The following is a 57,671-nucleotide window of genomic DNA, read 5'->3' as shown; positions in this document are numbered from 1 at the left end:
AGACGAATCGTTCACTGTACATCCTGTACTCGAGGGCCGCCCGGTCCAGGCTCCCCTCCCACGCCGCTACCACGACGCATGCCACGCCGTGGCCGATGACGTTCGTCAGCAGCCGGCATTTCATGGTGCGGTCGACCGCGAACAGGATCGCCACCATCTCCGGCGGCGCCACGTGCAGCAGCGCCACCGTCGCCGCCAGCGTGGCGATGCCGGAGCCCGCCACCCCGACCGCTCCCTTGCTGCTGACCAGCGCCACGCCCAGCATCAGCACCAGCTCATGCCAGCCCAGGTGCACCCGGGCGGCCTGCGCCAGAAACATCAGCGCCAGCGCGATGTACAGGTAGGTACCCGCCAGGTTGAGGGAATACGAAAACGGCAGCACGACCCCGGTTACCGCGCGCGGGCAGCCGAGGCGTTCGAGCTTTTCGCTGAGCGGCGCAAGGCCGGCCAGCGAAGAACTCGTGAAGAACACGAGGTAGAGTTCGGCGCGCACATAGGCGAGGAAGCGCAGCAGCGGCAGCCCGGCGAGCCGCGCCATGCCGCCCAGGACGACCAGCACGAACAGCAGGCTCGCGAGGTTGATCGCGGCAATGAACTTCAGCAGCGGCAGCAGCGACACCAGGCCGTGGTGTGCCACTGTCGCCGCCATCGCGCCAAACGCGGCCAGCGGCGCCAGCTGCAGAACGGCCTTGATCGCCTGGAACAGGCGCGCACGGCAGCGCTCGACCAGCGCCAGCGCGCCCGTGTGCGGGAGGCGTCCCAGCAGCAGCCCGGCCGGCAGCGCCGCAGCCAGCAGCGGCAGGTTGTTTGCCCGCAGCGGTGGCAGGCGATCCAGCCAGTCCAGCATCCCGGCCTGCAGCGGCGCAGCGCTCGACGCGGGGGCCGCCCCCGTCGCGAGCGAGGCGCCGGCGCCGGGCTCCAAGGCCCAGCCGGCCGCCAGCCCGGCCAGCAGCGACAGCAGTGACATCGCCGCGAAGTAGATCAATGCATAGGCGCCGGTGCGGCCCTGCTCGCGGTCGCGCCCAAGCGCCGCAACGCCGGCGGCGAGCATGCAGAAGACCAGCGGGTAGGTGAGCCAGCCGAGCAGGCGGATGAAGGCTTCGCCCAGGGGCTCCATCTGCGCCGCCAGCGATGGGGCGAACAGTCCCAGCGCCAGGCCTGCGGCGACCGGCAGCGCCAGCGGCAGGAAGGGGGATCGATGCAGTCCGCGCACGCCCTGCCCTTACGCCGGCACTGCGGCGACCCCGGCACCAGTGCCGATCAGGCGCCCGACCGTGGCGCTGCCCTCGCGCGCCTCCGCCAGGAAGCTGTCGCCCCCGGCGCCAAGCGCGGCGCCTTTCCGATGCCGGCGAAACAGCCCGAAGCCGACGTTCCGTTGCGGGGCCCGGATCTGCTGGCTCAATGACGGCTGCCGCATGCCCAGGCGTCTGGCGGCACGGGTGAAATAGCCTTCCTCGGCCACACCACGAAATAGCGCGGGTGTCTCAGTTCCATGCCGCCTTAATATGTTTTATGTATGGGATACCAATTTTCGGGATATTTTACCTTGGAGAAAGGGATTGGTAGCATCTTTTGCGGATTATTTGCCACGATGACAGTACCGAAGACCTGGAGCGCTTCGCCGTCAAGGTCAAACCTGGATTCGCCTGGGCTGACTCGGTATGGCGGCAGGCATCATGCACGTGTTCTGACCAGCGCCACCACCTGCTCGCCGCGGTAGCGGGCGAGCAGCTCCGGCCACTGCGCGTCCAGGTTGTTCATGGCCGCCTGCTTGATGTGGCCATAGCCGCGCACCTTGTCCGGCAAGGCCGCCAGCTTCAGCGCCGCTTCCTTGTTGTGCGCCCCCAGGCTGGCGGCCAGCTCGCGGACGAAGGCCAGGTAGCGGTCGCGCAGCGCGCGCTCGCGCTGGCGCTCGCGCGTGTAGCCGAACGGGTCCAGCGGCGTACCGCGCAGCCTCTTGAGACGGGCCAGCGCGCCGAACACCGGCATCATCCAGCCGCCGAACGTCGCCTTGGCAGGCAGCTCGGAACCCGGCTTTTTGCGCGCCAGCAGCGGCGGCGCCAGGTGGAAGGCCAGCTTGACGTCGCCGTCGAACTGCGCGGCGATCTGGGCGCGGAAGGCGGGGTCGGCATGCAGGCGCGCCACTTCGTACTCGTCCTTGTACGCCATCACCTTGAACAGGTTGCGCGCGACCGCCTTGCTCACCGGCCGGCGCGAGCCCTCGCCGTCGAGCGCCAGCTCGCGCCGCTCGACCGCGGCCACCGCCTCCCGGTACTGGCGCGCATAGGCGGCGTCCTGGTAGCCGGTCAGCCAGTCGGCGCGGAAGGCGACCATCTCTTCCAGCGACTTCGACGCAGCAAACTGGATCACCTGCGCCGGCTGCGCCATGCCCTCGAGCGCAGCGGGGTCCGCGGCGAGCAGGCGGCCCAGCGTGAAGGCGCGCTTGTTCATGTCGACCGCCACGCCGTTCAGTTCGATCGCCCGCATCAGCGCGGCCAGGCCCACCGGCACCAGCCCCTGCTGCCACGCATAGCCCATCAGCAGGACATTGCTGCCGACCGGATCGCCGAGGAAGCGCGATGCCGTCGCCTGCGCATCGAGGCGCAGCAGCCGGGAGTCTCCGGCGGCGGCGCCCAGCCTGGCCAGCAGGCCTTCGCGGTCGACCTGCGCATCAGGGTCGCGGGTGAAATCGGCGGTCGGGATCTCGTGTTCGTTGGCGACCACCCTGGTGTGCCCGTGGCGCATGACGGCCAGGCCGTCCGGCATGCTCGCTACCACCAGGTCGCAGGCGAACACCGCATCGGCCTGGCGCAGGTCGATCCGTACCTGGTGCAGGCGCTCCGGTGAGGAGGCCACGCGCACGTGCGACAGCACCGCGCCGCCCTTCTGCGCGAAGCCCATGAAGTCGAGCGTGGACGCACCCTTGCCTTCCAGGTGCGCGGCCATCGTGACCAGGGCGCCCACCGTGACGACACCGGTGCCGCCGACGCCCGCCACCAGGATCTCGAAGGGTTTCTCCAGTGCGGGCTGCGGCGGCAGCGAATGCGCCGCGAGCGCGCGCTCCAGGTCGGCCAGGGATAGTTTCTGGCCGCCCGGCTTGCGCAGCGTGCCGCCCAGGACCGAGACGAAACTCGGGCAGAAGCCCTCGACGCAGGAATAATCCTTGTTGCAGGACGATTGCTCGATCTGGCGCTTGCGGCCCAGTTCCGTCTCGAGCGGCAGGATGGACAGGCAGTTCGACTGCACGCCACAATCGCCGCAGCCTTCGCACACGGCCGGATTGATCATCATGCGCCGGGCCGGATCGAGGAACACGGTCTTGTCCGGCGTGTTCTTCTTGCGGCGGCGGCGCTTTTCGGCGGCGCAGGTCTGGTCGTACACCAGCACCGTCACGCCGGGGATCTCGCGCAGCCTGCGCTGGACCGCATCGAGTTCGCTGCGGTGATGCACGCTCACGCCGTCCGGCAGCGCCACGCCTTCGTAGTTGTCCGGGTAATCGGTGACCACCACGGCCTTGTTGACGCCTTCGCTGATCACCTGCTGTAGGATCTGCGGCACCGACAGCGTACCGTCCACCGGCTGCCCACCCGTCATCGCCACCGCATCGTTGTACAGGATCTTGTAGGTGATGTTGACGCCGGCGGCGACGCTCTGGCGGATCGCCAGCGATCCGGAATGGTAGAAGGTGCCGTCGCCGAGGTTCTGGAAGATGTGCGGCTCATCGACGAAGCGCGAGGTGCCGGCCCAGCTGACGCCCTCGCCGCCCATCTGCGACAGGTAATAGGTGTCGCGCTGCATCCAGGTCGCCATGAAGTGGCAGCCGATGCCGGCCAGCGCGCGGCTACCCTCGGGCACGCGGGTCGAGGTGTTGTGCGGACAGCCGGAGCAGAAATACGGCGTGCGCTTGATGGCATCAAGGCCGTTCGAGGGCAGCTCGGCGGCGCAGAAATCCGGCAGGAAGCGGTGCAGGTCCAGCGCCGGAAATTTTGCCCCGAGCCAGCGCACCAGCACCGGCGCGATGCGCGACGGCCGCAGTTCGCCCAGCGCGGACAGCAGCGCTGCACCGTCGCGGTCGGTCTTGCCGATCACGGCGGGGCGCCGTTCCGGGGCCAGGTTATAGAACAGGTTCTTGACCTGCTGTTCGATCACCGGGCCTTTTTCCTCGACCACCAGGATCTCGTCCAGCCCCTGCGCGAAGGCCGACAGGCGGGTCGCCTCCAGCGGATAGCTCAGGCCCGGCTTGTACAGGCGCACGCCAAGTTCTTGCAGGCGTTCGAGGCCCAGGCCCATGCGCTCCAGTGCTTCGATCAGATCGAGGTAAGCCTTGCCGGCGCCGATGATGCCGATGGACGCGCCGGGCGCGGGCACGACCAGGCGGTCGATCGAATTGGCGCGCGCAAAAGCCTGTACCGCCTCCAGCTTGGCGGCCACGCGCTGCTCCAGCGCCAGGCCCGGCAAATCCGGCCAGCGGTTATGCAGGCCGCCGGGTGGCGGCGTGTAATCGGTAGGCGTGGCGAACGAAGGCATCGGCGGCAGTTCGACCACCGCGCCGCCTTCCACCGTTTCGGAGATCGCCTTGAAACCGCACCAGGCGCCCGAATAGCGCGACAGGGCCCAGCCGTACAGGCCGAATTCCAGGTATTCCTGGATGTTCGCCGGGTTAATCACCGGCATGCCCCAGGCGATCAGCGCCTGCTCGCTCTGGTGCGGCATCGACGAGGACACGCAGCCGTGATCGTCGCCCAGGATCGCCAGCACCCCGCCATGCGGCGACGAGCCGTAGACGTGGCCGTGCTTGAGCGCGTCGCCGGCGCGGTCGACGCCCGGCCCTTTGCCGTACCACATCGCGAACACGCCGTCGACCTTGCGGGTCGGATTGGCCTCGACCTGCTGCGATCCCATCACGGCCGTCGCGCCGAGCTCCTCGTTGATCGCGGGGAGGAATTCGACCTGGCGCTCCTGCAGCAGCGCCTTCGCGCGCCACAGCTCCTGGTCCACCGCACCGAGCGGCGAACCGCGGTAGCCGCTGACGAAACCAGCGGTTTGCAGCCGGTTCGCTTCGTCGAGCTGCTTCTGCATGCAGAGCAGGCGCACCAGGGCCTGGGTACCGGTCAGGAACACCCGGCCCCGGCTACGGGTCAGGTTGTCGTCGAGTGCGTAGTCGGGGTCCGCCAGCCCGGCCGGCGCGGGGAATGTCATGTCGTTCATGCAACTATGATATTCCCTGGACCGCGAAAGATTTTGTCTATCTGCTCGGCTCCCGGCGCTAGAATCGCAAGAACTTGTCTACTTTGATCCCTTAAGATGAAAAATCTTTCGATTGATGGCGCATCCGTGAAAATTCTCGCCGAGCTGCAGAAGAACGGCAGGATCTCGTCCAACGAACTGTCCGAAAAGATCGGCATGTCGGCCAGCCCCTGCTGGCGGCGCCAGAAGGAGCTGGAGGACAATGGCTACATCGTCCGCTACACCGCCCTGCTCGACCGCCGCAAGCTGGGGCTGGCGGTCGTCTGCCTGCTGCACGTGTCGCTGCTGCGCCATGCTGAGGGGGTGGTCGAGCAGTTCGAGCAGGCGATGCGCTTGAGGCCCGAGGTGGTCGAGTGCTACGAGACGACGGGTAGCTCGGATTACCTGGTAAAGGTGGTCGTGGCCGACATGGATGCCTACCACGACTTCTTGCACAACGTGCTGGTGAAGCTGAACGGGGTGTCGCAGGTGAACACCAGCGTGGCGCTGCGGGAGGTGAAGTACGAGACGGCCCTCCCCTTGTAGCGGCCCGGTTTACCGCTGTTTGACGATGCCGCGGTACACCAGGAAGGTGGCGAACAGGCTGATCGCGCCGGCGCCCGCCATCCAGAAGCCGGGGGCCGCCTTGTCGCCGGTGGCTTCGATCAGCCACGTGGAGATCAGGGGCGTCATGCCGCCGAACAGTGCGGTCGCCAGGCTGTAGGCCAGCGAGAACCCGGTCGTGCGCACCTGGACCGGAATGATCTCCGTCAGCGCGACGATGGTGGCGCCGTTGTAGCTGCCGTACAGGAAGGACAGCCACAGTTCGATCAGCACCATGTGGCCGAAGCTCGGGTTCGCGATCAGCCACGACAGCGCGGGGTAAGCGGTGAGCGCCGCCAGCGCCGAGCAGACGGCCATCACGGGCCAGCGTCCGATACGGTCCGAGAGGGCACCCATGACCGGCAGCCAGATGAAATTCGACACCCCGACGCACAAGGTCACGAGCAGGCTTTCCGCGGTGCTCAGCTTGAGGACGCTCTTGCCGAAGGTGGGCGTGTACACCGTGATCAGGTAGAACGCGACCGTCGTCATGACGACCAGCCCGGCCCCGGCCGCGACGAGCGCCCAGTTCGAGGCCATCGTACGCATCATCTGGCGGAAGGTCGGATGGGTCTTCTGCGCCAGGTAGGCCTCGGTTTCCTGCAGCGAGCGGCGGATATAGAACACCACCGGGATGATCGAACAGCCGATGAAGAACGGAATGCGCCAGCCCCAATCGGCAATCACTTCCTTGGGCATGGCCTGGTTGAGGCCATAGCCCAGCGCGGCGGCAAAGATGACGGCAAGCTGCTGGCTGGCCGACTGCCAGCTGACGTAAAAGCCCTTGTTGCCGGGCGTTGCCATCTCGGACAGGTAGACGGACACGCCGCCCAGTTCCACGCCGGCGGAGAAGCCCTGCAGCAGGCGCCCGATCAGCACCAGCAAGGGCGCCAGCAGGCCGATGCTGGCATATCCCGGGACGAAGGCGATCAGCGCCGTCCCCGACGCCATGATCCCCAGCGTCAGCACGAGTCCCTTGCGGCGGCCGATGCGGTCGATGTAGCTGCCCAGGAAAATCGCGCCCAGCGGCCGCATGAAGAAGCCCGCGCCGAAGGTGGCAAAGGTCATCATCAGCGCGGCGTACTCGCTCGAGGTCGGGAAGAAGGCGCCGGCAATCTGGTGGGCGTAGAAGCCGAACAGGAAAAAATCATACATTTCGATGAAGTTTCCGCTCGTGACCCGGATGACGGCAGCGAGCTTCGACGGGGCGCGCGCGGACGCGGACGCGGCAGGCGCCACTTGGCTGGCCTTGGCGGTGGAATGAGTGGACATGATGCGCTCTCGCTTGTGGTTCAGATGTGATTCAGATGTGCTTCAGTGCGCCGTTACCGGCTCCAGCCCGGTCGCCTCGATGGCGCCCGCGTTGGCAGGCGCAGCCAGGAAGCGCAGCAGTGCGCGCGCCGCCTCCGGATGCTTCGCGCCGCGCACCACGGCGCCGGAAAATTCGGTCTTCAGCTGCACTTCCTGCGGCAGCAGGCCGACGATGTCGATGCCCTGCACCGGTTTCAGTTCGCTCCTCTGCTGGCAACCGAAATCGGCCTCGCCGTGCGCGACGATCTCGCCCACCGGGGTGGCGGGAATCTGCGCCGCCTTGCCTTCCATCTGCTGGCGGATGCCGAGCTTGTCCAGCAGTTCGCGCTTGATGTATTCGCCGCTCGCGCTGTCGGAATAGGCCACCTTGTGCGCGCCCAGGAAGGCGGCGCGCAGGCCGTCGACGGTGTGGATGTCCGGCTTGGCGGCGCCATGCCGGACCGCGCAGGCGATCGGCGAGTTGGCGAGGACGACCTTGCTGCCCGGTTCCAGGCGGCCCTCTGCCATCAGCTTGTCGAGCGCGTCGCCGACCATGATCACGACGTCGATCGGCTCGCCGCGCGCCAGGCGCGCCGGGATCGCATTCTTCGTCGTGCCCATCGAGGGGCCCCATTCGGACACCAGGTGGTCGCCGCTGGCGCTTTCGTAGCGGCCGGACAGGTCCTTGTAGGCCTGGGCGAAGCCGCCCGAGCTGACGACGTGGAGGTCGGTGGCCTGGGCTGCGGCGCCGGCGCCCAGCGCGAACGCGGCGAGCGCCGCCAGTACCGTGTTTTTCAGGTGATGTGGTCGCATGATGTTCTCCTTGTCTCTCTTAAAATTTCTGCATGAGGCCGAGCGTCATGCCCGTGCCGTGCCGGTCGTTCGAGCGGGATGCGGTCAGCCCGGCGGCGTCGCCGCGCCAGACCGTGTAATCGGCTTCCACGTAGGCGGTGGTGCGCGGCCCCAGCGTCTTTTCGACGAACAGGAAACCGCGGTCGAAACCGTCGTCACGGAAGCCCGTGGCTTCGCGCCGCACGCCGTACCAGGCCGTGGTGACGAGCAGGTCGCGCCCCGCCTGGCGGCTCACGCCTGCCGACAGCACGCGCTGGTGCACGGTCTTGCCCGGCCCTGTGTCGGCCACGTTGCGCGCGGCGTTGGCCTTGAACTGCCAGGCGTCGAGCTTGAGCGCCGCGCCGACGCTCCAGGCGTCGAGCGGCAGGCCTTCACGGCTGCGGAACTGCATCGTGGCGCCGGAGACGACCCAGTCGGGCCGCTGGTAGGCCAGCGCCACCCCGTGGCTCGACGATGCCGCGGCATCGCCCGCCACTTCGCCGAACGAATACGCGGCGCGCGCCTGCCATGGACCGACGGTCCCGGTGTACTTGACCGTGTTGTCGAGGCGGTAGAAATTGTCCGAATAGCCGCTGGGGCCGTACTGGCGCCCGAAGGCGTGCGTGCCGAAAGCGGTGTTGCTCAGGCCCGCCACGTTGATGTTCGGGTTCAGGGACGCGAAGCGCTTGCCGATCGGATCGACGGGGATGAGGGCGTCGGACAGCAGGCTCGCCTGGCGTCCCACGGCAAGCTGGCCGTACGGGGAATCGAGGCCGACCCAGGCCTGGCGGTCGAACAGGCGGTCGCTCTTGGCCTGCGCGCCGGTATCGGCGTTGATGCCGCCTTCGAGCCGGAACAGGGCCTTCAGGCCGCCGCCGAGCGACTCCTGCCCTTTGATGCCCCAGCGGCTGGTCTGGTCGACGCCGCTGCTGACGGCGCTGGTGCGGCCCGGCGGCGTGGGTGCGTTGTTGGCGCCGAGGCCATCGGTGGCGCGCAGGCCGACATCGACGATGCCGTACAGGTCGACACCCGTCTGGGCGAAGCAGGTGGTGCTCGAAACGAGCAATGCGGTAAGGGCGCAGGAATGGCGCACGTTGTCTCCTTTTGTTGTGCCTTCTTGATGAGGCTGATCCTTGGGTGCGCCAATGATCCGTCAAACGGTATAATTTGAAAATTGCAATTTTCCCGCGTATTATTGCGTCATGCGCATCAATTACGACATTCATGACTTGCAGGCATTTGTCGCCGTCGCCGAGCGCGGGAGTTTTCGCCAGGCCGCCACCGATCTGTTCCTGTCCCAATCCGCCCTCAGCCGGCGGATCGAGAAGCTGGAGGAAGGCCTGGGCGTCAAGCTGTTCGAGCGCACCACCCGCCGGGTGCAGCTGACCAACGTGGGCCAGACCTTCCTGGTGAATGTGCGGACCGCGCTCGACAACCTGGAAGACGCGGTGCTGGGTGTCGCCGACCTCGCGGCCCACCGCACCGGGACCATCACGCTGGCCTGCGTGCCGTCCGCCGTCTGGCATTTCCTGCCGCAGGTGCTGACGCGTTTCAGCGCGCGCTTTCCACGCATCCGCGTGCGCATCCATGACGAGAGCGCGCAGGATGTGCTGAACCTGGTGCTGGGCGGCGAGGCGGACTTCGGGATCAACTTCACCGGGGCGGAAAACCCCGAGATCGTGTTCGAACCGATCTACGTCGAGAAGTACGTGCTGGCGATGCGGCGCGATCATCCGCTGGCGAAGCGCCGCTCGCTGAGCTGGAAAGAGACGGTCGACGAGCGCTATATCTCGGTCGCCAAGTCCAGCGGCAACCGCAGCGTCATCGACGCCGCGCTCGCCGGTGTCGAAAAACACCCCCTCATCTCCTGGGAGGTCAACCACGTCTCCGGCGTGCTCGCCCTCGTCGAGGCGGGCATGGGCGTGGCCGCGGTGCCCAATCTCTCGGTGCTGCCCGGGCGCCAGGACATCGTCATCGGCGTGCCGCTGGTGAATCCCGAGATCAAGCGGACGCTGGGACTGATCTGCAAGCGCAAGCACAGCATGGCGCCTGCCGCGCGGACCTTGTTCGAGATGCTTGTGGAGGCGCTGGTGAAGCGCCCGCTGACGACGCTGGACGAAGGCGATCCGGGCTGAATGTTCGCGGTGCGAAGGCTGAGGCGACTTGCCTGTATCATCCGATGATCTCCGCCCTGCCAGAAAGGATTCATCATGGAACGAAGCCCTTTTAGCGCATTTCTTATCGACAAAGCCGGCGACACGGTGCGCGGCCAGCTTGTCCGCATGACGCCAGACCAGCTCGATGAAGGCGAGGTCACGATCCGCGTGCATTACTCGAGTATCAATTACAAGGATGCGCTTGCGGCGACCGGAGCCGGCAAGATCATCCGCCGCTTTCCCTGCGTGGGCGGGATCGACATGTCGGGCGAAGTCGTGGAAAGCAGCGACGACCGGTTCAGTCCAGGGGACCGGGTGATCGCCACCAGTTTCGACATCGGCGTCTCGCACCATGGCGGCTACGCCGAATACGCTCGTGTACCGGCCAGCTGGGTGATCCCCTTGCCCGGCGGATTGACGCTGTTCGAAGCGATGGCCCTCGGCACCGCCGGCTTCACCGCCGGGCTGGCGATCGTCCGGATGGAAGATAACGGCCTGGCTCCCGCCAAAGGCCCGGTCGTGGTCTCCGGCGCGACCGGCGGCGTCGGCGGACTGGCGATCGACATGCTGGCATGCCTGGGGTATGAGGTGCTTGCCCTGACGGGAAAGGCAGCGGAGCAGGACTACCTGCGCGGGCTCGGGGCAAGCGGCGTGAAGCTGACTTCTTCCATCGATCATCAGAAGGTCCGGCCACTCGAGGCGGGACAGTGGGCCGGCGCGGTGGACAATGTGGGCGGACCGATCCTGCACTGGATGCTGGCGACCATGAAGCAGGCGGGTACCGTCGCCAGCATCGGCAATGCGGCGAGCATCAAACTCGACACCACGGTGTTCCCCTTCATCCTGCGCGGTGTGAGCCTGCTCGGCATCGACTCCGGCTACATGGGTTCGCCGACGCGCGAACGTGTCTGGAGCCGCCTGGCTTCCGACCTCAAGCCACGCCATCTGCACGACATTACCCGGACGATCGAGCTCCAGTCCTTGCCGTCCGCTTTCGACGATTTCCTGCAAGGTCGCGTAAAGGGACGCACCGTCGTCAAAATAGCCGCCTGATAAACGGAAGATCCGGCGCCGCGCGCCGGAACCGCTTTCCCATCCGCGCGGCCTGCAAGGGCTGCGCCGGCCTCGCCGCAGCGCGAGCGCGTCCCGCATTCATGTGTTGTTGCGCCCTTTTTTTCATAACGCCGAACATGATTCCGCATTATGAACTCCCTGCTGCCGTGCAGCGCAAGAATATTTCGCACCACAAGAGACCGTTCCACGATACGGAAACAAGATCGCAATCCCTTGTATTTAAATGATTTATTTCTTTTACATATCCTGCGCGCGCATCGTCGCAGTGCAGCAAACCTATTTATTATTGAGACAAGTCAACCGGCTTTTTCATTCAATCCGCAAACCCTGGAGTTATTCATGTCTCAGTATCAAAACGATATTCAAGCCATTGCCAGCCTCAAGACCCTGCACGGCAGCGCGTGGAATGCAATCAATCCGGAATCGGCCGCGCGCATGCGGACGCAAAACCGTTTTAAAACGGGGCTCGACATCGCCCGCCATACCGCGCGGATCATGCGCGCCGATATGGCGGCCTACGATGCCGACCCGTCCAGGTACACCCAGTCGCTTGGATGCTGGCATGGCTTCATCGGCCAGCAAAAAATGATCTCGATTAAAAAGCACTTCAATAACACCGATCGCCGTTACTTATACCTGTCGGGCTGGATGGTGGCGGCCCTGCGTTCGGAATTCGGCCCCCTGCCCGACCAGTCGATGCATGAAAAGACGGCGGTCGCCGGCCTGATCAAGGAGCTGTATACCTTCCTGCGCCAGGCCGACGCCCGCGAGCTTGGCGGCCTGTTTCGCCAGCTCGATGCCGCCTCGGGCGCCGCCAAGGAGGCCATCCAGCGCCAGATCGACGAGCATGTGACCCACGTGGTGCCCATCATCGCGGACATCGACGCCGGATTCGGTAACGCCGAGGCAACCTATCTGATGGCCAAGCAGATGATCGAAGCGGGCGCTTGTTGTATCCAGATCGAAAACCAGGTCTCCGACGAAAAGCAATGCGGTCACCAGGACGGCAAAGTCACCGTTCCGCACGAGGACTTCCTCGCCAAGATCCGCGCGGTACGGTATGCCTTCCTCGAACTGGGCGTCGACGATGGCGTGATTGTGGCGCGTACCGATTCTCTGGGAGCAGGCTTGACGAAACAGATCGCCGTCACGCATGAACCTGGCGACCTTGGCGACCAGTACAACGCATTCCTGGACGTCGAAGAGGTGTCCGCCGACTCGATGAAAAATGGCGACGTGGTCATCAATCGGAATGGAAAGCTCGTGCGTCCGAAGCGGCTTCCGAGCAACCTGTTCCAGTTCCGCGAAGGGACGGGCGAAGCACGCTGCGTGCTGGACTGCATCACCTCGCTGCAGCACGGTGCCGACCTGTTGTGGATCGAAACGGAAAAGCCGCATATCGCGCAGATCGGCGGCATGGTGAAGGAGATTCGCAAGCTCATTCCCAACGCAAAGCTGGTCTATAACAACAGCCCATCCTTCAACTGGACCTTGAATTTCCGCCAGCAGGTATTCGACAGCATGAAAGCCGAAGGCAAGGATGTCAGCGCGTACGAGCGCAACATGCTGATGAGCGTCGAATACGATGATACCGAACTGGCACGTGCGGCCGACGAGAAGATCCGTACCTTCCAGGCCGATTCCGCGCGCGAAGCCGGCATCTTCCATCACCTGATCACACTGCCGACCTACCATACCGCGGCACTGTCCACCGACAATCTGGCGAAGGATTATTTTGGCGACCAGGGCATGCTGGGTTATGTGGCGGGTGTCCAGCGCAAGGAGATCCGTGAGGGAATTGCCTGCGTCAAGCACCAGAACATGTCGGGTTCGGATATCGGCGACGACCACAAGGATTACTTCAGCGGTGCAGCTGCACTGAAAGCCGGCGGCAAGCTCAACACGATGAATCAGTTCTGACGCATTCTCCGGAACGCGGGCGTTCGTCAACGACGGCGCCCTGCTCCGCTATCAAACCGACGCTATCCGGGAGTACGAATGAATAAAGCCAATTATGAGGTCAACAAGGCCCCCGCGCCGGCCTCGCTAATCCATGCGGGCGCGAGCGCCCTTCCCCAGATGGGCCGCCCTGCCGGGCTGCCCGCGAACGACACCTTGCGGCCGATTCGACGGGTCGGGATGATCGGCAGCGACGCCACGGGCGTCGCCATCGCCATGCACCTGCTCGACGCGGACATTCCGGTAACGATGTTCGACAGCCGCCGCGAAGCAACCGTCCAGGCCGTCGCGCTGGCACGGTCCGCTTACGAGAAGCTGGTCGCCGCGGGTCAGCTCGTCCCCGACGAGCGCGACAGGCGCATGGCCTTGCTGACTGGTGCGGCGAACTTTCACCACCTGAAGGACTGCGACCTGATTCTCGCAAGGCTTTCCCCCGAAATGGCTGCGGCGGAAAAGCTGTTCCTCCGGCTGGATGAGCTCGTCAAGCAGAGCGCGATCCTGGTGACCGATCATGCGGCTGCCGGGATCAATCATCTTGCCCGTTTCACGAGGCGCCCGACCGAGGTGCTGGGGATGCGTGTTTCGAACCCTGCAGACCCGCTGGTGTCGTTCGACCTCGTCCGTGGTAAAGAGACTTCGGAGGAAGTCTTCAGCACCGTGCTTGCGCTGCTGAACAGGATTCGCACGCTGAGCCACTAAAGCGAATTCTTTCAAGGTTCCCAGCCGACGCCCTGGAGCGGCGCCGGCCTTCCAGGTCTTGCTTATTTTGGCCACTGCCAGCGCGGGCAGCTTGTTCAGGTCGAGCGGCATGGTGCTCGATTCCTACCCAGGTTTTTTACCTCGCGGTTGACCTGGATCGAGGTGGTTTCAGGCGGGCTCGCCCTATCTACTGGGGGAGTGGCACGTTCACATCGAGGCCCGGGTTGCCGGTGAGGTGGGGCTCTCCGATGCGGTACCCCCGGTACCTGACGGCACAGTTGATGAAGCTGAAATGCGCGATGCCGAGTTGCCCGCGCCATCCGACTGGGCAGTTCCGGTAACGCCGGCTGGCGGGATCGAGCGCGATACACAGCCGCGCCATGCCCTTTCGACAAGCGACTGTTGCAGCATGAACACCATGATCCAGGGGCACGAGGCCAGACAGCTGGCAGAAGTCAGCGGACGAACGCGCCTGGTCGCGCCTGGCCCTTGCGTCAGCAAGCGAGACCTCGGGGAAGACTCCAAAGCTCAGCCTGTTCTCCCTTCGAGCTGGAGCCGGGTCAAGGGTTGTACGGGTTTCGGCATTGTAGGGGCATCCAGACTGACGGGGCCAGACATGTCCCAACGATGCCCGCAAACCTCGCAGCGCCACCAGGACATCGCTGGACAATATAGACAACAAAAAACCCGCTGCCTCTATGAGAACAGCGGGTTCCTTGATTTCCCTGAAAATCCAGGGTGATGTTCTGGCGGAGGCGGTGGGATTCGTATTGACCTTCGCAAACCCGCATGGCGCCTGGCTTTCCCGCTTCGCTCGCTTAGCCCTACCCTATCTCATACCCTTAAAATTTTCGCTACCTCTGCAGCGCGTGACGTCCTCTCATCCTACCATTCCGGCCGGCCCGCTGACACGGCTATTCAATATGGGTCAACATCGGCTGAGCTCACCCGGGACCTTTATCAATATTGCATGCCTCGGTCCTTCCTACCATCCGGTTGGCCGATGGTTTCGGAATTTACACCAAGCTCGCAGTCAGGAAATCTTCGAGCAGCTGCTTGCAAAGAACAAGATGGAGCGGCGCACCGTATTATCGACACCTCACTCCCCTTGACGCTCAGCTACGCGCCATCCCCCTTGTGGCCTGAGCAGTCAGGAGGCACCAATCGCGATGATGTCGGTGATGACGACACTCGCAGGCCTTGCAGGTATTTTGTAATCGGTAGCTCTGCGAACTGTATGGACGGGATGACTCTCGAATAACTCTGCGCCAACTCAAAGCCTTGAGGCTCGAGGCCACGATTCTCCAGAGGCGTTTTACAGTGACGGTTACCTGTTGCCCCAGAAATATCGATCCCATGCACCAAACGATTTTCATTCGGTGTGCCAACCAAAAAGCTCAACAACGCGCACGCTGAATCTCTAGCGATCGATCTGGCCAAGCCCAAACCACGCATCAAGCCACGGTGTCGGTCCAAGGCTGCCGGCTGGGAGAACGAGTTGCCGGACGGTTGACACCACGGATTATGTGAATTGGATGCCAAAGCGTTTCACCGCCGCCTTGAACCCGACTGCATTTGCCAGCGGAGAGTAGGACGCCAGCTGGATTTTGCTCTTTGCGCGATCGAACAGGGCAACGGCACGCTTGGTATTGAGGTGGCGCGACATGTAGAGAAAACCGTCGTAGCCCGCTGGGTTGTCGTACACCGCGCGTGCCCATTGCTGGGTAAGACGGTAATCGGTTGTTCCCGCGAGGCCGGCGTTTCCGCCCAACCGCTTCAGCAATGGTCCGGTGAGATCGAGCAAGTGAAGCGGCAGACCGCCAAAGTACAAAGCGAAACGGCCCTCGATCTGCGTTCGGGTGATGGTGAACGCACCGTTGACGGGTATCTCATCATGCAGGATCGATTCAGCCATCGCGAGCTCAAGGCTGGTGCCCAAATAGCATACGCCAAACTCGGGCGTCCCGGTGGCAGCACCGGGCGCATCGAAGCGGTTGTTGCCCGACTTGCCGAAATAAGGTTCGCCGGTGTGGTAAGCGGAGATGCGGGCCAGACGCGTCGGTGACACGTATTTTTTCGGAAATCTATCAGTCGCCAAGGCCTCGGACGGCGGCTTCAGCGACTCAGCGGCCAAGATTGCGCTCCTTGAACTCAGCCGCACTGCGCACCACCTGTTCAACGTCGCCTGCCTCCAGCGCGGCAACTGGCGTTCGGCCGTCGAGCGAGTGCTTGGGTGTGGTGAAGAACTGCCACTTCGCTGCGCCAGGCAGATCTGCGAGTACGACGGAGACACGCTCAATGTCCCGGCGGTGAGCCTGGCCTGTCGCGAAGAAGTCCGGATACCATTGTGCACCAGATGGGCCGTCGACCCAGAACATCCGGTAATCCTTGACTGCCTTACTCACGGCCTGCCGGCTGATACCGAGGCGCTCGCATAGCTGCGCCGATGTCATCAACAGACCCTTTTCGTGCAGTTCCTGGCGCCGCGCCATCGCACCGGCATCCATCTTTGCCAGCAGTGCCGCGTTGTCTTCGTCGATGCGCTTAGTCACCCGCGACTTGCCCTCCTTCGTCGTGCCGACCTGCGCAGGCCGCTTGATCAGGCGCTGCAACAGGCGTCGCAACTGGTCGTCAGGAACGGCCGAGATTTGGTCAGCGCCACCTTTCCGGCGCTGTTGTGGCGGTACGACTTTGACGATCAGGTAGCCGTCCCCGAGATCGCTAGCCTGCTCTACCGACCCGGGCATGAACGCGGATGGCACTCTACCACTGGCAAGGCCGGTCGCACTGCGAGATTTGGCTGGCGCAGCGGGCGCGCGCTTATCAGTACTGGTTGACATGGTTGACACTCCTTTCGAGCTGAGTTTACCGGATTACGGCCTGATGTCAACCGCGTCAACCACCTGCCTGTAGTGCCAGTGGCCCGACAAGGCGCGATGAGCTACGGATCCTGTCCAGCTAACATATCGCCAACGACACCGAGCAGCCAGTTCGACCGGTCATCGGTGACTGTACGTGCCCACGTACGAGGCTACTCCGCAATAGAGCGAGTAATTATGAGAGCTTCCCAAGGGGATTCATCATTTGGAAGCCGTTACGCACTGGAACCGGCAACAGGCCACTTTTGCTAAGTGTATTAGGGATCACATCTCGCTCTGTTTTGCGGCTGTCAAGCCCGAAGCCAGCCGCTCCTGAAGTTCGGCACCAACGCGCTTGAATCCAAGTAAGCGTGCCGCGGAACGTATCAGTTCTGAATCTTCCCCGCCGGCGTTGTCCGCTCGAGCGATCCTTAACGCGGCCATAACCTCCAACATGGAAAGGCTTGCAGCTTTCAAGGTAGCTCCAGACTCGTTCGAGCGATCGCGGACTGGCGTGTCATCAACGTGAGCACTCGTATACCAGAACGTGCCGTCGGTGAGCAGGTCAGCGCCCTGTGTCTGGGCCTTCTCGAGTGCACTTTTCGTCGTACCGACGATCCTGCTTCCCGCTTTCTCCTTGTCGAAGCAGAACGCAAGCCGCCGGGCGGCCTCCTCCACGTGGATCGGTCCTTCTTCCTGAACGATGCGCGTTACCAGATCGACCACGACCTGAAGTGGCACTTCGTGCGGTTCTTGTGCCCCCATCGCAATGACATACCGCTTGTAAGCCGGCATCTGCCTTAGGGCGGCCTCTGGCATATCCAGCATCGGCGGGATTTGGTCAGCCAAGGGTGCCACTGGCCGCGTCTTGTTTGCGCCTTCGAGTCGAATGGCCTGTTCCGCCGCCTGATGCGCATTGGCGAGGGCGGTCCGCAGACGCTCGATCTCGTTCTTGCGGTTGTAGAACCAGTCGGTGCTCCAGATACGATAGAAGCGCCACCCGAGGTGCTCGAGGACATCTTGCCGAAGCCGGTCCCGCTCGCGCGCCCACAAAGCGCTGTGATAGGTTGCTCCGTCACACTCGACGGCCAACAGGTAGGCGCCGGGGCGGTCAGGGTGTCGAACGCCCAGGTCGATGCGGAAACCCGCCGTGCCGACTTGGTGATCGGCCAGGTAGCCCAGGCTACGGATCACGTTCGCGACATCCTCCTCGAAAGGCGAATCGGCAGTCCCTCCGAAGGAGGCGACACCGCTCAGTGGTGCTCCATCCGCAAACTCCAGATAGTGCTTGAGGATGCGAACGCCATCCCGCGCGCTGCGGCCCGGATCGATATCGCTCGGATGGAAAGACGCAAAGACTTCGCACTTCAGCCTGGCCCTCGTGAATAGCACGTTCAACCGGCGTTCGCCGCCTTCGCTGTTCACTGGACCGAATGACATGCTTGCGAGCCTGCCACCTGCTAGGGTCGGGCCATAACAAACGCTCACGAAGATGACGTCGCGCTCATCGCCCTGTACGTTCTCGATATTCTTGACGAAGACGCTCTCCGCATTACCTTCGCGCAGAAAATCGTTCAGGACTGTATCAGTACGACGCCGCAGTTCCAGCAGCTCGGTAATCAGGTTCTTTTGCGCGGACGAGAACGTTACGATGCCGACCGAAACATCCGGATGTGAACGTGCATGTTCGGCCAGGCGGGTGACGATGACCTCGCCTTCAATCCGGTTGTCACGTTTTCCGCCCTTGTCGTAGACACCTGGCACTCGTGTGAATGTCAGGCCAAAATTGGGATTCTTCTGCAAGGGCGATGGCGGCAGGATCAGCTGGTCGTCATAGAATTCACGGTTCGATACCTGAATCAGAGAGGGATCACGAGAACGGTAGTGCCATCGCAGCATTCGAGAGTTCAATCCACGCGCCTCGCAAAGGCTGAGGATGCTCTCCATGGCAACGACCTTGGCGGCGTCACCCAACAGGTTTTCCTCGCCGTCCTCGTCGGTCTCGTCCTCCGCCTCGTCGCTCAGCAGACGAGCGAAGAAAGAAGATGGAGGCAGCTGCTTCTGGTCTCCAACCACCACGATCTGCTTTGCCCGCGCGATCGCACCAAGGGCATCTTCGGGCCTCACTTGCGACGCTTCGTCGATGATGAGCAAATCGAACGAAAGCGCTCCCGGCGGAATATATTGGGCAACAGAGATAGGGCTCATCAACATCACGGGCTTAATCCGCTGCAGCGCATTACCGGCGCTGGAGAACAACTTTCGCAAAGCGATGTGGCCGCGCTTTTTTCCGATCTCACCGCGGATGATCTTCATCTCACCCATCGCGCCTTGCGGAACCTGTGCAAGATGGCCGGCCACGATACTCGTGACGTTGTCTTTCAAGCGCTCGCGCTCAAGTGCCGTGAACTCCTCTACTAGCTGATGGCGGTCCAGCTCACTGATGTCGCGGAGCTGAGGCGAAGTTTCGCGTGCCGCACTCCAGAGGTGTTCGGCACGCGCGAAGCGTAGCTCCGTGACTGCCTGCTCCGCAGGGAGCGTACCCGCCCGCATTCTTGCCGCAACGTCCGGCAGCCCTGCTCTTACCATGGCAGCATGGGCTTTCTGCAGAGCCGACCATCCCGGGTACTTGTCCGTGGAAGAAGAGACGAGCTTGAGCCAGTCGCGCACTCTCGGCAACTCGTGATGGGCTGGCTCTTCATCCCCGAGTACCGATGGCGTGAACTGCAACACGTTCATGGCTTCGCGCACTGCCGTCTCCGCCGCCGGCTCGAGTTGGGCCAGCTGTTGTTTCATGCACTTGACGACCTCAGGCTTGGCGCCGAGCGCAACCAGAACCTCCGACGGGCACCCCAGCGGGGCCTGACGCGCTTTCTCGCACCAGGCCGATATGGAGAGTAATCGATTGAAATCGGTCAGCTCGCCGCGCCACGCCTCACCCAGGCACTTCGCGCAATATGATTCGTCGGCTTTCCAGCGCTTTTTCTGATCATCGATGTCGATGAGCTTATCCAAGAGGGCGAGCCTGTCCTTGGGACTCTTGGGCAGAGACCCGCGCAGCATACCGGCAAGCTCACGCGACGCGCTGCGATACGCCCCTCCCCAACGCGCGAAAAAGGACTGTGCACCCGCCGACAACGCGCCGCGCAAGGGCACAGGCGAGGCATCGAATGCCGCATCCACGAACTGGGCTTTGGCCTCGCCCTTGGCCACGCGCCACACCGCACCTGCCTGCAGGGCCTGCGTCAGTCGGTCCAGGCTGGCCTCGGCAAGAAGCCTGGACGCGATATCTTCGGCATCGACCGGCAAGGCATCGATATATCCGAGCGTCTGCAAAAGTTGACGCGAACTGGCGCGTGTCGGCGGCAATTCGACACCGAGCACGGTCGTGGCGTTCATCAGTGCCTCGTTCAGTGCCGCGACGGCGTCGCCCGCGTTGGACAGCTGAGTTGCCAGTCGAGACAGTGCCACTGGTTGCAGAGCCAGGTTCTGCACCCCAGCAAGTGGATGGGGCTCCGGCTGTCCTTCGCTGACGAGAAGTTCGCCATATTTATCGACAGCGTGCAGCAATTCGTCCATCTGTTCGCGCGACATCGCTGCCAGCAATCTACTGTCGATGGCTGGGGCCGGGACGTTCATGCCAATGAAACGCGACTGGATTCCCAACACCGAATATGGCGTCTCGCCTGAGCTCCCAATCGGCTGGTGAAGCACAGCAGCGAGCGCGTTCAGCTTGTCGCGTACTTTCGTGAGCGAGGCCGGTGGCCCGGGCATAGAAGGCACGGCTGAGGCCTTCATCATCGTCCTGGCCAGTTCGGCGAGCACGTCCTTCTTGTTCGCGGTGCGGGAATGGAGCTCGATGCACATATCCTGCAAACCAACCTTCACCAGACGGTCATGCACGACCGAGAGCGCTGCCATCTTTTCTGCGACGAAAAGGACGCGTTTGCCCTCCTTGACCGCAGCCGCGATGATGTTAGTAATCGTCTGCGACTTGCCTGTGCCCGGCGGCCCTTGGACGACCAGATTCCGCCCCTGACGCACCTCTTCGATGACGATTGCCTGCGAGGCATCCGCATCGACGACATGGAAAATGTTCTCGGGCGGCAGAACAGTATCTAGCCGATCACCGCGGCCGATTAGGGGTGGCTCGGGTTCAAACCCTTCATAAAGCAAGCCTCGGGTCAGATTATGTTCGGAAATGGCGCCGTCCGGCCACGCATCCGGGGCCAGGTCACGGTACATCAACAGCTTGGAGAAGGAGAAAAACCCGAGTTGCATCCCATCGCGATCTACACGCCAGCTGTCCTGTGAAGCGACCGCAGACTCGACCTGTTCGAGATAACTGGAGGGGCTCCACGCTTCGTCAATCTCTAGCTCGGGCAGCACGAGTCCGAAATCTTCCTTCAACCTCTGTTGGAGCGGGAGATTCGTGACGATGTCATCGTCTCTAAGCCGAATATCGTATGTATTCGTTCTTTGGTTGCGGGTGAGCTGGACGGGCAGCAGAATGAGCGGCGCTTCCCGCTGTACCGCAGAGATTTTATCCTCGAACCAAGTCAAGAATCCCAGGGCCAGATACAGGATATTGATACCGGACTCTTCTTCTGCCGTCTGGGCTTCCCTGGCAATCTTGAGAAGACGCTTTTGCAGAGCGTCAGGACCCATTCGCGTTTCAAGCTGGGCGTCCGTGTAGCGTTCGGCGTCAAACCCCGGCTCACCGGCGTCAGCTAGATTGAGACCATTATCCTCGGCATCCTTGTCCCGGCCAATGGCCAGGAAGCGCATCACTTTGCCGCTGCCGAGGATCCGGTACACGTCTTCTGACCGTTCATTTACGACGTTGACAACGGTTGCACGAGTATTCTTTCGGTTCACGTGCACCAGGCGATTGCGTGTTCCGGTTTCGATCAACCGCTTACGGGTGTCGTCAAAAAGCCGCTTCACGGCCGATTTATCCGGACGCCCAGCTTTACTAATATCATCAACCACGCTTGCCATGGTCACAGGCCTCTCAAAAAGGCGCGTACGACCAACCTGCCATAGCGCCCTCTACATTATAAAGTAACAACTTGCGATTAAGTAATCGATACATCGACAGTGCACCTTGCATCTATACGAGCAAAAAGCCAAGCGGTAATTCCGATGCCACTGGTCACACGATAAGCCTACGGTAGGCTAAACGTCTGGCCCGGCGCTATGACTACGAAGTGCATCTGAAGCCGCGGCTGTTTTGGGAAGTGATACCTCAGCCCTTGGTGGCAAGGCTGGCCTCCGATGCTCAGAACCTTATGCGGCAGTGTGCCGACGTGTGTTTCGCGATGGGGCGCGGGCCACGAGCGCGCCGCCGAGATCATGAATTACTGCCTACACTGCAGGCGATCTGAGCGGCGACTTGAGACAGCGCGATCGACGGCATTCACGTGCTTGGATTTGTGGCTTGGTTGACAGCTGGCTGGTTCTGCATCTGTGCAATGCACATCGCTTCGCGTGCAACCGAGCGTTTCCCCATGCTCTATTGACCTCCTGCAATTTAACCGTTGCACGTCGGACCACCGCAGAGCTCACTCCCTACCCTACCCTTAAAATCTTCGCTCAACTGGGCCTTTGCCCCCTATCGGCAATGGTCCGCCGTAGGGAGCGTGGTCCAATACAAATCCCGCAGCGGGATTCGTATCAATTGTTAAATCCAACCCCAAAAAGACAAAAGACCCGCTAGCCTTAATAGCTAGCGGGTCTCATGAATGTTAAAGATTTCTCTAAAACAATTGTTCCTGGCGGAGGCGGTGGGATTCGTATTGATGTCGCAAACCCGCATGGCGCCTGACTTTCCCGCTTCGCTCGCTTCCCCCTACCCTGTCTCATACCCTTAAAATTTTCGCTGACTCATCAACCCCTTACGAACCCCTACCTTACGATTCCTACCGATCCGAACCGCCCCGGGTTTGAACTGACCCCCGAGAGTTGGACACAACCTTGGGGGTTTTATGAGGGTGTTCGACATCAAGTTCAAACGGAAGGTGGTCCGTGACTACCTATCTGGAAAGGGAGGATACAAAATCCTCGCCGCCAAGTACGACATCGCTGACAGTCTTGTCAGGACTTGGGTAGGGGCATATCAGCATCATGGCAATGCTGGTCTTGATCGGCAGCGTGGCCGATACACAAATGAGTTCAAGTTGGGACGAGATCGCGTATAAGCTGAACAGCCGCCCTCGCAAAACACTTGCCTACGCGACACCAATTGATAGACTGGCTGAAGCGTTGCACTGATCGGTTGAATCCATCGCGGCCTTTTTCAAGATCTCGCGCTCCTCTGCGACGCGCTTCAACTCGGCCTTCAAGCGCCGCACTTCATCGGCCTGGGAATCCACAGTCTTGCGCTCATCTTCAGGCACGCCATAGCGCTTTATCCAGATGTACAGGCTGTGGATGCTCACCCCCAAGCGCTCCGCTACTTCGCTTACCGGGTGACCCCGCTTGGCCACCTGTTTGACCGCTGCAATCTTGAATTCCTCTGTGTGTATCGACTCCCACTCATATCTTCTCCTTGTGCCCAGAATTATGGCTCAGGAGTGTCTACAATTGTCGTGGCGATTCACAACGATGGACGATTTTAAAGTCGAGGCGCGGACACGTTCGGAACTTTTTGGAACTATTTTAGGACGGCTCTCTCTGCATGCTGGACCATACCTTTCAGCATACTTATATGCCGGATCACCAGCCAGCAGATCGTTGCGGAGAACCGCCGACGACATCGTACCTTTCGTGGAGGGCCATGTCGGCTGTACTTGCCCAATTCTTGAACCTTCCGAACTCGTGCTATCGGAGGCGACAAGGGAACTAACGAACATTAAGGTGTCTTGCTGGGCAATTAGCTACTACAACTAAGGACCATTAATGAAACAATTTTCGCGAGCAGCCGCCGGTATTGACTTGTTGCGACGAGGATTCGGCCTGTCCCTGGCCGCATGTCTCGCTGTACACGGAAGCGTGAACGCCAGTCCCTCAATTCCCACCGCAGCCGTCACGCGAGTTGCAAGCGCCGGCCTACCGCTAAACTCCGATGCGCAGCAGCTCGCCACGAAGAACTACGTCGAGGAAGAGTTTTACGTTGCGGGCAAAGCGAATCGCTATCGCATCCCGGATGTCATGGCGAATGCCCAACTGATCGATAAAGCCCACCCCTATGTGTCGCGCGTGCTTGTAAGGCGACCGGCAGATCCGGCACGCTTCAATGGCACGGTCGTGGTCGAATGGCTTAACGTGTCTCTCGGTCATGACGCCGATTTCGTTTACGCGTCCGTGCGCGAGCTCTTGGTGCGCGAGGGATATGCTTGGGTCGGCGTGAGTGCGCAGCACGTCGGCGTCGAAGGCCTGATCGCGTCCAACCCTTCGCGTTACGGCAAACTGACACTCGCTGCATCCAATTCGGATCCGGTCGGGGGAAAAGAGATCGATCCCCCGGGTCGCGGTGCGGGCGGCGATGTGCTCGGCTGGGACGTGTTCTCGCAAGTTGGTGCGACTGTCGCCGGCGGTGCTTCCCCAATCATGGGCGGATTCAAGGTCGAGCGGCTCATCGCGGCCGGCGAGTCGCAGTCGTCGTTCCGACTCGGCATGTATTACAACAGTATTCAACCGCTTTACGGTATTTACGATGGTTTCCTGTTGTATGACCGCGGCCCGGAGTTCGCACTGCGCACCGATCTTGGGACGAAACTGGTCAGCTTCGGCTCGGAGTTCATGAACTTCTTTCTGAAGGGCTCACCACAACCCGATTCGACGAACCAGCGCTGGTGGGAAGTCGCCGGGGCCTCGCACGAATCCGTCGACGAAATCGCCAACTACATGGACCCTCAAATCCTGCGCGACCATGCACTGAAAGGGCCGGATGGCGCGAGCATCAGCCTGACGGATTTCGAAGCCGCCGACTGCGCAATCACGCCGGTTTGGAGCCGGGTACCGAACGGCGACGTCATGAAAGCTGCCCTGAAAGGCTTGAACACCTGGCTGGTTTCTGGCGTTGCGCCGCCGACGGTTCCCCGCCTTGTCAGCGACGATCAGAAACAACTGGTTCGCGATACCCAAGGCCGCGTATCAGGGGGCATCCACACAGCGGCATACGATGCCCCTCGCGCAAAGAACGGCGCCTATGGCTCAGGCAAATGTACATTGGCGGGCTATCACATCGACTTCACGCCACAGCAAATGTGCCAGCGCTACGGTAGTCATGCCGAATACGTCAACCAAGTGCAGCGCATCGTGAACGTCAACCTACGTGACCGCGTGTTGCTTCCGGAAGAAGCCGAGCGAACCGTCAACGAGGCGCGGCAGCTGACTTTCGATTGCGGCGCGCTTGAGGCAAGATAATCTGAGTGACGTAGCGAACACAGGGCAACCGTGAGGAGACCACGTGACAGACGACAGCGCAGCCTGCTTGAGCCTGGCCGATCGATATACCAAGGTGACTACATGCGATCTTGGCGAAGCCAGTTCAGTCATCGAGAAAATGCAGGGGCCTTTCATCGCGCTCCAGCAAGGGACGTCGGTTCAACCCGACGGTCAGGTGCGCGTCAGGGCTGCCTCTTGCGGCACGATCGGTCTTTCCACCTTCAGATTCGGTCGGACGGTCGAGATCTTTCCCCAAGGTCTGGTGGGCTCGATCCTGGTGACCACTGCAATTTCGGGGAAGGCAGGACTAGGGGTAAAGGGTAAGACATCCTACATTCCAAATGGCGCGACTTTCATTTCCCAGGAAGAGGATAGCCCTACCTTCCTGTATGACGCCGACACCGAAGTATTGAAGCTGCGTTTCGATCGTCGCCGCTTCGAAGAATTCTGCTTCAAAATGGTTGACCAGGCACCGAATGGGCGACTCCGGTTCGACTCCTTGATCAAAAGGCCGGATGCTGGCACTCGCTGGACTTCCTTGTTGCGTTTCGTGGTCGCCACATTGAATTCAGCAGAAAAGAACGGTCCCTCGCATCTGGAGCTGGCGAGCATGGAGGAGATGCTGATGCTGACCTTGCTCAGTATTCAGCCGAGCAATTACCATATGGAGTCTGGCCGGGCCGCAAAGGTCTCGCCGCGCCAATTCAAGCACGCAGTCGACTACATCAGACAGCATCTAGGAACAGATATCAGGCTGAGCGATATGGCCGATGCGGCATCGTGCAGCATTCGTTCGCTGACGCGGGCGTTTCACCTCGCTTGCGACACCACACCCATGCAGTATGTTCATGGCTTGCGTCTGCAACGTGTACGGGCCGGATTATCGAACGCGAAATTCGATGACCAGACCATCGCCGACATCGCCTACCACTGGGGTTTCCGCCACCTTGGCGAATTCAACAGGAAGTACCGCGAAGCATTTGGCGAGACGCCATCGGAGACCCGCGCAGGCCGATGCTGCATTTCGAAAGCAAGCAAATACTCCTCCTCTCCGCACGAGATACCCGCGTGATTCAAACCCCTATTTACCGATACCTCTGTTGTCACTCCCAGGGAAAAATCCGGCAATAAACCGTCACCCTTGGCTAGTTCCCGTAAGACGCGAAAAGTCGCTTTCCGTATTCTCTAATTGGTTTTAACGCGACATCCAAAATCGAGAATAGATTATTTAATTAGGGGACGAAACAATGCTGGACCAAGCAATCTTCAAAAAAACCAAGACCGCAACGGCGGTGTCCGTATGTCTTGCCATGCAATACGGCGTGGCGCTGGCGCAAACGGATCCCCCACAGGATCGCAGCACCATTCAGGAAGTGGTCGTGACGGCGCAACGGATTTCCCAGTCGGCCTCCAAAACGCCGATTTCCTTGAGTGTGTTGTCGGGCGAAGACCTGAAGGAGGCTGGCGCAGTCAATGCAGCGAGCCTGACCGAGCTTGTGCCGAACGTACAAATTTCGAATAATGGCGGCGCGACCGTGATTTCGATCCGAGGCGTATCCAGCGCCGACATTTCGGAAAAAGGCGACCCATCGGCCGCGTTCAACGTTGACGGGGTCTATTATGCCCGGCCGCAGTCCGCCGGCCTGGCGTTTTACGATCTGGAGCGGATCGAGATCCTGCGCGGCCCGCAAGGGACCCTGTATGGCCGCAACGCCACCGCTGGCGCGATTAACCTGATCACCAATAAGCCTGTCGACCACTTCGAAAGCAGCGCTGCCATCGGATACGGCAACTACCATGACATGAAATTCGACGGCATGCTCAACAGCAAAGTCAACGACGTCCTGTCGATACGCGCCGCGGTTTCCAGCATCAAGCACGATGGCTACCTGCGCTCGACCCAAGGTTTCTCCAGCGACTACGACGACGACGACAGCACTTCCGGACGCCTCCAGGGTTTCTTCAAATTCAGCCCTGACGTATCGCTATTGTTGAGCACCGACAAGAGCACGCGCAAAGGTGCCGGCCCCGGCAACGTCCCCTACGATATTTTCACCAGCAAGTCGGGTGACGCACAGCGCACCGCGACGCCATCGCTCCAAGGCGATTACAAAAGCGATGCGCATGGCGCAAGCGCCGAGCTCAAAGTCAACACACGTCTGGGTGAACTTACCTACCTCCTCGCGCACCGCAGCCTATCCCAGGACTTCACTTCGGCAGATGGGCAAGCCATCAATGGCGTTCCGAGCACCTATACCTTGGGCCAGGCCAACCTCAGCCAGACCTCGCACGAATTGCGTTTGGCCTCGAGCTTTGGCGCCTGGCGGACCATCGGCGGCTTGTACTGGTTCCGCGAGCAATCGATCATCGATGGAGAATTCCGGAATTTCCCGGGCGTGGGCGCGCTGATTTTCCTTTCAGATCCGGCCGTCTCACGTTCAAAAGCGGCGTTCGGTGAAGTCACTTATCGCGTAACGCCGAGCCTGAATGTGATGGCCGGACTGCGCCGGACCAACGACGACAAGTCGCGCAAGGGCTACACCGTCCTTGGCGATCCCGAGTTCTTCCGTAGCGTCAACGATGCCGCCGTCTCCTATTCGCAGACCACCGGCCGGGTCGGCGCCGATTATGCGCTGGCAAAAAACACGATGCTGTACGCTACGCTGTCGACCGGCTACAAGGCAGGTGGCTTCAATGACGGTACGCCGTCGACCAACGCATTCCTGCAATACGCTCCCGAGCGTCTGACTTCACTTGAAATCGGTCTCAAGGGCCGACTCCTCGACAATCATCTGCAGATTAATGGCGATGTGTTCAAGTACGACTACCGCGATCTGCAACTGACCGCCATCGTAACCGATCCTTTCACCGGATCAAACGCCGCCCAGACCGTGAACGCCGCCAAGGCCAGCGTTTCCGGCGCCGAAATCGAAGGCAAGTACCTGCTCAGCAGCGATGACAGGATCAGTTTTTCGGCCACCTGGCTGGACGCCCACTTCACGTCCTATAAGCCGACGCCAAACGTCGACTGGTCCGGTTACCGTCTGGAGAAATCGCCCAGATTCACCGTCGGACTGGGCTATTCCCACAGGTTTTCTCTCGATAACGGCGCCGCACTCAACGCCACGGTCGGCACCCGTTACTCGGCGTCGTATGTGCTCAGCGACTATGGCAACGGCTTGCAGTTCACGCAGGGTGCTCACCACATGAGCGATGCAAGCCTGATGTACCTTGCGGCAGGCGATAAATGGTCGGTGCAGGCGTATGTGCGGAACATCGAAAACAAGACCATCATGACCAGCTACGCGGCATCCTTCGCCGGCTTTCCCGCAACGGTTAGTCTGGGGACGCCTCGTATCGCCGGCGTGCGTCTGAGCGCGTATTTCTAAACTATGGAGACGGCGCCGCGGCGCCATCTCCACTTCGTCTGGACCGGTTGACAGCCTGTTAGCCGGCCAGAGATTGATTGGCGAGCGCCCGACGCCGCAACAGTGGCGAGAGACGGTAACGATCCTGCCCGTAAAACGCCGCCAGGTTTTCCAGGACTGTCGAAATCGCTCGCACGCCGATCGCATCGGCCCACGCCAGAGGGCCGAGTGGGTAATTCACTCCCTTCCTCATCGCCAGGTCCACATCACGCGCAGAAGCGATTCTCTGCTGAACGGTATCTGCGGCTTCATTGGCCAGCATCGCTACCGTACGCATGACAACCATGCCGGGCGCGTCGTCGATCACCGACACCACCTTTCCCAACCTTTGAAAAAAGCCGACCACGGCCGCCAGTTGCTCACTGTTCGTCTGGTCCGCCGCCGCCAGCGCGATCCGGGTGCAGCTGGCATAGTCGAGCGCGAGGTCGAACAGCACGAACGGCTCGCCCGTCTCGGCCGCGCGCTCGGTGGCGGTTCGGCCGTCGGTGAGCGCAACACGCACGCCGCCTACGCGCAGCGCACCGGATCCACCGATGCGTTCGACGACGATGCCCGCGCCGGTGGCCATGGCGGCCAGTGCCGCGGCGCACCCGAGATCCCCTTCGATCGTGAGCTGCAGCGGCGCTGCCGCTGGAAGAGCATCGGCCGCCGGCGGCGCGGGAACGGTATGGTCATAAAAACCACGCCCGCTTTTCCGCCCGAGCCAGCCCGCATCTACCAGCTCCTTTTGCAGCAGCGAAGGCGTGAAGCGGGGATCCTGGTAAAAGCCATCGTAGACCGAGCAGGTCACCGCATAGTTGACGTCGTGACCGATCATGTCCATCAGTTCGAACGCCCCCATTCGAAAGCCCCCAGCGTCGCGCAGGATGGCATCGACCGTCGCCGGCTCGCCCGCGCCTTCCGAGAGCAGCCGCAAGGCCTCGCCATAGAACGGCCGGGCAACCCGGTTAACGATGAAGCCGGGGGTTGACACACAGTGCACCGGCACCTTCTTCCAGGCTTCCGCGGTGTCGAAAATCGTCTTCGCCATCACGGGGTCGGTGACCTTGCCGCTGACCACCTCGACCAGCGGCAGCACTTGGGCGGGATTGAAGAAGTGCATTCCGACCAGGCGTTCCGGCCTCGCCAAGTGCGCACCGATCGCGGTGACCGAGATCGATGAGGTATTGGTTCCCAGGATCGCATCTAGGCCAACGACCGCTTCTACACGCTTGAGTACTGCGCCTTTGACGTCGAGGTTTTCGACGATCGCTTCGATCACCAGGCCGCAGGGCGCGAGCGCCTCGATAGTCTCCGCAGCGTGGATCCGCGCCAGGCGTGCACTACTTTCTTCGGCGCTCAGGCGCCCTTTCTCGACCTGCCTGTCGAACTCGCTTGCGAGCCTGCCCAATGCACGTTCGATCGCACGCGCATCCGCATCGTGCAACAAGACGCGGTGCCCGGCGCTGGCGGCGACCGCGGCAATGCCGCTTCCCATCGCACCGGCTCCGATGATGCCCACGGCGACCGATGCCGGGAGTGCGCTTGACTCACTCATTGTTGTCCTTTTTCGGATAGTTTATTCAATTGCCGGCTTCGATCCCGCTTCGCAGCATCTGGTTGGCGTCTTCGGTGGCGATCGGACGGATGACGCGGCGAGTAACTTGCCACCCGGCCGCCGTCCGCGCCAGCTCCCAGCGGTTCACCGTCAGGTGATAGGTGGTGAGCGCCTTTCTGACGTCCTTGCCGGGAAGCCGGACTTCCTGACTGTTAGGATCGAGCACCAGGACCTGCAGATAGCCGGTAGCAACCGCCCGATCGCCGTCAATGTGTACATGAGGCATTGCCATGGCATGCGCCATTCCACTTTCGATCGCCGCGGCCTGGCTGCTACTACGCACGATGTCCATGATTTGTTCCCGGCTTTCCTCGGCACGATTTCCGCCGCGGTCCATGACGGCGCCATCGGCAAACATTGCCTCCCAATAGCTTTCGGAAGCCGCGTCCGAGCTGAGTGCGGAACCGGCCAAAAGGTTGAGGATGTCGAGCCGGTCTTCGACGGCACGGAGCCGCGCTTCCTGATTCTCTATACTTGTCATTTGCATTCATTCCTTCTAAATGAGTTTGGAAAAAGTCTCACACCGCTCGAGCACGATCGCGATGCCCTGCCCTGCCCTACGCCAATGCACATGGTGCAGAGGGCATAACGACCCTGGATGCGGTGCAACTGGTTGATGGCCGTCGTAGCCAGTCGCGCACCGGAAGCGCCGAGCGGGGTGGCTGAGGGCGACCGCACCGCCGTTGGCGTTGATCCGCGCGTCGTCGTCGGCGAGCCTCAGGTCGCGCAAGACGGCAATTCCCTGGGCAGCGAATGCCTCGTTCAATTCGATGACATCGAGGTCTGCCAGCGTCAGCCCCGCCAGTGCGAGCACCTTGCGCGTAGCCGGCGCCGGCCCCATGCCCATGATCCGCGGCGGCACCGCGGCCGTGGCGGGCCGCGCTGCCCTGGTCCGCCAGCAAAAGGGCGCAGGCGCCGTCTTTGACGCCGGACGCATTTCCAGCAGTGACAGTTCCCTCGGGTCGCACGACACCTTTGAGCCGGGACAGCGTCTCGATGCTGGTCGATCGCGGATGTTCGTCCTTGCCGACGAGGATTGCGTCGCCTTTTTTCTGCGCGACCATGACCGGCACCAGCTCGGCATCGAAGAAACCAGATTCCTGTGCCGCCAGCGCCTTTTGCTGAGAAGCGAGGGCCATGCGGTCCTGCGAGGCGCGGTCGATCCCGTACTCGGCCGCCACATTCTCCGCGGTTTCCGGCATGGCGTCGACACCATAGCGCTGCTTCATCAAAGCGTTGACGAAGCGCCACCCGATGGTCGTGTCCTCGATCCTGTTCGCGCGCGAAAACACACTATCCGCCTTGGGCATGACGAAAGGCGCGCGGCTCATGCTCTCGACGCCGCCGGGGTGCGGATGGGGTCGCAGCTAAAGGCGTGGCTCATGGTGTTGTCGAGGTGGAAGTCGAAGCGTTGGCGAGCGCGCTGCCGGCCGACACGAGTGCGTCAATCTCCTCGCCGCCGTAGCCCATTTCTTCGAGAATTGCCCGGGTGTCCCAGCCCTGCGGCTGTGCGGGCGCGCGCAGCGCCGGATAGGCGTCGTCGAACCGGATCGTCGAACGGATCGCAGCAATGCGTCCCTCGGTCGGATGCTCTTCCGCCTGGATTAGTCCGACCGCTTCCAGGTGCGGATCGCTTTGCAGCGACGACAAAGAATGGCAGGGCTGAGCGGCGATATCCGCGGCGCGCAACAGCGCCAGCCACTCGGCGGTGATCTTGTCCGTCAAGGGCGCGCCGCGGACCTCGAACCACTCCACGACATTGCGGGCGCGCGCCGCCACACTAGTGAAGCGGGCATCGTCGAGCATGGCCTGGCGGCCCGTGACCTCAAGGAAGGCGCGAACCTGCGCGTCCGTGTTGACGGTGAAGGAGATCCAGCCGTCGGCGGTCGCCACCGGCTTGTTGTGGGGGCTGAGCAGCCGCAGGTCCCCCGGCGGTCCAACGGGTGGGTCGAAGCTTTGCTGCGCCAGGTGCTCCTGCAGGACGAACGCCGCCATGGTCTCAAACATCGGGACTTCGATGCTGCTCCCGACACCGCTCGCTTTGCGCTCCATTAGTGCCGCGAGGATCGCGCCGGCCGCGATCTCGCCCGACACATGATCGCAGATCAGAAGTGGAACATAGGTCGGCGAGCCATCGCGCGCCAGGGTCAGCCCGGCCATGCCGGTCGCGCCCTGGACCACGCTGTCATAGACCGGCTGGCCGGCATAGGGGCCATCGGTGCCGTAACCGGTGATCAGGCAGTACACCTTCTCCGGATACTTCGCCCGGATCGATGCGCCATCGAGGCCGAGGCGCTCCAGGGCTTGCGGGCGCATATTGGCGACGATGACATCCGACGAGGCGATCAGCCTGTCGATGGCCTGCCGCGCGCCCTCCTTCTTGAGATCGAGACAGATGTTGCGCTTACCGCGATTGAAATGGAGATAGGTACCGGAATGCTGGCCGGTTGGCGAACCTCCGCCCAGACCACGCATCAGGTCGCCCTCCGGGCTTTCCACTTTGATGACGTCGGCGCCGTATTGGGCCAGCCGCCAGGTACATACGGGGCCCACGACCACGCTCGTCAGATCGAGCACGCGTGTCCCCTTCAATGGTTCGAAACTCATCGGTAGTCCATACGATTGAAAGTGGCGATGGATAAGATGGTGGTGCATGGCCTCGCACCTGTCATGAAGCAGTTGCGAAAACTTCCGAATCCGGCCCGAACGTTGGCGCCTTTCGCAATTTTTTGGAAGTCCTTCATGACTTGCGGCGGCGCTCCCACCATGATCCTGCGTATTGAATCCGGCGTCCGCCCAACCACCCTGCACCGAGGACTTCACGCAATGACCAGGAACCTTCCCCACGTCCAACTCGACGCCGCCGACACGCGTGGCTGGTCGAAAGCCACGATCCTGGTGCTTGCCGCGCTGACGGTCATCAGCTTCTTCAACTATACCGACCGCGTCGCGGTCGCCGTGCTTATCGAGCCGATCAAGAAGACCCTGCTGTTGTCGGATACGCAGGCGGGTCTGATCACGGGCCTGGCCTTCGCCCTCTTCTATGCGGTCCTGGGAGTACCGATCGGTCGCCTGGCGGACAGCCAAAACAAGGTGAAGCTGCTGATCGTCTGCTTCCTGCTGTGGAGCGGCGCGACGGTGCTGTCCGGAACCGCTACCTCGTTCTTCGGCCTGTTCACGGCCCGCCTGCTGGTGGGCGTGGGCGAGGCGGGCTGCCTGCCTGCAAGCTTCGCTATCATCAGCGAGCGCTTCACGACCCGGCAGCGGCCATTGGTGATCAGTATCTTCCACGCCGGCGGACGCCTCGGCACTGCGCTCGGCATGGCGGGCGCGGGCCTCGTGGGCGAGTTGCTCGGATGGCGTACCACGCTCATCGCCGTCGGCGCCATCGGCGTGCCGGTTGCACTGCTGGTCGCGCTGGCACTGCGTGGGGAAGGCGCACGGCAGAGTCGTCAGGCGGCCAAAGCGCCACGCGCGAAACTGGCGAGCATCCTCGCAGTGCCCGGCGTCGGCTATCTCATCGCCGCGATCTCGATGAGTTCCTTCGCCACCTACGGCATTACCCAATGGCTTCCGGCATTCCTGGTCCGCAGCCACGGCGCGACACTGGGCGCCGCCGGCATGTGGAGCGGCACGACCACCGGCGCGGGCGGTATCCTGGGCACGATCGCTGGCGGCATGGCCGCCACCTGGCTGATCCGGCGCCATCGGAGCTGGGACCTGTGGCTCCCCGCCGTAGTTTATGGCCTGGCCGCCCCGCTTTTTCTTCTGGCGCTGTTCAGCCCGACGCTGGTGTCGGCCTCCAGCCTCTATTTTGCCGCAACCCTGCTCGCCACCTCGGGAGGCGGCGTCGTACTCGCCGCATTCCAGCGATTTACCGTACCGGCGCACCGCGCCACTGCGAACGGCTTCATGCTTATGGTATCCGCGATCACTGGTGTCGGTCTTGGTCCGCTTGCCGTCGGCGTCGCCAGCGACCTGATGAAAGGATGGCTGGGCGCCGACTCCCTGCGCTGGGCGCTGGCCGTTTGCGCCACGGTCTTCCTCCTAGCAAGCTGCCTCTACCTGCAGGCCGCCAGGAAGGCCGCCGGCAACGTGGACACCGCGCAGTAAGGTCACATTCTTCAATCACACTACGGAATCCATCCTATGGCAACAAAACTTAAAGCGCGCTTGGCCGCCGGCGACGTTCTGGTCGGAGCGGTCGTCAACATTCTCGATCCTATGCTTGTCGAAGTCGTCTGCGGCGCAGGCGCCGACTTTCTGTTTATGGATTTCGAGCACGGCCTGAAGGATTACTCGGCCGTGGCGAACGCCCTGATCGCTGCGGAACTGTGCGACGTTCCCGCACTCGTGCGGATCGGCGAAAAGTCGGAGAACCTCGTGGCCCGCATGCTCGACGCTGGCGCGGCTGGCCTGTTGTTCTCCCACGTCAGCACCGCCCAAGAGGCCGAGGAACTCGTATCCTGGTGTCGTTATAAGCCACTCGGAGTGCGGGGTTCCGGCGTCACTCGCGGCTTCCTGCGCCATTACGGCAGCGAATACGACAGGCGCCAGCAGGCTAGCCAGGACGTCGCCTGCATCATGATCGTCGAGGACATGGTCGGGGTTAGGAATCTTGAGGCGATCCTGGCAGTGGATGGCGTGACCGGGGTGGCGATCGGCCCTGGAGATCTCTCGATGGAGCTCGGCGTTGACCGGTGGGATCATCCTAAAGTCCTGGAACTGCTAGATCAGATGGCAGCGACGGCACGCGGCTTTCCAGGACAGGGGCTGTTGCGTTTGTGTCTAGACCCGGCGGAAGCGTCGGGCCAGATCGCGTCCGGAACGAATATGCTCTTGATTACTCACGATGTCCACCTGATCAAGAACATGTACAAATCGCTCTTTGCCGGTTTTCAAGCCGCGGTCGGGGCATCGCGCGAACGCTGACGTAAACGTCAACGTCCGCGCGTGAGATTTCAATTCAGATAGCGCGCTGATGAAGGCTGGCTGCTTCCCCTGGCATGCTCGACGCACGCGAAGCTGTCAGGATTGCCAACCTCGCCGCCGCGATATTCCGGGAAGGCAGGATAGGCGCAGATGGGACGGGCCTGCCCCGGTGCGTCGCTCGCAGCCGGTTTTCGCGCAACGAGCTGCTGCGGTGCGGGTGCACCCTCGGTCCAGGCCACCAGCGTCATCAGGGCGTCGTTCTCGAGCCGCGATGGCACCTCGTGGCTGAAAGGCTGCCCAATATCCGTCACGCCCGGTCCGCCGACGCAGTGTCCCATCCCGGGTACGAGGAACAACCGGGCGAAATCGCGTTCTTCGGCGGCCGTGCTGGTGGCGAGCACGCGGTCGTAGTATTGGACGACATCGTTGAACGGCACGCCCGGATCGGCCAGGCCCGAATACAGCATCAGCTTGCCGCCACGCCGCGCGAACTCGTTCAGATCGCTGTCATTCGCATTCAGGGTGGACGACAGGCGGGCGTCGATCCGGTCCATGTCGCGGTCGAAGTCGAAGCCATCCGCCGAGAAAGCGCGCCCCAGCCCCCAGCGCATCACGAACAGGCGTGCAACGATGCTCGGATCGCTGAATCGGCTGGGCCCGAGCGGCAAGGCTTCGCTGCCCGGCGTCAGACCGGGATAGATGCGCTCGCCCGTGACGGGATTGACGGGGCCCATGTAGAGCCGGCGTATAGCGGACAACTGGAGCGCCGTCAGGCACTGGTCGGATATGCCGCCGGCCGCACACTGCGGCAGCGAGCCCGGATCGAAGCCGCAGCGGCGCGGATCGGTGAGGAAGCGATCACCGGGTGCCCCGCCATCCTTACCTGCGCAGGCCGCAAGCACGCCGCTGGAGACCATAGACCACTGCAAGGGGGACAGCTTGGCGTCCAGTGCGGCATTCATGGTCTGGTAGTTCCACAGGAAATAGCTGGAACTGTGCGTGCGGTTGTTCCCCGGTGCGCCCGCCAGGATGCCGTCGTAGTCGCCCGGATAGCGCTGCGCCATAACCAGGGCCTGCTGGCCACCGGTCGAGCAACCCTCGAAATATGAGCGGAACACGCCCACCTTGTAGAATGCGCCGACGAAGGCCTTCGCCACCCGCGTCATATCGTGCGTGGCGCGGTGGCCGAAATCCTTCCACCGCTCAGGGTGCTCGTCCACCTGCGCGATGTCGGGCGCGACACCCATGTCGGTGTTGGCTACCGCGAAGCCGCGCTTCAATCCTTCGATCATGCCCATGCCATACGCGATCGATCCCGCGGCGCCGCCATTGCCGGTGCCGAGGAAGCGTCCGTTCCAGCCTTCGAGCGGGAGCCAGAGCTCGATGCCGATGTTTGAGTCGGGCGTCGGCGCGGCGTTGGCCTGGACCCGGCAGAAGGCCGGCAGGCTTGCCGCCCGCTCGCGCAGGCCGGGTTCGGGTACGGCCATCGGCAGGATAAAACCGCCGGCGGCGACAACAGCGGCCGAAATCACGCGCGCGCCCGGCACCACGGCTCCCACGAGTGTCTCGCACGCGGCGCCAGCCGGGCCGCTTGCGTGTGCCATGGGTTGAACGGCCAAGCCAAGTGCTAGCCCGGCCGATGCCGCGGCTGTGGCCACTGCTTTGTTTTTATAGAAGCGCATGCTCTTCCTTCGAATGTAGGATACGGCACCTGACAAGCCGAGAGCGCCCGCGGCATGGAGCATCCTGCCGCGAGCAGACGGCACTTACATCGAGAACCGGGCGCCGAGCTTGAAGTAAGGCCCGATGCGGTCGTAGCTGCCGCCCTGGGTCGGGAAGGCAACGGGCGTCTTCTTGTCGAGGATGTTGTCAGCGCGCAGGTAGAAGGTCCATTCGCCCGGCCCGCGCTTGACCCGTTGCTCGACACCGGCACCCAGGTACCACACAGCGGGAATCCGGTTGTTCTCGATCAGCGCGGCGCTGGCCACGCTGTATTTGGCCGGCCCCAACCCGTTCGCATTCACACTCACCGTCGTGTTGCCGTTGCGATAGCGCGCGCCGAGATCCCATCCAAGCTTGGGGATGTTGTAGGTGAGGACGTCGCCGGCGTAATTGACCTTGCCGGTGCCGAGATCGACCGCGTACTCGCGCAGGTAATTCACGAGTGCGCGCACATCGAGCTTGCCGGTAGCGCCGAGGTCGAAGCGGTAGGACGTCTCGAGATCGAGACCGTTGGTGCTGATCTTCGCCAAGTTGGCGTAGGGCGCAACGATCGATTTCAGGATCCCGGAAGCGTCGCGCGTAATGAAACCGCAGATCGTCGCATTGCCGGCCTGGCACTGGTCTACGGTCTGCTGGGGGCTGAGTGTCTGGATCGCTTTCGACAGGTCGATCGAGTAATAATCCAGGGACAGGTTGAAGCGCGGCAGGAAGGAAGGCTGCAGGACGATGCCGGCGGACGAGGTCCTTGCGATTTCGGGCTCCAGCAATGGATTACCGCTCGAGAAGGCCGTGGCGTTGGCCTGTACCTTCGTGCGGGGATCGATCACGACGGTACCCGCGCCCGCGCTGATGACCTGCGAATTGAGCTCGAGGATGTTGGGCGCACGGATGTCGAGCGAGTGCACGGCGCGCAAGCGAATGCTCGCGGTTGGCTCGTAGGTGGCGCCGACCTTCCACGTTGTCGCAACACCCGTGGTGCTATAGTCGGCCTTGCGCACGGCGCCGTTCACGTCGAGCGACTTCAGCAGCGGCATGCCGGCGGCCAGCGGCACGACGGTCTCGAGAAATGCCTCTTTTACCTGGATCTTTCCGCTCAGCGGTTGCTGGTTGTTGTAGGCAAAGCCGCGGGCAGCCTGGATAGCGTCGACGGTCTGGTCTTCCTTGGTCGACCTGTATTCCGCGCCGGCGGCAACCGACACCGGACCCGCCCAGGTCGAGAACGGTTCGCCGGAAACACGCCCGCCGGCGGCGAATTCGCTCAGGTGCAGGTAACTCAGCCCGGTTCCGTAGGCATAGGACTTGGCGGCCAGATTCGGGGCGCCGACGCCGAACAGGTTGATCGGCACGCAGCCGTCGTTCGGGTTTGACAGGGTCGAACGGCAGACGACACGGCCGGTGGCCGGGTTGAGCACGGCATCGACGGCGCGGGTGAAGTTGGCGACGATCGGCGCGTTGTCGTAGCGCCAGTCGTAATTGCTCTCTCCATAGGCCGTATAGACGCTGCCTTTCCAGGTATCTCCCAGCCCGACGTCGACGCCCGCGCTGCCGCGGACGACATTCGAGCGGCGCGTGAATTCGCTGTTGCCGAACTCCGACGAAAACCGTCCGAGCGGGAAGGATCCGATCTTCGCGGCGTCCATCTGAGCCGCAACACCCGCCGGCAGATAAGCATTGTCGCGTTGGATCGAGTAGGCGCCAAGAACCACGGTGGCTGGCGGCACGGAATGGAAGTTGGTCGTGCTCTCGCCGTACAGGACGTCGGCGTGAACCTTCACATCGCTAGTCACATCAAAGGTCAGATTGGCATAGCCAGAGTGGCGCTTCTGCGGCGCCGTCAGGTCGGCAACCCGCTGGAAGAAGGTCAGGTCGCTGCGTTGCCCCGGGCAGGCAACACTCGCGCCGACCACGGGTCCGCAGGGCACATACGGGGCGGTGGCGCCGCCGGGCAAGAATTGCGTGTTCGCGAGCGGTCCGCCCGTGATCAGGCCGCCAAAGGTCATGTTGTTGTAGTAGACATAGGGCGCGACCACGATCGGCTTCTGTCCGTTGGTCGGGGTGTAGCCCGGATTGGGGACCGTACCGACCGCGTAATACAGATCGTTGCGGCGCGTGACGGGAACCGGTTCCGACTGGTAGCCTTCGAGGCCAAGGACGAGGTGCGCTCTGTCGCCGAGATCTCCGCCCCAGGCCAAGCCGGCCTTGCGCGTCCTGCCGTCTGCGTGGGACGACAGGCCTTCCTCGACATTCGCCTTCAGCCCGTTGAACCGGGTGTCGAGCACGATGTTGGCGACACCCGCGACGGCGTCGGAACCATAGGCGGCCGAGGCGCCGCCAGTCACGATGTCGATCCGCTTCACCAGCAGCTGCGGCAATACCGCAATGTCCACCGTGCCGATATTCGTTGTCGGCGTCATGCGCTCGCCGTTCAGAAGCACCAGGGTACGATTCGGCCCCAGTCCACGCAGGTTCAGGAAGCTGCCCCCGCCGGTACCGGCGATCGATTGCCCGCCCGTCATGGGTGTGGCCGTGTTGCGCGCCGCGGGCAGCATCGCGATGGCTTCGATCAGGACCGAGGGTGCACGATCGACGAGAAATTCCTCACCCACCACCGTGAGCGGCGTCGGGGCGGTGTAGCCGGCGCGCGTGACGCGAGTGCCGGTCACGCGGACGACCGACGCAGCGTCGACGCTGGCGCTGTCGGCGGCCGGTCCCGGCGCTACCTGCTCTGGTGCCGACTGCGCGAATACGCCAGAACTGACCATACTCGCCATCAGGATGGCCGAGCGGCGCTTGAATGTGGGTGCGGTTTTTCTTTGCATTGTTACGTCTCCTCGTTTGGATAGTCTGATGGCGCTTGCTAGCGCCTTTCTTGTCAGGCTGGGACAGCCGCGCCGAACAGCGCAGCAACCAGCGGATCTCGCCGGGCCGGCGGCCGCGCCGCGCTGCGCCAATGATTGGCGCCGTGCCAAACCCTGTGGACCTGCCCGCCGTTGTCGCCGCACCCCGGCCCAGCGTTGCCACGCGGCGCGGCCAAGCCGTCGAGGAAGTCCTGTACTGCCGCCGCGTCCGCGCTGAGCGTGAACGGCTTGCCCTTGCCGCGCGCCGTCTGGGGCCGGACCGACTGCGGCGCCACTAGGCCGGCTTCCAGCAGCGTCGCCAGGTAATATCGCGAAGCCGACAGTGAGCAGCCCAGCAGCGCCGAGACACAGGCGGGGCCGATATCGCGCCGCGTAAATTCAAGCACCACGGCGTGCAGGTTAGTGCGCCGGCGTTCACTCGATGGATTCGGCATGGCGGCAGCGATTACATGTTCGGCTGGTGAACTTCGATGACATTACCGTCCGGGTCCTGCAGGAAGACCTGGTACCAGCCCGCGATCGCCCATTTGCCGTAGTCCGAATACTTGATGCCCAGCTGGTCGCAGCGGCGCATGAAGCCTTTGATGTCGTCGGTGCGAAAGCAAAAATGCCCGCGCGCCATCGGGTTGATGATCTGGTTCAGCTTGAAGCCCGTGTCCAGGTCGCGCTCGGCCCAGTGGAACTCGATCGCGCCGTCGGTAAGGAAATCGACGTCACCAGAGTAGCCATTGGAGTTGCGGTCGAAGTTCACGCGCGTGTGCTCCTCGTCCTTGATCGTTCCGAGATCGAACAGGGTCTGGTAGAAGCGGGTCAGCCTGGGGAGGCTGTCGGTGCACAGGTTCATGTGATGAAAATTGAATTTCATGGGGGCTCCGTGGATGAATGAATAGTGGACCAGGCACATCCTCGCGCCTGGGCAGTGCAGTGTCATGAAGCAGTTGCGAAAACTTCCGAAGCGGCGCCGAAGGGCAAGCCTCTCCCCCGCTCAGCGCGTATCCACTTCGGTGTCGATGGCCAGTTGCCCCTTGTCGTTGTAGGCCTTGACGCGCCAGGTTTCGCCTTCCTGGCGTGCGGCGAGCGTCATAGGCCGGCCGCAGAACAGCGGCGCCACATGGCGCGCTTTCAGCAGCGTCGGCGCGACGCCCAGTTCCGTGCGCATGAATTCGGTAAGCAGCAAGGTCGCGAGGCCGCCATTGACCACTAGGTCCGGATAACCTTCCGTCTCGCGCGCATAGGTCTTGTCGAGATGGATCTTGTGCGAATTGAAGCCGAGCGCCGAGTACTGGAACAGCAGGACTTCATCCGGCACCACCGTCCGCGACCAGTCGTCCGAAACGCTTGCGGCAGGCGTCCCGTCGTCTTCGACGGCCGCCCCTTCGCGGGCCGGCAGCAGCAAATAGGTCTGGGTCTCGGCGACCGCCAGCTCCAGCTCGGGCAGGATGCGCAGTTCGTGCAGGATGGTGGCGATCGCCATCGGTCCGGCGGCCGTCGTCTTATGCGACACGCTCTGGATGCAGCTGGTGCGCATGACGGACGACCCGATCGCGATCCCCTTCAGATAAGAGACCTTGCGTCCACCCAGCACCAGGCGCGGCAGGCCCAGATCCGGCATCGGGACACCGAGTCCTGGAAATCCGTCGCTGCGCAAGGCGGAGCGCCGGGTGTCGGCCCCAAGCAGCACGAAATGCCAGCCGCGCGGCAGCGGAGATCCCTCGACGATATCCCCCGGATCGAGGTCCAGCATGGCAGCTACGCGCCGAGCCACGCCGACGCTGCAGCTTTCGACCCGACTTACCGTCTCGCCGTGTTCAAACATTCCTGGCTCCTTCCATGTTCCGTTGTCGGCGCTGCCATTCACATCCTCGGCTGGTGGACTTCGATGACGTTGCCGTCCGGGTCTTGCAGGAAGACCTGATACCAGCCGGCGATCGCCCACTTGCCGTAGTCCGAGTACTTGATCCCCAGTTCGTCGCAACGCCGCATGAAGCCCTTGATGTCGTCCGTGCGGAAGCAGAAGTGGCCACGGGCCATGGGATTGATGATCTGGCCCAGCTTGAACCCGGTGTCGAGGTCGCGCTCGGCCCAGTGGAACTCGATCGCTCCATCGGTCAGAAAGTCGACGGCGCCGGAGTAGCCGTTCGAATCGCGCTCGAAATTCACGCGCGTATGTTCTTCATCCTGGATGGTGCCGAGGTCGAACAAGGTCTTGTAGAAGTGCGTCAACCTGGGCAGGGTGTCGGTGCACAGATTCATGTGGTGAAATTTGAACTTCATGGATCTTCCTGGTGAAATTGGACTGCATTGATGGCGATGGGCTGTCACTATCGGCTTGCGATGCCTTATACTCAGCTTTGTGCCGGAGAGCATATGAACAATATGGTCCGGCATCACCGAGGAGACGTCATGAAACAGTTGCAAAAACTTCCGAAACGGATCCGAACCGCCGCCAGTGCGCTGTGCGGCCGGGCGCGTTAGCCTGACGATGGTGGCGCGCCGATTTGTCTTTGGCGCTTTCGTATATGACGTGGGCCGTGCTGCGCTCACCTGCGAAGGCGCTCCGCTTCCCCTGGGTCACCGCGGACTTGCAATCCTCCATGCGCTCCTGAAGGAACAGGGCCGCATCGTCACAAAGGCCGAACTGATGGATGCCGCGTGGCCGGGCGTCGTTGTCGAAGAAAGCAACCTGTCCGTCCAGATCGCCAACCTCAGGAAGAGCCTCGGCTCAACCAAGGAAGGGACGGACTGGATCGCCACCGTGCCCAGGGTCGGCTACCGTTTCTCGCAACCAGTGAACGTCGAAGAGCGCGGGCCTGCACCGGACACGGCACGCGAGCCGCGCGAGGCGGGCCGAAAGCCCTCGATCGCGGTACTCCCCTTATCGAACCAGATCGGCGATCCCGAACAGGAGTACTTCGCCGACGGTATCAGCGAGAACATCATCGGCGCGCTGTCGCGGTTCCGCTGGTTTTCCGTGGTCACCCGCCATTCGAGTTTCCGGTTCAAGGGCGCCGCCATCGACATCAAGGAGATCGCGCAGCACCTCGATGTCGACTATCTGCTGACGGGCAGCGTGCGCAAATCAGGATCGCAGATCCGGGTCTCGGCGCAGCTCAGCGATGCGCAGACCGGGCACCAGCTGTGGGCTAACCGCTACGACGTGGAGCTTGGGGACGTGTTCAGCATCCAGGACAGGATCGCCGAACAGGTCGCCGGCGCCATCGAGCCCGAACTGCTCAAGAGCGAATCGGTCATCGCCGCCAGACGGCGCCATGCCAACGATGCCGACAGCACCGACCTGGTCTACCAGGGCACCTGGTACTTCCACAAGATCACACGCGCAGCGCACTTGCGGGCTCGCGAGCTGTTCCGAAAAGCGCGCGAGATCGATCACGACCTGCCGGAAGCCAGCCTCTGGCTCGCCCGCGTAAATGCGGGCCTGGTTGCCTACGGCTGGAGCGACGACCCGGCCCGTGACCTCGCAGAGGCCCTCGACGCCGCTCTGTCTGCGGTGCAGCTGGATGAAAAGAATCCCTACGCCTATTACGGACTTGCCATTGCCAGCACCTATGCCGGCTTGTTCGACCAGGCAGTTCGGTCGGCGGAAATGGCGCTTGAGCTGAGTCCGAGTTTTGCGCTGGGCTATCTCGTGCTGGGACTCACACGCCTCTGTTCCGGCACAGCCTCCGAAGCCATCGAGCCGCTGGAGCGCGGCCTGCAGCTCAATCCCTACGATCCGCAGAATTTTGTCTGGCTGAATACCCTCGCGCTCGCTCAGCTGTTTGCCGACAAGGCGGACACCGCGCGCGAAACGGCGCTCAGATCCCTCAAGATCCGTCCGCCGATGCCGTCGACCCTGGAGATATTGGCGTGCTGCTACGTACAGCTCGGAAACCTGAGCGCTGCCCGTGAATGCGTGACGCAGAGCGAGCGCCTCGAGCGCCCCGCCCACGATATCTTCGACCTCCTGAGGCGGCAAAATCCGCGCTGGGCCAACGATCTGCGCGAATTGCTCGCGCGGGCCGGATCGAAAGCTTAAAAGCCCTGAGCTGCCGCGATTCGGACAAATTTCGGATATCTTCGCAACTCCTTCAGGACGCCGGATTTAGCCGGCGCTATCGTTCTCCCACCATGCTGCCATGACGGGCTCCCTGCCCGAAATGATAAGGCGGCAATACAGGAGACGAAAACCCCATGAGTAAAGTCACGAAAATCTGCGTCAGTCTGCTTGCGCTCGGCGCGCCCGCCGCCGCATTCGCCGCCGAACCCGGCGCCCCGCTTACCGACCAGGCACAGGCCGGCGACACGGCGGCGCCTACCGCGGCGCCCGGAAAAATCGAGGAAGTCGTCGTCACCGCACAGAAGCGCTCCGAGAATGCCCAGAAGGTGCCGATCGCCATCAGCGTGATCACCGAAAAGAATCTGGAGGCACAGCACATCACCGGCATGGAAGACCTCCCCGCCCTCTTGCCCGGCCTAAAAGTCGGCAACAGCGCGGGTTCGGGTCTCGTCTACCTGCGCGGCACGGGCCAGAATTCTGGCGCTCCGGGCATCGTCAACCCGATTTCGACCTACCTCGACGGCATCTACATCGGCATCGCGCGCCTCGGGCTGTTCGACCTTCCCGCGGTGTCACAGATCGCCCTGCTCAAGGGTCCGCAAGGCTCCCTGTTCGGACGCAACGCCTCCGGCGGCATCATCCAGGTAGCAACCAAGGACCCCAGCTCCAAATCCGGCGGCAACGTCCAACTCGGCTACGGCAATTTCGGCACCGTCAACGGTGCGGTCTACGCCACGGGATCCCTCAGCGACACGGTCGCGGCGAACATCTCCTTCAAGGGCAGGCGCCAGTCGGAAGGCGAGATCACCAACGTCTACACCGGCACCGATCTCCTGAAAGAGCGCAGCTACTCGGCCCAGTCGAAAGTGCGCTGGACGCCCAACGAGGACACCACCGTGCTGCTGAACGCGGCCGTGCTCTCGTCGCGCGACATGCGCGGCGTCGTGAACGGCCCCCTGCCCGGCTATACCGCCAACGACGGCGTCACCACTTACCTTGGCGAAGACAAGGTGCGGCTACGCTACGACCCGCACAGCAAGGTCGACACCAAGCTGCTGTCCCTGAAAGTTACCTACGACCTGGGCTGGGCCGAGGTCTCGAACCTGCTGCACGGCCTGTCGTCCGAGACGCTGTTCAAGGACCTGCAGGGCAGCGGCCACGCTGGACGGCCGAACCCGAACAACCAGCCCGACCAGCACATCACGGCCCCGACCAAGATCATGGGCAACGGCGACGACCTGCAGATCTCGTCCACCGGCAGCGGGCCTTTCAAATGGATCGCCGGCCTGTCCTATGAATACGAGCGTACGGATTCCACCTTCGCCGTCTACGCGGACGAAGCCCTGATCTCCAATACCATCGGACGCGTGACGAGCGACGCGATGGCCGAATTCGCACAGGTGACCTACGCGCTCGCGCCCACGACACGGGTGACCGGCGGCCTGCGCTACACAACGGACAAGCTGACCTTCAGCGGCGTGAATACGGTCACCGGACAAACCTCTGCGGGACTGGCGCCGAGCACCACCTATAACCAGATGACCTGGCGCGCCGCGATCGACCATGACCTGACCAGGAAGATCTTGCTCTACGCGGCGGCCAACCGCGGTTTCAAGGCCGGACAGTACAACATTACCTCGGTCACGAATCCGCCGGTGAAGCCGGAGATCGTCGACGGTGTTGAAGCCGGCTTCAAAAGCATGCTGTTCGACTTCCTGCGCCTGAACACGGCTTTTTTCCAGCAGAAGTCGAGCAACATCCAGCTGCGCTCGAACCAGGCGGGCAGCGTGATCCTGTTCAATGCCGCGAAGGCGAAGACGGCCGGCGTGGATCTCGATTTCGACGCTGCCCTGTCTGATCACTGGTCGATCAAAGGAGGCTTCGAATGGCTTCCGACCGCAAAATACACGAGCTTCCCGAACGCCTCGGCAGTCCTGCCGTCGCCGCTAACGGTGATCCCTGCAAATTGCAAGGGCACGCCGAGCACCGTCAAGGGCGGCACCGTCAACCTGGTGTGCGATCTTACCGACTACCGCATGATCTTCGCGGCCAAACTGGCCGCGACGCTTGGCGTCCAGTACAAGCTGAATGCCTTCGGCGGCAAGGCGGAGATCAATGTCGGCGATGGATATTCGACGCGGTACTACATCGATCCGAACGCTTCCACCTTCGTCGATCCGCGGCACGTGCTCAACGCCTCGGCCGTGTGGATGTCGCCCGACGACAAATGGAACGTGCGGCTGTGGGGTACCAACCTCACCAATGCAAAGACGGGTTTCCGCGGTTTCGCCTATATTCCCGGCTCCCCCCTGCGCTTTGGCGTCGAAGTCGGCATGAATCTCTAGCATGAGCGCGAAGCGTACAGGTGCCTGCCTGGCCTGCATTGCCGCCGCCGGCATCACGATGTCGATGCCGGCAACGGCCGCCGATTGCCAGAGCCTGAGCGGAAAGCGGTTCGGTGGGGCCTTAGTGGTCGAAACCAATAACATCAAGCCGCCCTTTGTCACCGCCAGCATGGCGCCACAGGGCGTCACGGTGACAAGCCCGTTCTGCCGCGTGCGGGGCCTGATTCGCCCCACCGCGGATTCGACAATTTATTTCGAAGTCTGGATGCCGCCCGCCGACGCCTGGAACGGCAACTACCAGGGCAACGCACCAGGCGGCTACGCGGGCTCGATGTTCTACGAGCCAATGGAAAGGGCGTTGCGTGCAGGGTACGCCACCTCGACGACGGACAATGGCCACACAGGCTCCGAACCTTCGGAATGGGCCGCTGGCCACCCGGAGAAATTTGCAGACTGGGGCTGGAGGGCCGTGCACGAGACGGCGCTGGCCGCCAAGGCCGTCATTGCCGCCTATTACGGAGGCGGTCCGAAATACTCCTACTTCATCGGCTGCTCCAAGGGTGGCGGCTCCGCGATCATGGAAGCGCAGCGCTTCCCGACGGACTATGACGGCCTGATCGCCGGCGCGATGGGCTGGAACCTCTCGGCACGGCTGGCCATGTACCTGTGGACCATACAGGCCGTCCAGCCGCCGGGCGCCTGCGTCTCGCCCGCCAAGCTCGCGATGCTGCACGACTCGGTAATCGCCGCGTGCGGCGGCAATGACGGCATCCTCGACGACCCGGGCGCCTGCACCTTCGACCCCGGTCGACTGCTATGCAAGGGCGCCGATGCCGACGCCTGCCTTAGCCCGCAGCAAGTGGCGAGCGTCAGGAAGATCTACGCCGGCCCCGTCGACGCTAGTGGCGCATCGATCTACCCCGGCTATGCGCGTGGCTCGGAGCTGAACTGGAGCCGCGCGATCATGGGCGCCGCGGAGAAGCCCGGCGTCGGCACGATCAGCTACAAGGGCTTCACGAACCGGGCGCGCGACCTTTTGTTCGACAACCAGGAATGGAAACTCGAGACCCTCGTTCCGGCCGAGGTCTACCGGCTGGCGCGGACCAAGCTCGGCATGGATTGGGACGCTCCCGATACCGACCTCCATGCTTTCAAGGCCGCAGGCGGAAAGATCATTGGCTACCAGGGCTGGAGCGACGACGCTGTCCCGCCCGATGGCACCTTGCGCTACTACGATCAGGTTGCCGAACGAATGGGGGGCGTCGACAAGGTACGGTCCTTCTACCGCCTGTTCATGGCGCCGGGCATGGACCATTGCAGCGGCGGCATCGGCGCCAGCGCGATCGGCGGTGCATACGGCCAGACCGCCCCGGTGCGCGACGCCGGGCACGATGTGGCTGCGGCGCTCGCCCGTTGGGTCGAGCAGGGCCAGGCGCCGGAACAGATCGTCGCGACCCGCTATCGCGATCACGATCCCGCCAAGGGCATCGCCTTGCAACGGCCCTTGTGCGCCCATCCGGCGGTGGCACGTCATACAGGACGCGGGAACAGGAACGAGGCGGAAAACTGGGTGTGTGCCGCCCCTACTAGGAGCAAGTGAATTGAACAATACCGAGACCAACGCACGCTTTTACCCAATCGTGTTCGCACTGATGGCCACCGACTTTGTCGGTTCGCTCGAGGCCAGCATGATTTATGGCGCATTGCCGGCCGTGACCCGCCTCTACGGTGATCCCGCCATGGTCGGGTGGCTGATCGCGGGCTTCGTCCTGATCCAGGCGGTCACCGCCGCGATCGGTGGGCGGCTGGGCGACATGTTCGGGCGCCGCCGGGTTCTCGAAATCGTCCTGCTTGCCAGCGTGCTAGGTTCATTGCTGAGCGCCTTTTCCAGCTCCCTCATCTGGATCATCGTCGGGCGTTGCCTGCAGGGTGCCTCCGGCGCCATCCTGCCGCTCAGCTTCGCCATCATCCGCGCCAACGCGTCTCAGAGCCGCGCCGCATTCGGAACCGGCCTGGTGGTGGGCGCCTATTCGGTCAGCGGCGGCTTTGGCTTCATCATCGGCGGCTATTTTGCGGACATCGGTCACTGGAACTGGATCTTCTACGTGAGCAGTATCCTGCCGGCTATGACGGTTATCGGAAACCGATTTATCCTTCCGAAAGACGGCGACATCCGCAGGGCCGGTACGCAGATCGATTGTATCGGCGCTATCGGACTCGTGTTGGCCGTTGGCGGTCTTCTGGTGGGTGTAACGCTCAGCCGCTATTCTGGCTGGCGATCAGCATTGACGATGGCGTTCATCTGCGGGGGCTTGGCGATGATGGCTTTCTGGATCTGGTACGAGCTTCGTCACACCGATCCTCTCATCAACCTGCGGCGTTTCCGTGACCGCCGCTTCATGTTCACAGTGCTCTCATTCTTCCTGCTCGGCTGCGGTGGCCTGCAGATGGCGTTCATCACCTTGGCCTTGATGCAACAACCAGTTTGGACTGGTATCGGGCTGGGCCTCAGCGGGGCATTTGCGGGAATCGCCAAGCTTCCCGGTAACGTCGCCGGCGTGATTGCAGCTCCGGTCGGCGGTAAAATTGCGGAACTTCGGAGCGGCCGGTGGTCGGGGATCTGTGGCGCACTCTTACTGACGATATCGTGGACGACCTTGTACTTCTGCCACGACAGCCTCGCCTTTGTCATTGGCTGCGTGATCGGATCATCCGCGGGAGCGACCATTATGTTTGTCGCGACGCCAGCGGTCATCATGGAGACGACGCCCGCGGCGGAAACCGGTCAAGCGACCGGGTGTGCCTATCTGATGCGCGCGCTGGGCCTGGCGATCGGTGCGCAGCTGGTGTCGCTGCTACTCGCATCCTCGCTTGTCATAGCGCCTGCGGGCAAGCCCACCTATCCGTCTCCCGCTGCTTTCGAGCTCGTGATTGGCTTTGTGGCGGCACTCTCTTTCCTTGCCTTGCTATTTGCGATCGCGGTGCCCAAAACGCGAAGCAAAGTAGACGACGATGAGTTGGTAACGACTATTGCTGGAAATAGTACCGAAAAGCCCACCGCTAGCTGAGAGAGTGCGACATCGCTAAGATGCCGCCCTTCCCCTGATTACTGCCGCGATCAGGGGCAGATACCTTGATTAGCGCGTGATGATCGTCTTCGCCCAGAACGCACCGCCTTCCGCACGATTGCGCAGATCGTACTGGTTCTCGTACTTCACCGTCAGAAAACAAACTGAAGCATTTGCGTAGCTTTATCAAGGCAGGCGAGTTGTGACTTCGCCAAATACCACAAGACTGCGTACCTGCTTGTTTTCTGCAAGATTTGAAGTTGCTGTTCTAACAATATTAGTTATAGCCATGTGCTTGACGCAGACTTATCTGGTTATCATAGGAACGTTTGTCATCTACGCCGCAAAGGAGACGCTGTGGAGCCCAACAATTCATGCGACATGCAGCGTCACTACAACGATTTGCTGCAGCATCTCCCGGCTGGCGTGGTTGTACATGGACCTGATGGGAGAATTCGATCGGCTAATCCGTTAGCGGAAGAGCTGCTCGGTTGGAGCGAAGCAGAACTGATCGATGTTATTCCTAGCGCGTCACGATGGGGTCTGCTCCGATCAGATAACTCGTTGATGCTTACTGCCGACTATCCGATTCATATCGTGATGCGCACTGGTGAGAAGGTCAGAGACCTGGTCGTTGGTCGACCCGCTACCCAGCGCGGGCCCGAGCGCTGGCTCATCTGTAACGCTTACCCCGAATTCGGAGCAGATGGCCGGCTAGAACAGATCGTGGTGTGCTTCACTGACTGCAGCGCACTGAAACGCGCTGAGCAGAATTCCCAGAAGCTGGCAGAGCGATTGCGCCTGGTACTGCAGGGGTCAAATGATGCGTCATGGGACTGGAACCTGATAACCGGAGAAATCTACTACTCTGAACGGTGGTGGGCAATGCTCGGCTACGAGCCTGGAAGTTTGCCTAGTACCACCGACCTCTGGTGCAGGTTGGCGCATCCCGACGACAAGAAGATGCTGCACGCTTTTGTCAAAAAACTGTTGGTTGAGAGCCAAGAGTCCTATGCTATCGAATTCCGGATGCGTCACAAGGATGGGCATTCTGTACCCGTACTGTCGCGCGGTTTCGTGTCGCGCGATCCGAACGGTAAAGCCCTGCGATTATCTGGGACGAATACTGACCTGACCGAACGAAAGCAGGCCGAGCAGCGGATTTACGAAGCGGCATATTTCGATCATCTGACCGGCTTGCCCAATCGTCGCTTTCTGAGCGAAGAGTTGCACCGCATTCTAGCGCGTTCCGCGCGGTCCGGCCAAATTGGCGCACTGCTGTTCCTGGACCTGGACAATTTCAAGCTGCTCAACGATACGATGGGCCACGACGTTGGCGACGCCCTACTGCGTCAGGTCGCGCAACGATTGCGCCATACTTTGCGTCACAGCGACCAGTTGTCGCGTTTGGGCGGCGATGAATTTGTCGTCGTCTTAGAAGACCTGGGCCTCGTAGCATCCGATGCCGTCGCCGAGGTAAATAATGTGGTCGGCAAAATCCTAGATGTGCTGGGGCAGCCTTGTTTTCTCGACGGGCGGCAGTTCTTTAGCACCACCAGCATTGGGGTTACCTTGTTCGACGGGATTACAGCTGATATCGAAGCTCTTCTGAAGCAGGCCGACCTCGCGATGTACCAAGCAAAAGCGGACGGGCGTAATGCCGCCCGGTTTTTTGACCCGAGGATGCAGGCGACGGCAGACCGCCAAGCAGCTCTCGAGGGCGCACTGCGGGATGGTCTCTCAATGCACGAGTTCGTATTGTTTTGTCAGCCGCAATTTAAGAGCCGGGCGAAGCTGGTTGGCGCCGAGGTCCTGGTACGATGGCATCGTCGCGACGGGGCGCTCCTGAGTCCTGCCGAATTCATCGATCTTGCTGAATCTTCCGGCCTAATTGTTCCTCTTGGGCAGCACATCCTTGAAAAGAGCTGCATGGCGCTTGCCCGGTGGGCTAAGGATCGGACGCTACGCAAGCTCAAGCTTGCGGTCAATGTCAGCGTCCAACAATTGCGCAGCCCAGAGTTCCCAGCCACGGTCGCGGACATTCTGGAGGCAACCCATGCGCCTGCCGACCGGTTGTGGCTCGAACTGACCGAAAATGTATTCGCTGAAAACATGGCTGAGATAAGCCAACACATGCGCCAGTTATGCGACCAAGGCATCCGCTTTTCCCTAGATGACTTTGGCACCGGTTACTCATCACTTGCCTACCTAAGGAACTTCCCGCTAGCGGCTTTGAAAATTGATCGATCATTTGTGAGGGATGTGCATACCGACCCGAGCGCCGCCTCAATCGTCAAAGCCATTATCGCACTGGCGCGAAATCTTAAGCTCGATATTGTGGCCGAGGGCGTGGAACATGAGCCGCAACGCATCTTCCTCATCGAAGGCGGTTGTCATACGATACAAGGCTACCTGCTGGGCGCGCCAATGCCCATCGAAGAATTCGAATACCGCTATGGAGTTGCAGGCGCCGCTAGTAACTAATCGACGCCATCGGACTGGTGTTGGCCGCTGGCAGTCTCCTGGTAGGCGTCACGTTCAACCGCTATTCCGCTTGGCGATCGTCGTTGACGATGGCTTTCGTCTTGCCCAAAATGCGAAGCCAAGTAGATGACGAGGATTTGGTAACGACTTTTGCAGGAAAAGTGTCGAAAGCCCACCGCCAGATAAAAGAGGGCGGCATCGCGACAATGCCGCCATTCCAACGATCACTACCGCGGTCAGGGGAAAATATTAGTTAGAACGGGACGATCGTCTTGACCCAGAACGCACCACCGTCCGCACGATTACGCACATCGTACTGATTCTCGTATTTCGCCGTCAGAAACCATCCATTCTTGCTCTGGTATTTCACGACCGGACCTAGCGCGAAGGCGCGGCCGCGGTTCCCTCCAGCGACATCCGTGCCGCCGACGTGATCGTCGCTGACTTGACGGTACAGGTAGCCCCCAGCACCAAGCACCCAGCCGTTACCCAAGCCCCATCCGACGGCGTAGTCCGCATGCAATTCCCGCCCCGACCTATAATCCGTATCAGTGTTGCGGAAGTTATAGTCAAGCATTAGCTTGAGATCGGCATTAAGGCCGCGAGGCTGAATGTATGAGATTGCAAGCAACGGCTCGACCATCCAGTAATTGCGGCCGACGTTGGCGACATCGCTGCGGCTGTATTTGCCGGTGGGGGCATTGACTTCGAATGCAAACACGTAGTGCAGCTTGTCGGAAGCGTGGTAGCCAAGCGCGGTGGCGAAATTCAGGTCGCCGACGCCTCGCTTACTCATCTTGTTAGATCCAACCCGCACATCGACGTCCAGCAGCGGCACGATCGCATGGAAAGCAAGCTGACCACCAAGTACCTGGTGCTTTGTCACCCAGACGAAGCGCGGCACAACCCCAGTGACCTCAGCCCGGAAGCCGCCCACCGCGGCCGCGATGTCATTACCCTCGCTGTCGCGCAATGCCGTAGCACGGTATCTGGTGCCATAGACAATTGGATAGAATCCCGGAGGCGGCATAGCGCCTGACAGGAAGCTTTCGACGCCATTGGCATACACGCTACCCCCGCCCTCGGTTGCTAACGCCGCATTGCAGAACATCGACGCAGCCGTCATCACGGCGCCGATGCTGACGGCGGCGCGCAAGGAACCAACTTTCATTGTTGTCTCCTAATTATTCTTGATTTATTGAAGTACCCATTTAGAACGGGTAAGCCTGGTGCTCCGGCTCAATCGTGATCCACTTAAGCTCAGTGAACTCGTCGATCACGGCGCGGCCGTCGAAGCGTCCGTACCCGCTGTGCTTGGTACCTCCATATGGCGCCTGCGCTTCGTTCTGCACGGTGGCGCCATTCACATGGCAGCATCCGGCGTCGATTCTGAGTGCGACATTGAGCGCACGATGTACGTCATGCCCGAACACGGCAGCCGACAGTCCATATGCAGTATCGTTGGCGACACGGACCGCCTCCTCGGTATCCGTCACACGCACGACGGTAGTAATCGGCCCGAAGGTCTCTTCGTCATAGATTTTCATTTCGGGCGTGACCTTGTCGAGGATCGTCGCAGGCATCACCGCTCCCTGTGCCGAACCGCCGCACACCAGTACCGCGCCTTTCGCGACGGCATCCTCGATCAGCGCATTCAGGCGTGCACCGTTTTCCGCATGCGCCATCGGTCCGATCACACAGCCAGGACCTGCGGCTGGGTCGCCCATCGGCAGATCCTTCGCGCGGGCGGCGTACTTCACGACGAATTCGTCGGCCACCTTCTCGTCTACCACCAGGCGCTCGGTGGACATGCAGATCTGACCTTGGTACAGGAAGGAGCCGAAGGCGGCCGCCTTGGCCGCGGCGTCGATATTGGCGTCGTCCAGCACGACGAGTGGCGCTTTTCCGCCAAGCTCCAGCAGGCAGCGCTTGAGCTGCGTCGCAGCCTTCTGGGCAATGATGCGGCCGACGCGGGTCGAACCGGTGAAGTTGATGCGGCGGACCGCCGGGTGGGCAATCAGCGCGTCGATCACCTCGGGCGCATCTTCTGGCGCGTTGGTCAGTACGTTCAGCGCGCCCGGCGGCAGGCCGGCCTCGAGCAAGGCTTCGGCTACCAGGAGGTGCGTGCGCGGACTGGTTTCGGAGGCACGGAACACCACGGTATTCCCGCATACCAGCGGATAGGCGATCGCGCGTGCCGCAAGCACCACCGGACCATTCCAGGGCACGATACTCAGTACCACACCAGCCGGCTGGCGGATCGTCATCGACAGCGCGCCCGGCTTGTCGGTCGGGATGGTCTCGCCCTGGATCTGGGTCGCCAGGCCAGCGGCTTCGCGGAACAGGTTCGCCGCCAGCATGACGTTGAAGCCGCTCCACAGCTCCGAGGCTCCCACCTCGCTCGCCATCGCCTGGATGAACTCGGGCGTCTTCGCCTCCAGCGCGTCGGCTGCCTTCAGCAGGATGCGACGGCGCTCGGTGGGGCTGGTCTGCGACCAGCTCTTGTAGGCTATCGCGGCGGAGTCGGCCGCCTTGACGGCGTCCTCGACCTTGCCTGCGGCCGCGGTCGTCACGACCCGGCCGTTGACCGGGTGGACGCGAGCATAAGTTGCGCCGCCGCTCGCCGATACGTGCTGGTTGTCAATGATCAGTTTGGTTTCCATGTCAGTCTCCGTTACGCAGTTTGGTATGTCTTCAGGCGTCGGCCTTCAGGATTTCAGCGATGCGTTCGCCGATCAGCACGCAGGTCGCCATCGTGGCGACGGACGGGATGCGTGGCATGATCGAGCTGTCCGCGATACGCAGCTTGCGTACGCCGTTGACGCGCAGTTTCGCGTCGACGACGGCACGCGTGTCCTTGCCCATGCGGCAGGTACCGCTCTCGTGGAAATAGGTGGTGGCGCCATTGCGGATGAAGTCCGTCATGTCTTTCCCGCTGAGCTTCCTGGCCGGCGCTACTTCGCGTTTCGACAGCTTGCGCAGCGGTGCGGCATTGCCGATGTCGCGGCACATCTCGATGCCGACCGCGAGCGCCTTGACGTCGTCGGGATGGCTGAGGAAATTCGCATTGACGATTGGACGATCTGACGGCTTGGCCGACCGCAGTGCGATATGGCCACGGCTTTTTGGCTGGACCAGCCCCGCGCACAGGGCCCAGCTATTGGCCGGCGGGCTGTACGTCTTGGAGATCACTTCGCTCGCGTACGGGAGTTCGATCTGGACCAGGTTGAGATCCGGCGGTCCGGATTTATCGCGCGTGCTGTGCGTAAAGCCCGAGGCCTCGGCGCCACTGTTGCGCAGTCCGGGCGAGTCGACCGACTCCCACAGGCAACCGCCGTGCAGGATGTGATCCTGGAAGTTCCGCCCAACCTCAGGGGAATGGAAGACGGTCTTGATGCCGTGCTTCTTGAGCTCCTGCTGGTCACCGATCCCGCTCAGCATCAGCAGCTTGGGCGTATTGATACCACCGGTCGCGACGATGACTTCGCGGTTGGCCCGGATGCGTACCGGCTTGCCGTCACGGATGAACTCGACACCCTCGGCCGTATTGCCGGAAATCGTCAGCCGGTCGACATGGGTATTCACGAGCAGCGTGACATTCTTCTGTCCCAGCACCGGATAGAGATAGGCCTTCGCCAGGTTGTAACGCTGGCCTTCTCGGATGATCTGGTTCATCAGGGCGAATCCGGAGTCGCGCTCCTCCCGTGCACCGTTCAGGTCATCCAGGACCGGCAAGCCGAGCGACGCGCAGGCCTCGAGCATTCCCGGCGCCAGCGGCGACGGCTCATGCGCCGGTTGGACCCATACCGGACCGCCCTGTCCCCGGTAGCGGGCATCGGGCTTGCCTTGCCAGTTCTCTACGCGGCGGTAGATCGACAGCGCGTGATCGTAGCCCCAGGCCTGGTCGCCGGTGACCTCGACCCAGTAATCGAGGTTCTTTCGGAACGGGCGCGCCCAGATAGTGGCGTTAATGCTGCTACCACCGCCGACGACGCGTCCCATGTGCTCCGGAATCGCACGGTTGTTGACGTGCGCTGACGGCAAGGCGATGTCGTTCCAGTCACGCTCGGTGCCGAGGTTCGTGAACCAGACCCGCGGATCTGCGACCGCCGGCGAGGTGTCCCAGTCACCAGCCTCGATTACCAGGATCTTCGCGTCGGGGTCGGCAGCCAGGCGGTGTACCAGCGCGCAGCCCGCGCTGCCGGTGCCGCAGACGATATAGTCATAGGCATCCAGCAGGGTCTTGCCACGTTCGCTCTGGTTGGCGCGGATGCCGTCCAGGGTGTCCGCCAGGGCCGAGACCCCGACGCCGAACATCCCTGCCGCGCCCATGAATCGTAGAAAATTGCGCCGGTTGATGCGCCCCTGCATGAGGGATGCTTCCAGCGATGCCAGCAGCTGTTCCTTTAACACTGTCTCCTCCTGTTCTTGTAAGAGTGCCCAGGACGTCGGCTGACGACGCTACGGCACTTACTGAACAGCTTAGGAGGGCGACAACATTAAGTCTTACGGAATATGGCCAGCGCTGACGGATACTGGCCAATTTCGTTCAGCGGCCCGCAACGTAGCGTTGCCGCGTTTCGGAGGGCGTCTCGCCGAAACATTCGCGGTACTTGCGATTGAATTCGCCCAAGTGGCGACAGCCCCACTGGTAGGCGATCTCGGCGATATTCTTGTTCGCGGATTGCGCACGCACGAGTTCCGCCCGTATGCGCTGGAGGCGCTGCCGCTGCAGGTATTGCATGGGACTGGCGTCGCCGGCGTGCTGGAACGTTCGCGCGAGGGACCGGATGCTGCAGCCCGCTGCGGCAGCGATGTCCGTGAGCGTGATATCGGCATCGAGGTGTTCGTGGATGTAATCGATGGCGATCCGGAACTGCCGCGGCGAAACGGTGCGTACCTTCGCACCACGGCTGGCGTGGTAGTTGTGTGGCTGGATGCTCAACAGAGTCAGCATCAGCAGCTCTTCCGTACCGGCCGTCGCGAGCGGATTGGGTTCCATCTCGTCGGCAGCATTGACCGAGGAAACAACGAAACGCAACAAGGCCTGCCACCGCTGCGCCGCTTGCGGCAGCGCGATGATGCTATCGAAGTGCAAGGGCGCGCTGGGCAGGCAGTCGTACATCTTCATGCACGCTTCTTCCATGCGCCTGCGCTCGAAACGCAGCTTGAGCACTTCGGTGTCGGGGTCGTAGAGGAAGACCGGGCGGTCCTCTTCCTGGGAGATGAAGGTGCTGCCGGCTGCAGCCGCGAAGATCTGCCCGCCGACCGCCGTCCCCGCCCTGCCCCTGACAGCCGTGGTGACAAGGATGGCGCCCTCCAGTCCTTTTGGTTCGATATCGACATTCGATCCGAAGCTGAAGGTGGACAGGGCGACTTTACCGCATGTAGCAGCACGCACCCGGATCAGCGACACGCCGGCACCATGGCCAGCTTTCGGTCTGGCCTTGAACGGCCCCTGCAAGCGCTCGATGGCCGCACTGGCCTCGCGAAGGTCGGGTGTCGACACTCTGACGAACCGGTCGGATAAGAGCAGATCTGCTTCACTATCGCCCATCATGATGTCGCCTCCTTCAGGAACCGCCGATCAGGAACAGGATTAGAAAGCGTGCCTGATCCCGGTCATCACCCCGTTCTGCGCCCTGCCCGGCGCTACCGTGCCACCAGCGTCAAGGGCAATCGCCGCCTGCCCACGGTTATCCATGCGCCCGACGGCAGCATAGATTGCGCTGCGCTTGGAGAGCGAATAGGTCAGCCGGGCTACCAGCATATTAGTGTCGTTTGGCGAGCCTTTCACGTTTTTTCTTGCTACTTGGGCATCGAGCGTCAGTTGCGGGGCGACCGGATGGCTAACACCGAGGTAATACAGGTCAGACTCCGTAACGCCGGTCGCCGCAAACGTCTTTCGGTCCATGACGCCGGCACCCAGTTTGGTCCGGCCCAGCATGACGTAGCCGTTGAGGGTCGTGCGCCGGTCGTAGTTGGCACTGCTGGTGAGGCCGAACGCAGCGCCTGTGTTCCCGTACAGCTTGTCGTATGACGCGGTCACGCCATAGGTATCGGCATCGTAGCCGACCAGGCCGGTGTATTGCC

General features: G+C 62.2%; 39 protein-coding genes and 2 pseudogenes (2 of these 41 only partly in view). 16 read left to right on the top strand and 25 right to left on the bottom strand.

Annotated elements, in window-relative coordinates:
* From ACI48D_RS12105 to ACI48D_RS12095, 3 genes are all read right to left on the bottom strand, one after another.
* On the bottom strand, nt 1-1,213 hold the 5' portion of the coding sequence (locus ACI48D_RS12105) for a cation:dicarboxylate symporter family transporter (protein WP_435571466.1). 23 nt of this gene lie to the left of the window's left edge; the window shows 1,213 of its 1,236 coding nt (coding positions 1-1,213); its start codon is at nt 1,211-1,213; the stop codon falls past the left edge of the window.
* 9 nt (nt 1,214-1,222) lie between these two features.
* On the bottom strand, nt 1,223-1,417 hold the full coding sequence (locus ACI48D_RS12100; RefSeq protein ID WP_435571465.1) for a hypothetical protein: 195 nt from the start codon (nt 1,415-1,417) through the stop codon (nt 1,223-1,225).
* 257 nt (nt 1,418-1,674) lie between these two features.
* Nucleotides 1,675-5,199, bottom strand: a complete 3,525-nt coding sequence (locus ACI48D_RS12095; RefSeq protein ID WP_435571596.1) for an indolepyruvate ferredoxin oxidoreductase family protein — start codon at nt 5,197-5,199, stop codon at nt 1,675-1,677.
* A 105-nt stretch (nt 5,200-5,304) separates the two neighbouring features.
* Here ACI48D_RS12095 and ACI48D_RS12090 point away from each other — a divergent pair, with 105 nt between their 5' ends.
* Entirely contained in the window at nt 5,305-5,772 is a 468-nt protein-coding gene (locus tag ACI48D_RS12090) for an Lrp/AsnC family transcriptional regulator (RefSeq protein WP_435571464.1), read from the top strand.
* Nucleotides 5,773-5,781: 9 nt separating this feature from the next.
* On the opposite strand, the gene ACI48D_RS12085 is transcribed toward ACI48D_RS12090, so the two are convergent.
* From ACI48D_RS12085 to ACI48D_RS12075, 3 genes are read right to left on the bottom strand one after another with little or no spacing between them, the layout of a single operon-like run.
* Nucleotides 5,782-7,101 carry an MFS transporter gene (locus ACI48D_RS12085; RefSeq protein ID WP_435571463.1) on the bottom strand — a complete coding sequence of 440 codons (1,320 nt, stop codon included), beginning with the start codon at nt 7,099-7,101 and terminating at the stop codon, nt 5,782-5,784.
* Nucleotides 7,102-7,143: 42 nt separating this feature from the next.
* Nucleotides 7,144-7,932: a substrate-binding domain-containing protein gene (locus tag ACI48D_RS12080; protein WP_435571462.1), complete on the bottom strand. Its 789-nt coding sequence runs from the start codon at nt 7,930-7,932 to the stop codon at nt 7,144-7,146.
* 19 nt (nt 7,933-7,951) lie between these two features.
* Complete coding sequence (locus tag ACI48D_RS12075; protein ID WP_435571461.1) at nt 7,952-9,043, bottom strand: porin; 1,092 nt, start codon at nt 9,041-9,043, stop codon at nt 7,952-7,954.
* A gap of 109 nt (nt 9,044-9,152) precedes the next feature.
* Here ACI48D_RS12075 and ACI48D_RS12070 point away from each other — a divergent pair, with 109 nt between their 5' ends.
* The 4 genes from ACI48D_RS12070 (at nt 9,153) to ACI48D_RS12055 (ending at nt 13,838) form a co-directional block, all read left to right on the top strand.
* Entirely contained in the window at nt 9,153-10,085 is a 933-nt protein-coding gene (locus ACI48D_RS12070; RefSeq protein WP_435571460.1) for a LysR family transcriptional regulator, read from the top strand.
* Between the two features lie 75 nt (nt 10,086-10,160).
* Nucleotides 10,161-11,159 carry an oxidoreductase gene (locus ACI48D_RS12065; protein ID WP_435571459.1) on the top strand — a complete coding sequence of 333 codons (999 nt, stop codon included), beginning with the start codon at nt 10,161-10,163 and terminating at the stop codon, nt 11,157-11,159.
* A 360-nt stretch (nt 11,160-11,519) separates the two neighbouring features.
* Nucleotides 11,520-13,100 (top strand): isocitrate lyase, encoded by a 1,581-nt coding sequence (locus ACI48D_RS12060; protein WP_435571595.1) that lies wholly within the window; start codon nt 11,520-11,522, stop codon nt 13,098-13,100.
* A gap of 78 nt (nt 13,101-13,178) precedes the next feature.
* The gene (locus ACI48D_RS12055) at nt 13,179-13,838 is read left to right on the top strand and encodes a 3-hydroxyacyl-CoA dehydrogenase NAD-binding domain-containing protein (protein WP_435571458.1); all 660 of its coding nucleotides are present in this window, start codon (nt 13,179-13,181) and stop codon (nt 13,836-13,838) included.
* Between the two features lie 1,522 nt (nt 13,839-15,360).
* Here ACI48D_RS12055 and ACI48D_RS12050 read toward each other — a convergent pair.
* From ACI48D_RS12050 to ACI48D_RS12040, 3 genes are all read right to left on the bottom strand, one after another.
* Nucleotides 15,361-15,972 carry an RES family NAD+ phosphorylase gene (locus ACI48D_RS12050; protein ID WP_435571457.1) on the bottom strand — a complete coding sequence of 204 codons (612 nt, stop codon included), beginning with the start codon at nt 15,970-15,972 and terminating at the stop codon, nt 15,361-15,363.
* The gene (locus tag ACI48D_RS12045) at nt 15,962-16,678 is read right to left on the bottom strand and encodes a MarR family transcriptional regulator (protein ID WP_435571456.1); all 717 of its coding nucleotides are present in this window, start codon (nt 16,676-16,678) and stop codon (nt 15,962-15,964) included. The genes ACI48D_RS12050 and ACI48D_RS12045 overlap by 11 nt, the downstream gene beginning before the upstream one ends.
* A 303-nt stretch (nt 16,679-16,981) precedes the next feature.
* Nucleotides 16,982-21,697 carry a DUF3320 domain-containing protein gene (locus ACI48D_RS12040; RefSeq protein ID WP_435571594.1) on the bottom strand — a complete coding sequence of 1,572 codons (4,716 nt, stop codon included), beginning with the start codon at nt 21,695-21,697 and terminating at the stop codon, nt 16,982-16,984.
* A gap of 986 nt (nt 21,698-22,683) precedes the next feature.
* Here ACI48D_RS12040 and ACI48D_RS12035 point away from each other — a divergent pair.
* Nucleotides 22,684-22,896: a transposase gene (locus tag ACI48D_RS12035; protein WP_435571455.1), complete on the top strand. Its 213-nt coding sequence runs from the start codon at nt 22,684-22,686 to the stop codon at nt 22,894-22,896.
* A gap of 93 nt (nt 22,897-22,989) precedes the next feature.
* Here ACI48D_RS12035 and ACI48D_RS12030 read toward each other — a convergent pair.
* Nucleotides 22,990-23,223, bottom strand: a pseudogene (locus ACI48D_RS12030) (transposase); the annotation flags it as partial.
* A gap of 373 nt (nt 23,224-23,596) precedes the next feature.
* Between ACI48D_RS12030 and ACI48D_RS12025 the strand changes: the two are divergent.
* From ACI48D_RS12025 to ACI48D_RS12015, 3 genes are all read left to right on the top strand, one after another.
* A complete protein-coding gene (locus ACI48D_RS12025; RefSeq protein WP_435571454.1) occupies nt 23,597-25,066 on the top strand; it encodes an alpha/beta hydrolase domain-containing protein in 1,470 nt (489 codons plus the stop codon).
* A gap of 43 nt (nt 25,067-25,109) precedes the next feature.
* The gene (locus ACI48D_RS12020; protein ID WP_435571453.1) at nt 25,110-26,159 is read left to right on the top strand and encodes an AraC family transcriptional regulator; all 1,050 of its coding nucleotides are present in this window, start codon (nt 25,110-25,112) and stop codon (nt 26,157-26,159) included.
* A gap of 175 nt (nt 26,160-26,334) precedes the next feature.
* Complete coding sequence (locus tag ACI48D_RS12015; protein WP_435571452.1) at nt 26,335-28,476, top strand: TonB-dependent receptor; 2,142 nt, start codon at nt 26,335-26,337, stop codon at nt 28,474-28,476.
* Between the two features lie 58 nt (nt 28,477-28,534).
* On the opposite strand, the gene paaH is transcribed toward ACI48D_RS12015, so the two are convergent.
* From paaH to ACI48D_RS11995, 4 genes and pseudogenes are all read right to left on the bottom strand, one after another.
* Nucleotides 28,535-30,052, bottom strand: a complete 1,518-nt coding sequence (gene paaH / locus ACI48D_RS12010) for a 3-hydroxyacyl-CoA dehydrogenase PaaH (protein WP_435571451.1) — start codon at nt 30,050-30,052, stop codon at nt 28,535-28,537.
* Nucleotides 30,053-30,077: 25 nt separating this feature from the next.
* The gene (locus ACI48D_RS12005) at nt 30,078-30,599 is read right to left on the bottom strand and encodes a nuclear transport factor 2 family protein (protein ID WP_435571450.1); all 522 of its coding nucleotides are present in this window, start codon (nt 30,597-30,599) and stop codon (nt 30,078-30,080) included.
* Nucleotides 30,590-31,458, bottom strand: a pseudogene (locus ACI48D_RS12000) (acetyl-CoA C-acyltransferase); the annotation flags it as partial. The pseudogene ACI48D_RS12000 and the gene ACI48D_RS12005, both read right to left, overlap by 10 nt.
* A gap of 34 nt (nt 31,459-31,492) precedes the next feature.
* A complete protein-coding gene (locus ACI48D_RS11995) occupies nt 31,493-32,719 on the bottom strand; it encodes a CaiB/BaiF CoA transferase family protein (RefSeq protein ID WP_435571449.1) in 1,227 nt (408 codons plus the stop codon).
* A 27-nt stretch (nt 32,720-32,746) separates the two neighbouring features.
* Here ACI48D_RS11995 and ACI48D_RS11990 point away from each other — a divergent pair, with 27 nt between their 5' ends.
* Both ACI48D_RS11990 and ACI48D_RS11985 read left to right on the top strand, forming a co-directional pair.
* On the top strand, nt 32,747-34,225 hold the full coding sequence (locus ACI48D_RS11990) for a spinster family MFS transporter (protein ID WP_435571448.1): 1,479 nt from the start codon (nt 32,747-32,749) through the stop codon (nt 34,223-34,225).
* 36 nt (nt 34,226-34,261) lie between these two features.
* On the top strand, nt 34,262-35,044 hold the full coding sequence (locus ACI48D_RS11985) for an HpcH/HpaI aldolase family protein (protein ID WP_435571447.1): 783 nt from the start codon (nt 34,262-34,264) through the stop codon (nt 35,042-35,044).
* A 29-nt stretch (nt 35,045-35,073) separates the two neighbouring features.
* Here ACI48D_RS11985 and ACI48D_RS11980 read toward each other — a convergent pair whose 3' ends face one another.
* The 6 genes from ACI48D_RS11980 to ACI48D_RS11955 all read right to left on the bottom strand — a co-directional run bounded on the left by ACI48D_RS11980 (nt 35,074) and on the right by ACI48D_RS11955 (nt 41,898).
* Nucleotides 35,074-36,726, bottom strand: coding sequence for a tannase/feruloyl esterase family alpha/beta hydrolase (locus tag ACI48D_RS11980; RefSeq protein ID WP_435571446.1), 1,653 nt, complete (start codon nt 36,724-36,726; stop codon nt 35,074-35,076).
* Nucleotides 36,727-36,810: 84 nt separating this feature from the next.
* On the bottom strand, nt 36,811-39,585 hold the full coding sequence (locus ACI48D_RS11975; RefSeq protein ID WP_435571445.1) for a TonB-dependent receptor domain-containing protein: 2,775 nt from the start codon (nt 39,583-39,585) through the stop codon (nt 36,811-36,813).
* Between the two features lie 53 nt (nt 39,586-39,638).
* Nucleotides 39,639-40,058, bottom strand: a complete 420-nt coding sequence (locus tag ACI48D_RS11970; RefSeq protein WP_435571444.1) for a hypothetical protein — start codon at nt 40,056-40,058, stop codon at nt 39,639-39,641.
* An 11-nt stretch (nt 40,059-40,069) separates the two neighbouring features.
* Nucleotides 40,070-40,489: a VOC family protein gene (locus ACI48D_RS11965; RefSeq protein ID WP_435571443.1), complete on the bottom strand. Its 420-nt coding sequence runs from the start codon at nt 40,487-40,489 to the stop codon at nt 40,070-40,072.
* Nucleotides 40,490-40,609: 120 nt separating this feature from the next.
* Nucleotides 40,610-41,440, bottom strand: a complete 831-nt coding sequence (locus tag ACI48D_RS11960) for a hypothetical protein (protein WP_435571442.1) — start codon at nt 41,438-41,440, stop codon at nt 40,610-40,612.
* A gap of 38 nt (nt 41,441-41,478) precedes the next feature.
* A complete protein-coding gene (locus ACI48D_RS11955) occupies nt 41,479-41,898 on the bottom strand; it encodes a VOC family protein (RefSeq protein ID WP_435571441.1) in 420 nt (139 codons plus the stop codon).
* Between the two features lie 208 nt (nt 41,899-42,106).
* Between ACI48D_RS11955 and ACI48D_RS11950 the strand changes: the two genes are divergently transcribed.
* From ACI48D_RS11950 to ACI48D_RS11930, 5 genes are all read left to right on the top strand, one after another.
* A complete protein-coding gene (locus tag ACI48D_RS11950; RefSeq protein WP_435571440.1) occupies nt 42,107-43,660 on the top strand; it encodes a winged helix-turn-helix domain-containing tetratricopeptide repeat protein in 1,554 nt (517 codons plus the stop codon).
* A 155-nt stretch (nt 43,661-43,815) separates the two neighbouring features.
* Nucleotides 43,816-46,026 carry a TonB-dependent receptor gene (locus tag ACI48D_RS11945; protein ID WP_435571439.1) on the top strand — a complete coding sequence of 737 codons (2,211 nt, stop codon included), beginning with the start codon at nt 43,816-43,818 and terminating at the stop codon, nt 46,024-46,026.
* A 1-nt stretch (nt 46,027) separates the two neighbouring features.
* Entirely contained in the window at nt 46,028-47,626 is a 1,599-nt protein-coding gene (locus tag ACI48D_RS11940) for a tannase/feruloyl esterase family alpha/beta hydrolase (protein ID WP_435571438.1), read from the top strand.
* A gap of 1 nt (nt 47,627) precedes the next feature.
* On the top strand, nt 47,628-49,094 hold the full coding sequence (locus tag ACI48D_RS11935; protein ID WP_435571437.1) for an MFS transporter: 1,467 nt from the start codon (nt 47,628-47,630) through the stop codon (nt 49,092-49,094).
* 357 nt (nt 49,095-49,451) lie between these two features.
* A complete protein-coding gene (locus tag ACI48D_RS11930) occupies nt 49,452-51,578 on the top strand; it encodes a putative bifunctional diguanylate cyclase/phosphodiesterase (RefSeq protein WP_435571436.1) in 2,127 nt (708 codons plus the stop codon).
* A 253-nt stretch (nt 51,579-51,831) separates the two neighbouring features.
* Here ACI48D_RS11930 and ACI48D_RS11925 read toward each other — a convergent pair whose 3' ends face one another.
* From ACI48D_RS11925 to ACI48D_RS11905, 5 genes are all read right to left on the bottom strand, one after another.
* Complete coding sequence (locus ACI48D_RS11925; protein WP_435571435.1) at nt 51,832-52,749, bottom strand: SphA family protein; 918 nt, start codon at nt 52,747-52,749, stop codon at nt 51,832-51,834.
* Between the two features lie 40 nt (nt 52,750-52,789).
* Complete coding sequence (locus ACI48D_RS11920) at nt 52,790-54,241, bottom strand: aldehyde dehydrogenase (RefSeq protein ID WP_435571434.1); 1,452 nt, start codon at nt 54,239-54,241, stop codon at nt 52,790-52,792.
* A 31-nt stretch (nt 54,242-54,272) separates the two neighbouring features.
* Nucleotides 54,273-55,991 carry a GMC family oxidoreductase gene (locus ACI48D_RS11915; protein WP_435571433.1) on the bottom strand — a complete coding sequence of 573 codons (1,719 nt, stop codon included), beginning with the start codon at nt 55,989-55,991 and terminating at the stop codon, nt 54,273-54,275.
* A gap of 136 nt (nt 55,992-56,127) precedes the next feature.
* Nucleotides 56,128-57,138 carry an AraC family transcriptional regulator gene (locus tag ACI48D_RS11910; RefSeq protein ID WP_435571432.1) on the bottom strand — a complete coding sequence of 337 codons (1,011 nt, stop codon included), beginning with the start codon at nt 57,136-57,138 and terminating at the stop codon, nt 56,128-56,130.
* Between the two features lie 39 nt (nt 57,139-57,177).
* Nucleotides 57,178-57,671 carry the 3' end of a porin gene (locus tag ACI48D_RS11905; RefSeq protein ID WP_435571431.1) on the bottom strand. Its footprint extends 616 nt past the window's final position, so the window shows 494 of its 1,110 coding nt (coding positions 617-1,110); the start codon falls outside the window, past its right edge — the gene reads right to left on this strand; its stop codon occupies nt 57,178-57,180.

Origin of the sequence: Massilia sp. LXY-6, assembly GCF_051233485.1 — a bacterium.
Taxonomy (GTDB): Bacteria; Pseudomonadota; Gammaproteobacteria; order Burkholderiales; family Burkholderiaceae_D; genus Telluria.
The sequence above is the reverse complement of the archived record's forward strand: the minus strand, read 5'-3'. Positions and strand labels throughout refer to the sequence as shown.

Bases quoted from the DNA above. Each gene is read 5' to 3' on its own strand.
- ACI48D_RS11960 (WP_435571442.1), bottom strand. From the start codon at position 41,440: ATGTTTGAACACGGCGAGACGGTAAGTCGGGTCGAAAGCTGCAGCGTC.
- ACI48D_RS12090 (WP_435571464.1), top strand. From the start codon at position 5,305: ATGAAAAATCTTTCGATTGATGGCGCATCCGTGAAAATTCTCGCCGAG.
- ACI48D_RS12005 (WP_435571450.1), bottom strand. From the start codon at position 30,599: ATGCAAATGACAAGTATAGAGAATCAGGAAGCGCGGCTCCGTGCCGTC.
- ACI48D_RS12060 (WP_435571595.1), top strand. From the start codon at position 11,520: ATGTCTCAGTATCAAAACGATATTCAAGCCATTGCCAGCCTCAAGACC.
- ACI48D_RS12055 (WP_435571458.1), top strand. From the start codon at position 13,179: ATGAATAAAGCCAATTATGAGGTCAACAAGGCCCCCGCGCCGGCCTCG.
- ACI48D_RS11945 (WP_435571439.1), top strand. From the start codon at position 43,816: ATGAGTAAAGTCACGAAAATCTGCGTCAGTCTGCTTGCGCTCGGCGCG.
- ACI48D_RS12085 (WP_435571463.1), bottom strand. From the start codon at position 7,101: ATGTCCACTCATTCCACCGCCAAGGCCAGCCAAGTGGCGCCTGCCGCG.
- ACI48D_RS12015 (WP_435571452.1), top strand. From the start codon at position 26,335: ATGCTGGACCAAGCAATCTTCAAAAAAACCAAGACCGCAACGGCGGTG.
- ACI48D_RS11925 (WP_435571435.1), bottom strand. From the start codon at position 52,749: ATGAAAGTTGGTTCCTTGCGCGCCGCCGTCAGCATCGGCGCCGTGATG.
- ACI48D_RS11965 (WP_435571443.1), bottom strand. From the start codon at position 40,489: ATGAAATTCAATTTTCATCACATGAACCTGTGCACCGACAGCCTCCCC.
- paaH (WP_435571451.1), bottom strand. From the start codon at position 30,052: ATGAGTGAGTCAAGCGCACTCCCGGCATCGGTCGCCGTGGGCATCATC.
- ACI48D_RS12040 (WP_435571594.1), bottom strand. From the start codon at position 21,697: ATGGCAAGCGTGGTTGATGATATTAGTAAAGCTGGGCGTCCGGATAAA.
- ACI48D_RS11980 (WP_435571446.1), bottom strand. From the start codon at position 36,726: ATGCGCTTCTATAAAAACAAAGCAGTGGCCACAGCCGCGGCATCGGCC.
- ACI48D_RS11970 (WP_435571444.1), bottom strand. From the start codon at position 40,058: ATGCCGAATCCATCGAGTGAACGCCGGCGCACTAACCTGCACGCCGTG.
- ACI48D_RS12035 (WP_435571455.1), top strand. From the start codon at position 22,684: ATGAGGGTGTTCGACATCAAGTTCAAACGGAAGGTGGTCCGTGACTAC.
- ACI48D_RS11975 (WP_435571445.1), bottom strand. From the start codon at position 39,585: ATGCAAAGAAAAACCGCACCCACATTCAAGCGCCGCTCGGCCATCCTG.
- ACI48D_RS12045 (WP_435571456.1), bottom strand. From the start codon at position 16,678: ATGTCAACCAGTACTGATAAGCGCGCGCCCGCTGCGCCAGCCAAATCT.
- ACI48D_RS11910 (WP_435571432.1), bottom strand. From the start codon at position 57,138: ATGATGGGCGATAGTGAAGCAGATCTGCTCTTATCCGACCGGTTCGTC.
- ACI48D_RS11990 (WP_435571448.1), top strand. From the start codon at position 32,747: ATGGATAAGATGGTGGTGCATGGCCTCGCACCTGTCATGAAGCAGTTG.
- ACI48D_RS11995 (WP_435571449.1), bottom strand. From the start codon at position 32,719: ATGAGTTTCGAACCATTGAAGGGGACACGCGTGCTCGATCTGACGAGC.
- ACI48D_RS11985 (WP_435571447.1), top strand. From the start codon at position 34,262: ATGGCAACAAAACTTAAAGCGCGCTTGGCCGCCGGCGACGTTCTGGTC.
- ACI48D_RS11920 (WP_435571434.1), bottom strand. From the start codon at position 54,241: ATGGAAACCAAACTGATCATTGACAACCAGCACGTATCGGCGAGCGGC.
- ACI48D_RS12025 (WP_435571454.1), top strand. From the start codon at position 23,597: ATGAAACAATTTTCGCGAGCAGCCGCCGGTATTGACTTGTTGCGACGA.
- ACI48D_RS11950 (WP_435571440.1), top strand. From the start codon at position 42,107: ATGGTGGCGCGCCGATTTGTCTTTGGCGCTTTCGTATATGACGTGGGC.
- ACI48D_RS12065 (WP_435571459.1), top strand. From the start codon at position 10,161: ATGGAACGAAGCCCTTTTAGCGCATTTCTTATCGACAAAGCCGGCGAC.
- ACI48D_RS11940 (WP_435571438.1), top strand. From the start codon at position 46,028: ATGAGCGCGAAGCGTACAGGTGCCTGCCTGGCCTGCATTGCCGCCGCC.
- ACI48D_RS12095 (WP_435571596.1), bottom strand. From the start codon at position 5,199: ATGACATTCCCCGCGCCGGCCGGGCTGGCGGACCCCGACTACGCACTC.
- ACI48D_RS11955 (WP_435571441.1), bottom strand. From the start codon at position 41,898: ATGAAGTTCAAATTTCACCACATGAATCTGTGCACCGACACCCTGCCC.
- ACI48D_RS12070 (WP_435571460.1), top strand. From the start codon at position 9,153: ATGCGCATCAATTACGACATTCATGACTTGCAGGCATTTGTCGCCGTC.
- ACI48D_RS12100 (WP_435571465.1), bottom strand. From the start codon at position 1,417: ATGCGGCAGCCGTCATTGAGCCAGCAGATCCGGGCCCCGCAACGGAAC.
- ACI48D_RS12080 (WP_435571462.1), bottom strand. From the start codon at position 7,932: ATGCGACCACATCACCTGAAAAACACGGTACTGGCGGCGCTCGCCGCG.